The 57671-nt window shown below is 41.0% G+C and carries 44 protein-coding genes (2 of these 44 cut by a window edge); 25 read left to right on the top strand and 19 right to left on the bottom strand.

Annotated elements, in window-relative coordinates:
- The 8 genes from ACFSKL_RS15885 to ACFSKL_RS15920 form a co-directional block, all read right to left on the bottom strand.
- Positions 1-160, bottom strand: partial view of an SDR family oxidoreductase gene (locus tag ACFSKL_RS15885; RefSeq protein ID WP_376887310.1) — the 5' portion only. Its footprint begins 689 nt before the window's first position; only the first 160 of its 849 coding nucleotides appear in the window; it begins with the start codon at positions 158-160; the stop codon falls past the left edge of the window.
- Positions 161-250: 90 nt separating this feature from the next.
- Positions 251-415, bottom strand: a complete 165-nt coding sequence (locus ACFSKL_RS15890; RefSeq protein ID WP_376887311.1) for a hypothetical protein — start codon at positions 413-415, stop codon at positions 251-253.
- A gap of 404 nt (positions 416-819) precedes the next feature.
- Positions 820-1326: a CinA family protein gene (locus ACFSKL_RS15895; protein ID WP_376887312.1), complete on the bottom strand. Its 507-nt coding sequence runs from the start codon at positions 1324-1326 to the stop codon at positions 820-822.
- Positions 1327-2283: 957 nt separating this feature from the next.
- A complete protein-coding gene (locus ACFSKL_RS15900) occupies positions 2284-2532 on the bottom strand; it encodes a DUF7218 family protein (protein WP_376887313.1) in 249 nt (82 codons plus the stop codon).
- 198 nt (positions 2533-2730) lie between these two features.
- The gene (locus ACFSKL_RS15905; RefSeq protein ID WP_376887314.1) at positions 2731-3309 is read right to left on the bottom strand and encodes a type 1 glutamine amidotransferase domain-containing protein; all 579 of its coding nucleotides are present in this window, start codon (positions 3307-3309) and stop codon (positions 2731-2733) included.
- 5 nt (positions 3310-3314) lie between these two features.
- Complete coding sequence (locus tag ACFSKL_RS15910; protein WP_376887315.1) at positions 3315-3653, bottom strand: hypothetical protein; 339 nt, start codon at positions 3651-3653, stop codon at positions 3315-3317.
- Between the two features lie 10 nt (positions 3654-3663).
- Positions 3664-4239, bottom strand: a complete 576-nt coding sequence (locus ACFSKL_RS15915; protein ID WP_376887316.1) for a nitroreductase family protein — start codon at positions 4237-4239, stop codon at positions 3664-3666.
- A 226-nt stretch (positions 4240-4465) separates the two neighbouring features.
- Positions 4466-4666, bottom strand: a complete 201-nt coding sequence (locus ACFSKL_RS15920) for a CsbD family protein (protein WP_376887317.1) — start codon at positions 4664-4666, stop codon at positions 4466-4468.
- Positions 4667-5901: 1235 nt separating this feature from the next.
- Here ACFSKL_RS15920 and ACFSKL_RS15925 point away from each other — a divergent pair.
- Positions 5902-7470 (top strand): pectate lyase family protein, encoded by a 1569-nt coding sequence (locus ACFSKL_RS15925; protein WP_376887318.1) that lies wholly within the window; start codon positions 5902-5904, stop codon positions 7468-7470.
- A 279-nt stretch (positions 7471-7749) separates the two neighbouring features.
- Here the strand turns inward: ACFSKL_RS15925 and ACFSKL_RS15930 are convergent, their stop codons facing one another.
- Both ACFSKL_RS15930 and ACFSKL_RS15935 read right to left on the bottom strand, forming a co-directional pair.
- Positions 7750-9648: a hypothetical protein gene (locus tag ACFSKL_RS15930; RefSeq protein WP_376887319.1), complete on the bottom strand. Its 1899-nt coding sequence runs from the start codon at positions 9646-9648 to the stop codon at positions 7750-7752.
- 201 nt (positions 9649-9849) lie between these two features.
- Positions 9850-13179, bottom strand: coding sequence for a DUF5107 domain-containing protein (locus ACFSKL_RS15935; protein WP_376887320.1), 3330 nt, complete (start codon positions 13177-13179; stop codon positions 9850-9852).
- A 308-nt stretch (positions 13180-13487) separates the two neighbouring features.
- Between ACFSKL_RS15935 and ACFSKL_RS15940 the strand changes: the two genes are divergently transcribed.
- Positions 13488-14375 (top strand): AraC family transcriptional regulator, encoded by an 888-nt coding sequence (locus ACFSKL_RS15940; protein ID WP_376887321.1) that lies wholly within the window; start codon positions 13488-13490, stop codon positions 14373-14375.
- Between the two features lie 301 nt (positions 14376-14676).
- Here the strand turns inward: ACFSKL_RS15940 and ACFSKL_RS15945 are convergent, their stop codons facing one another.
- The 3 genes from ACFSKL_RS15945 to ACFSKL_RS15955 form a co-directional block, all read right to left on the bottom strand.
- On the bottom strand, positions 14677-17520 hold the full coding sequence (locus ACFSKL_RS15945; protein WP_376887322.1) for a sugar-binding domain-containing protein: 2844 nt from the start codon (positions 17518-17520) through the stop codon (positions 14677-14679).
- Between the two features lie 8 nt (positions 17521-17528).
- Positions 17529-18965, bottom strand: coding sequence for a sugar porter family MFS transporter (locus ACFSKL_RS15950; RefSeq protein ID WP_376887323.1), 1437 nt, complete (start codon positions 18963-18965; stop codon positions 17529-17531).
- 313 nt (positions 18966-19278) lie between these two features.
- Complete coding sequence (locus ACFSKL_RS15955; protein WP_376887324.1) at positions 19279-19629, bottom strand: winged helix-turn-helix transcriptional regulator; 351 nt, start codon at positions 19627-19629, stop codon at positions 19279-19281.
- A gap of 358 nt (positions 19630-19987) precedes the next feature.
- Between ACFSKL_RS15955 and ACFSKL_RS15960 the strand changes: the two genes are divergently transcribed.
- On the top strand, positions 19988-21001 hold the full coding sequence (locus ACFSKL_RS15960; protein WP_376887325.1) for an LLM class flavin-dependent oxidoreductase: 1014 nt from the start codon (positions 19988-19990) through the stop codon (positions 20999-21001).
- Positions 21002-21081: 80 nt separating this feature from the next.
- Here ACFSKL_RS15960 and ACFSKL_RS15965 read toward each other — a convergent pair whose 3' ends face one another.
- Positions 21082-21702 carry a TetR/AcrR family transcriptional regulator gene (locus ACFSKL_RS15965; RefSeq protein WP_376887326.1) on the bottom strand — a complete coding sequence of 207 codons (621 nt, stop codon included), beginning with the start codon at positions 21700-21702 and terminating at the stop codon, positions 21082-21084.
- 256 nt (positions 21703-21958) lie between these two features.
- Here ACFSKL_RS15965 and ACFSKL_RS15970 point away from each other — a divergent pair, with 256 nt between their 5' ends.
- Positions 21959-22456, top strand: coding sequence for a DUF2867 domain-containing protein (locus ACFSKL_RS15970; RefSeq protein WP_376887327.1), 498 nt, complete (start codon positions 21959-21961; stop codon positions 22454-22456).
- Between the two features lie 162 nt (positions 22457-22618).
- Positions 22619-23287, top strand: coding sequence for a hypothetical protein (locus tag ACFSKL_RS15975; protein ID WP_376887328.1), 669 nt, complete (start codon positions 22619-22621; stop codon positions 23285-23287).
- A 312-nt stretch (positions 23288-23599) separates the two neighbouring features.
- Here ACFSKL_RS15975 and ACFSKL_RS15980 read toward each other — a convergent pair whose 3' ends face one another.
- The 3 genes from ACFSKL_RS15980 to ACFSKL_RS15990 form a co-directional block, all read right to left on the bottom strand.
- Positions 23600-24067 carry a DUF2703 domain-containing protein gene (locus ACFSKL_RS15980; RefSeq protein ID WP_376887329.1) on the bottom strand — a complete coding sequence of 156 codons (468 nt, stop codon included), beginning with the start codon at positions 24065-24067 and terminating at the stop codon, positions 23600-23602.
- Between the two features lie 91 nt (positions 24068-24158).
- Entirely contained in the window at positions 24159-24596 is a 438-nt protein-coding gene (locus tag ACFSKL_RS15985; protein WP_376887330.1) for a carboxymuconolactone decarboxylase family protein, read from the bottom strand.
- Between the two features lie 57 nt (positions 24597-24653).
- Positions 24654-25229: a Crp/Fnr family transcriptional regulator gene (locus ACFSKL_RS15990; protein ID WP_376887331.1), complete on the bottom strand. Its 576-nt coding sequence runs from the start codon at positions 25227-25229 to the stop codon at positions 24654-24656.
- Between the two features lie 204 nt (positions 25230-25433).
- Here ACFSKL_RS15990 and ACFSKL_RS15995 point away from each other — a divergent pair, with 204 nt between their 5' ends.
- From ACFSKL_RS15995 to ACFSKL_RS16045, 11 genes are all read left to right on the top strand, one after another.
- Positions 25434-26342: a DUF5829 family protein gene (locus ACFSKL_RS15995; RefSeq protein ID WP_376887332.1), complete on the top strand. Its 909-nt coding sequence runs from the start codon at positions 25434-25436 to the stop codon at positions 26340-26342.
- A gap of 57 nt (positions 26343-26399) precedes the next feature.
- Positions 26400-27158: a sterol desaturase family protein gene (locus ACFSKL_RS16000; protein WP_376887333.1), complete on the top strand. Its 759-nt coding sequence runs from the start codon at positions 26400-26402 to the stop codon at positions 27156-27158.
- 490 nt (positions 27159-27648) lie between these two features.
- Complete coding sequence (locus ACFSKL_RS16005) at positions 27649-28683, top strand: LacI family DNA-binding transcriptional regulator (RefSeq protein WP_376887334.1); 1035 nt, start codon at positions 27649-27651, stop codon at positions 28681-28683.
- A 222-nt stretch (positions 28684-28905) separates the two neighbouring features.
- On the top strand, positions 28906-29148 hold the full coding sequence (locus tag ACFSKL_RS16010; protein ID WP_376887335.1) for a hypothetical protein: 243 nt from the start codon (positions 28906-28908) through the stop codon (positions 29146-29148).
- Positions 29102-32221 (top strand): SusC/RagA family TonB-linked outer membrane protein, encoded by a 3120-nt coding sequence (locus tag ACFSKL_RS16015; protein ID WP_376887336.1) that lies wholly within the window; start codon positions 29102-29104, stop codon positions 32219-32221. Before ACFSKL_RS16010 ends, ACFSKL_RS16015 begins: the two co-directional genes overlap by 47 nt.
- Before the next feature lie 23 nt (positions 32222-32244).
- A complete protein-coding gene (locus ACFSKL_RS16020; protein ID WP_376887337.1) occupies positions 32245-33750 on the top strand; it encodes a RagB/SusD family nutrient uptake outer membrane protein in 1506 nt (501 codons plus the stop codon).
- Between the two features lie 159 nt (positions 33751-33909).
- A complete protein-coding gene (locus ACFSKL_RS16025) occupies positions 33910-36168 on the top strand; it encodes a GH92 family glycosyl hydrolase (protein ID WP_376887389.1) in 2259 nt (752 codons plus the stop codon).
- A gap of 31 nt (positions 36169-36199) precedes the next feature.
- On the top strand, positions 36200-37099 hold the full coding sequence (locus ACFSKL_RS16030; RefSeq protein ID WP_376887338.1) for an ROK family protein: 900 nt from the start codon (positions 36200-36202) through the stop codon (positions 37097-37099).
- A gap of 21 nt (positions 37100-37120) precedes the next feature.
- Positions 37121-38536, top strand: a complete 1416-nt coding sequence (locus ACFSKL_RS16035) for a sugar MFS transporter (RefSeq protein ID WP_376887339.1) — start codon at positions 37121-37123, stop codon at positions 38534-38536.
- Complete coding sequence (locus ACFSKL_RS16040) at positions 38533-40839, top strand: GH92 family glycosyl hydrolase (RefSeq protein WP_376887340.1); 2307 nt, start codon at positions 38533-38535, stop codon at positions 40837-40839. The genes ACFSKL_RS16035 and ACFSKL_RS16040 overlap by 4 nt, the downstream gene beginning before the upstream one ends.
- Before the next feature lie 103 nt (positions 40840-40942).
- The gene (locus tag ACFSKL_RS16045) at positions 40943-42007 is read left to right on the top strand and encodes a glycoside hydrolase family 43 protein (RefSeq protein ID WP_376887341.1); all 1065 of its coding nucleotides are present in this window, start codon (positions 40943-40945) and stop codon (positions 42005-42007) included.
- A gap of 133 nt (positions 42008-42140) precedes the next feature.
- On the opposite strand, the gene ACFSKL_RS16050 is transcribed toward ACFSKL_RS16045, so the two are convergent.
- Complete coding sequence (locus tag ACFSKL_RS16050) at positions 42141-43967, bottom strand: RagB/SusD family nutrient uptake outer membrane protein (protein WP_376887342.1); 1827 nt, start codon at positions 43965-43967, stop codon at positions 42141-42143.
- A 26-nt stretch (positions 43968-43993) separates the two neighbouring features.
- Positions 43994-47068, bottom strand: a complete 3075-nt coding sequence (locus tag ACFSKL_RS16055; RefSeq protein ID WP_376887343.1) for a SusC/RagA family TonB-linked outer membrane protein — start codon at positions 47066-47068, stop codon at positions 43994-43996.
- Between the two features lie 463 nt (positions 47069-47531).
- Here ACFSKL_RS16055 and ACFSKL_RS16060 point away from each other — a divergent pair, with 463 nt between their 5' ends.
- The 9 genes from ACFSKL_RS16060 to ACFSKL_RS16100 form a co-directional block, all read left to right on the top strand.
- Positions 47532-47741, top strand: a complete 210-nt coding sequence (locus ACFSKL_RS16060; RefSeq protein ID WP_376887344.1) for a dodecin family protein — start codon at positions 47532-47534, stop codon at positions 47739-47741.
- Positions 47742-48020: 279 nt separating this feature from the next.
- On the top strand, positions 48021-49184 hold the full coding sequence (locus ACFSKL_RS16065) for an AI-2E family transporter (RefSeq protein WP_376887345.1): 1164 nt from the start codon (positions 48021-48023) through the stop codon (positions 49182-49184).
- A 509-nt stretch (positions 49185-49693) separates the two neighbouring features.
- Positions 49694-50083 (top strand): hypothetical protein, encoded by a 390-nt coding sequence (locus ACFSKL_RS16070; protein WP_376887346.1) that lies wholly within the window; start codon positions 49694-49696, stop codon positions 50081-50083.
- A gap of 133 nt (positions 50084-50216) precedes the next feature.
- Positions 50217-50798: a Crp/Fnr family transcriptional regulator gene (locus tag ACFSKL_RS16075; RefSeq protein ID WP_376887347.1), complete on the top strand. Its 582-nt coding sequence runs from the start codon at positions 50217-50219 to the stop codon at positions 50796-50798.
- Positions 50799-50875: 77 nt separating this feature from the next.
- The gene (locus tag ACFSKL_RS16080; protein ID WP_376887348.1) at positions 50876-51445 is read left to right on the top strand and encodes a hypothetical protein; all 570 of its coding nucleotides are present in this window, start codon (positions 50876-50878) and stop codon (positions 51443-51445) included.
- Between the two features lie 188 nt (positions 51446-51633).
- Positions 51634-52221 (top strand): TetR/AcrR family transcriptional regulator, encoded by a 588-nt coding sequence (locus ACFSKL_RS16085; RefSeq protein WP_376887349.1) that lies wholly within the window; start codon positions 51634-51636, stop codon positions 52219-52221.
- A 259-nt stretch (positions 52222-52480) separates the two neighbouring features.
- A complete protein-coding gene (locus tag ACFSKL_RS16090) occupies positions 52481-53596 on the top strand; it encodes an efflux RND transporter periplasmic adaptor subunit (RefSeq protein ID WP_376887350.1) in 1116 nt (371 codons plus the stop codon).
- A 31-nt stretch (positions 53597-53627) separates the two neighbouring features.
- Positions 53628-56795 carry an efflux RND transporter permease subunit gene (locus ACFSKL_RS16095; protein ID WP_376887351.1) on the top strand — a complete coding sequence of 1056 codons (3168 nt, stop codon included), beginning with the start codon at positions 53628-53630 and terminating at the stop codon, positions 56793-56795.
- Positions 56796-56804: 9 nt separating this feature from the next.
- On the top strand, positions 56805-57671 hold the 5' portion of the coding sequence (locus ACFSKL_RS16100; RefSeq protein ID WP_376887352.1) for an efflux transporter outer membrane subunit. 540 nt of this gene lie beyond the right edge of the window; 867 of the gene's 1407 nt are visible here — the first part of the coding sequence; the start codon lies at positions 56805-56807; the stop codon falls past the right edge of the window.

Raw genomic sequence — 57671 nt, forward strand, 5'->3', positions numbered from 1 at the left:
TCCCTATTCCACTGTCACCACCTGTTATCAATACATTTTTGTCCTTGAATTTTCCACTTCCCCTATAGGATTCCCTTATCACTTCAGGTTCTGGATTCATTTTCCCTTCTTCACCTGGAAGGTCTTGACTTTGTTCTGGAAATTTTCTTGGCTTATTCATAATTTGTTGTTTTGATTCCATTTTGACAAAAGCTAAATGGTAGGTTACATGATGATAATTTAGATTTAACCAGCGTATTTTGGATTGTAGTCAGAATCCTCCGAGATTGGGAATGGCTTCCGTATACAAGCCGAAATATTTATATTTCTCCATCATCCCAAATCCGCAAATAACATCCAATACAAATGGATAATCATTTATCAGGATGCAAAAGCTCCGCCAACCTATATTGATCATCTGTAAAAATATAAACATGGTATATTTTTGTTTGTTACTGGTAAAAAAATCAAGCCTTTCTTCCACAAGTACAATATACCCTATTCATTCTCACTATTTGCTCAAATTGGGTGGGGCATTCAATTCCCGAATCGGGTCGAATGTAACCACACTGCAACATACGTGGGTAAATATTGTAAATTAATTTAGCTTAAAGACTTAGAGTCATCCTTTCAACAATCATAATTGTTAATGGGTATCCGCAATGATGCATATTGGGTAAGAAGTGCCTTTATAAGTTACAGATACATGTCAACAGTTTCCGCACCTGTGGCAAGGTCTACATAAATCAAACCGTACATCCAACAACCTATTGTTTGGCGGTGCAAAAGAAAGCGGATAGTCATATAATTGTTGAATCCAAAATCGATACCTAATCTATTCTATTTTAGATCCCAGTGTCGATGTTTGATTATTGCAGCAAGTTCATCAATAATCCATTTTGAATACAATTCCCTGAGTATTGATGCCTCCTCTTCAGTCCCCTTTTGCATACCCGAAAACACCTCTTTTCCTTTGAAGGATATAGACCCGAATGCGTATGGGATATTTACATTGAATTTGGAAATAGGCGAGGCAAATCCGGTAAGACTGATACCTATATCCGAACCAAAAAGCCCACAGGTCTTATTGGCCATAATCTTGGAAAATTTTGCAGAGACGCCATTTATTGGCATGCACTCATCTTCCTGGAAACCAAAAAAACGGTTTTTCTGCCGGCAATTGTATAGGGTAATCCCACCTTCAAAAAAAAGCCCTGCCTGTTTGGAGCTGCATACCAAGGATTGGAGGTTGCCACCAGATACACTTTCTGAGACCGCTAAAGTCAGATTGTTTTCAATGCAAAATTTTTGGATTATTATAAGCGAAGAATTATTCTTAGAATTCATGTATCTCTGTATTTTAGCTTTACTTGACGATTACAAAATCATTGTAACAAATACCTATTCAGTCAAAACCAGCACCAAACTTGTAATTTAAAGTTTTTATATAAAGTACTTATCAGACTGCTGGCTTATTGTGGCATTCAAATATGAGGGATATCTTAAGTTGTCTGGTATTTCAAATTTTAACTTTAAAAATTCTGAAACCATGGAAATTGAATTAGTTGTTTTGATTACTGGGATTATTGCCATTTCCTATGTCGTAATGGGGCTGATAGCCGTTGATAGGAAGAAAAAGGAAACCGACAAAAAAAGAAAGAAAGCATAAAAGCCAATTAACAGACTGTTGCCCATAGCAATGATTGACTCTTGAAAGTTACGGATTGTGGACAATTTGCAACATCTGTCATATATAGCAAGCTCTAGAAAATCCCCCTTTGTTGATTTCAACCATGCTTTTTTTTATTAGAGGCTCTAAAATCAGGAACAAAAGTCTCTTTTATCATAACCCACCCCGTTCCGATCCAAAATGGCATGTGTATTGGATAATTGGTAACAAATGGATCAGCGAATTCGAGAACAGTATAATCTTGGATTCCTAATCTTTTATATTTTGAAGATAAACGGACTAAACCAACCCACAGATGATGATGCCCCTATAATCGATATTTCCAAAAGGAGCGGGAACAAAATTGGCAATTTGGGAACATATCCCTTCCAAGCCAATCGAAGCCAATTTCTGACAGGAAACTCGTAGGGGGCGCCATCATCTGTTTTTTTGAATGCAAGAAGAGTTTGCAGGCAACATGGGGAAATAAATTTTAACTCAACTACTTCAATCCAAAAAACCTTTCATGGGATTGCATCAACACAATGGCCAGACCATATAAATTGGTCTGGCCATTTCGGTTTTTGGCAGGTTCACCCCAAAGCAATTCTGGGGTTTTTCAAAACATATTGGTTTCAATTATATCTCAATGCATTTATAAGTTTCTTTTTATTCATTTTGCTCCTACCTTTTATCCCCACCTGTTTTGCTTTTTGATACAACTCATTCTTCGTTCTGGATTCATATTTGACACCCATACCCTCATCCATTTCATCAACAGGGGTATTGGCAATCCTAGCTGATTTAGACTTACTATAGCCCTTGTCTCTCAAGGCTTCGTACTGGTCTTTGTTCTTAATCCGGTTATCTGTTCTTTTTACCATTTCAATGCAGCTTTTTGGTTTCGGGTGAAATAACTTGACTCATTAATTCTAGAAAAATAATTTTCTAGAAGATCCTTAGGGGAATCCCTTTTAGCCAAAATCTTCAGGGGTTTAAACCTACACAAGTTTGGTTTGTGTCAGCACAGACCAATCCTCCTAAACTGTACAACCCTCAAAGAATTTCTTTCTTTGAAATTGTTAAAGGCTATTTCCATGGGGAAAAACTTCTTCCTTGATATCGCTTTCTGTCAGATGTTCGACAAGTGCTCTATTGAAAGCACTAAGGTCTTCTGGTGTCCTGGAGGTAATCAAACCTTGATCCACGACCACTTCTTCGTCAACCCAACTTGCGCCTGCATTTTCCAAATCTTTTTTGATGGAATGAAATGAAGTCAGCTTCCTGTTCTCTACTGCTTCGGCATCTATCAACAGCTGCGGTCCATGGCAGATTGCCGCCACGATCTTCTTATCATCAAAAAATGTCTTAATAAAATTGATGGCCTTTTTGTCCATTCTGAGTTTATCTGGGTTGAGTGTACCGCCCGGTAAAACCAATGCATCATAATCCGAAGAAGTGACTTCATCCAATGCTTTATCTACCTCAACACTTTCTGCCCAATCACCATTTTCCCAGCCTTTGATCTTCCCAAGTTTGGGGGCTATGATATCCACTTTGGCTCCATTTTTTTGCAGAGTTCTCAATGGGCTCACCAATTCTGACATTTCAAAACCGTTTGTTGCCAGAATGGCGACTTTTTTATTCTTAAGATTTTCCATTTTATTTATTTTTCTTTACGAATGATTTTCTTGGTATTGGTTATTTTCACATTTGCCATGAAGTTCAAAACCCTACGTGCTTCCATATCACCTTCATGGTAGACAAGGGTTCCTTTTATTCCATTGCTGGTTTCGATCCCGTAAATGATCTTTTCGCAGTTTTCCCCATTTCCACTATAGGTAGAGAGATCACGAACCTTAACCTCAGATGGCAGGTATCCCTGATCCTCTCCGACTATCTCAAGGATGCCTTTTGATTTTATCTCAAAGTCATGGTCAAAACCTTTTTGTTTCATTTTCCTGACTTCTTTTGCAGTTGCTTTGTGCTTGAAAGTTCCAGCCATGTCTACTAAGCTAAAAAGGGTTGTCCCATTGATCCCTGAAGAGAAACTCCTGTAGCTTTTTCCTCGATGAATGGGCACTTTCTTTTTTTTTGATTTCTTCGGGTAAATCTTCCGTTTTTCCGTGCCTTCCCATTGCAAATAAAGTGATCGGTCGGTATCTCTCAGGTATGGCAAATTGCTCCTGCACCTTCTGTTCCGAAAAGCCTGCCATTTGGTGGATAAAAATACCCAAATCAAATGCGGCTAGGGATGCTACTGCCATGAAAGCACCTGTATCATAAGTGTAATGTGGATTTTCCTTTAGGTTTCCGTCAAAATTTCTCTTCGAGAGTGCAATTCCCAAATAGGGAGCCTCTCCTGCCCATTTCCTATTGAAATCATCCAGACAATGAAGCAATTTCTTATAGCTTTCCTCGCCCTTCTGCACCAAGAGGAACTTCCAGGGCTGTTCATTATAACTTGTAGCAACCTGCTTCCCAGCATTGAAAATACTACTCATCTCATCTTTGGTAATCTCCTTATCAGAGAAAGCCCTTGGACTCCAGCGGTTTTTTACCAATTCTTCAAATTCATTTTCCATCATCATTCCTTTGAGATTTATAACAAAAGATTACTTGCAACTTTTGAAAGGACAGCCAACATTCTGTTAATGTAGCTATCGGATTAATTCAAGGATTTCACTTTTACAATATCCAATACAAGCCCCCCTCGGATGGTTGACTCCAATAAAAGCCTTGGCTTGATTTTAATATATTGCTCAATGCAAACCGAGACCCTTGATAGATGCCATAAAGCAAATTCCCATTCTAGGCTTAAATGTGGCCAGTTCTAAAGATTAGGTTTTCAAGCTCCTCTTTTGGCCTTCCAATCCTTTTATGGATTCTTCCAAACAATTCATCCTCTTTGCCTTGGACATACTTTAGATCATCATCGGTCAGCTCACCATATTCCTGCTTTAGTCTACCTTTGATCTCTTCCCAGTTCCCTTTGATTTTTTCAGATACTTTGCTCATGGTTTATTTGTTTTTGGTTCAACTGATTGGGTGCAACGTCTATGCCATTCGAATATAGTCCCATGCCCAAACCAATATTTCCACGAGTCAAATTTGCCGGAAAAACACCGTGGGAAATTATTTAAAAGGACAAAAAGGCATTGCTTTACCCATGGTCCACTAAAGTTGACAAAAATTGCCCTTCTGTATCCTAAATATCCAATAAGTACTAAATCATCGATAGGAAGAATAAAAGATGCTTTTGATCGAATTTGATAAAGCAAAAAACAATTAAAGACTGATTATTTCCCCTCACAAAAACAGTTTTTGGCAAACAGCCATCCAAAATTCAAAACAGCATCAGTCTATGTCTCAGAATGGATCTTGGTTCAATTTCTCCATGGTAAGCGCTGGGTACGAAAGCATAAATATGCAATACCAAATCCAATGAATAACCTAGCCCAAAGTGTAACCATTTCCTTACAGATTGCTACTACTATCAGACCAATAAGAATCACATGATTGAGCTTCGGGAGGAGATAAATGAATTAGGAGGATTTTTATAATAAAGACTTATCAACTGACAAGACTGCGACAATTTATCAAGTAGTCTATGAACTAATTGCCATTATGATTCTAAACCCAAATATTCCTTGACCATTATATTGGCAGTTTAAAATTTCAGGCAAACCCAAAAATGAAATTTGTCATTCGAAATTTAAAACGTCCTAGACAAGGTTCAAAAAAAATAATTGTAAACATTACACTTAATTATGTGACTTTTTTGTATCTTTAAATTCCTTTGGAGAAAGCTTGAAGTCACAGTGCTAATCAATCCTATATTGACAATACACGAATCACCTTCAAATCCCGGTAGACTACAGTGCTGTCTAGCCAAAGGAAATATTCCAGTTAAAAGCCCCACACACCCTAATTTTTAGCATATCAAGATATCCCAGATATCATAGTTATTTATTTTCAAAATCATAACTAAGTATGTAGGAAAAAGTTGAATTATAGTAAACACTAAACCCGGCAGTTTCACAAATCAGCTTATCTATTTTGTGCCAAATAAGACATTCGTTTTATTATTGAACACTTTGTGTCTTAAGCGACCAAGAATTTGGCAAAGACACAAAAACATCCCAAATACCATTTGGCCTTCAATATATTAATTTGAATTTTGAGACAGCCACCTAAACCAAAACACAAGAGTTCAATGGAAATATCCATGTGACAATTAAAACTCAATTAAAATGAAAAGAACCTATCAAATCATCATTACTGCCCTGCTTTTGCTCGCATTTTTATATCCAGCTATCGACGTGCAGGCTCAAAATGCCAATCAAAGTTACAGACAACCAGAAGTTGGACAAATCCCACCCCACCCTCCAAGATTACCCGAAGCTGTTATCCCAGCATTTCCAGGGGCTTGGGGAGGAGGTATGTTTACCACAGGTGGACGGGGAGGCAAAGTCATTGCCGTCACCAACCTCAACGATAGCGGTCCAGGCAGTTTGCGAAATGCCCTAGAAACTGAAGGCGCACGTATTGTGATATTCCGGGTTGCTGGCACGATAAAGATCAATGAAGATCTTAACATCAACAATCCTGACATAACCATAGCAGGACAATCTGCTCCAGGTGATGGGGTTTGTATAGCCGGCACACTTAATATCAATACACACAATGTCATCATCCGCCACTTACGAGTACGCCGGGGCATTCCTGTCGGAGGACAAGGAGATGACAATATTGGAGGCAATCCACACCACCATGTTATTATTGACCATTGCTCCACCAGTTGGGGAATGGACGAAAACATTTCGCTTTACCGACACATGAGACCATCCCATGATGGAAGCACACGAATAAAAGATCCATCAGAGTATATCACCATCCAATGGACCATTTCCAGCGAAGGACTCAATGCCAAAAACCATGCTTTTGGAGCTACTTGGGGCGGAAACCCTTCCACATTCCACCACAATCTCTTCGCCTCAAACACAGCCCGAAATCCTTCAATAGGCATGTCGGGACCGTTTGATTTTCGGTACAATGTACTTTTCAACTGGCAACACCGCACGATAGATGGTGGTGATGAGACCTCTATGGTCAATCTTATCAACAACTACTTCAAGCCGGGACCGGCTACGCGGGAAAACATGCGTGCAGTCTTCGCCCGCATCGAACAGCGCAGTATGTACTCACCTGGCAATGCTTGGAAAGAAGGTGATTGGTATCCCAAAGAACAAAACCGTCCCGGAAAATGGTATGTTGCAGGCAATATCATGGAGGGAAATGACGAGTTGAACAATAACAACTGGGCAGGTATGAAAGTAAAGGAGACAAAAGATTCCATCATCCCAGAAGGAAGTGATGGGCAAAGCACAGCCCGTGTAAATACCCCATTCGAAGGCTGGCCAGTCGCACCACACCATACTGCTGGTGATGCCTATGAGGCAGTTTTGGCAAAGGCTGGAGCCACTTTACCCAAACGTGACGCCGTAGATATCCGTGTAACGGAAATGGTACGTACAGGAAAACCGATGACTGAAACTGGTATTATAAATGACATATCTGAAGTAGGTGGCTATCCAAACCTGACTTTCGACCCTGCACAGGTACCTGTTGATACCGACGGGGATGGTATGCCTGACGAATGGGAAATCAAATACAACCTTGACCCCAATGATCCAAGTGATGGCGCTATGGATGCTGATGGCGACGGCTATACCAATGTGGAAGAGTATCTCAATGGTACTAACCCACGGGAAAAAATCAATTACCGTAATCTAGGTAATAATGTAGATACGATCAGTTAACACGGATTCTAAGACTGATCTTTTTTAGTCACCTTGAAATTTTCTGGCTAAAAGGGATTGCCCTAGTTACATATGTTTAATCTAGCACAAATCGACTAAAATTCATAAATGAAAAAAGCCCAATCCCCAAAAGAGGTTGGGCTTTTTTCATTTATATTGAATCAATACAATGGATTGGTTATTTTATTTCAACGTACTGACAAATAGATCAATTTACACTTCCCTATTAAGGTAGTACGCAACTCCCCATTTCTTCCCTGTGGTTAAAACATAAAGTTCTCAAGGAATAATGGTTTCAACCAAATCCCCATCTTCATATCTTTCCTTTTTAACGATTGTCTTGAATTCATTATAGAAAATTTGATTGCCGGTTTTCTTTCCTTCTGCAAAACGAACTTCTGAATCTATATCACCATCCATCGTAAACCATGTCCAAAGCCCATCCCTAATTCCATTTTCATAACCACCTACCATTTGTTCCTTCCCATTTGGATAATATGTAACATACCGACCAACCAACAATCCATCCTTATAATTGGCAATTTCCTGAACCGGATTATCATCACCATCAAAATAGCTAGTCCATTTGCCTTGTTTCAATCCATCTGTATATTCACCTTCATCTTGCAGATTGCCACTTTCAAAATACCCTATAAATCTGCCAGCACCATTTTTAACCAAAGCACTACCATCTTTATCAGTGATTGTCAATACCTTTCCGATATTATCTTTGTATTGGATCGTTGATGTGTGCTTTCCATTTTCATCAAAGAACTTCCAGTCACCTTCCATTTTTTTATTCTTGATCGTGCCTGAGATTGCAGTTTTACCATTTGGGTGAAAGGAAACGAAATCACCATTTCCGTTTTGTACAGATGGCTTTCCAGTTGGGTTGCGATAGGTGATCCATTCTACCTCATTTTCAGAAATATGATTGATTTCTTCTGTAATTTGTCCATCAATACCCCAAGTCTTCCAGACGCCACTCTTCTCCCCTCTTTCATAATTGCCTTTCTGGTAAAGTTTTCCATTTTCATGGAAATACTCCCATTCACCATTAGGCATGTCCAAGAAATAATTGCCTTTATTTTGGATAGACTTATCTTCATAGAATGTAGTCCATTCCCCATCCATTCTCCCATTCTTATACTCCCCCTGCTGGCTTATCAGGTTTTCATTGTAATAAGTCGTAAAAGTCCCATGCAAAAATCCCTTGTGATACTGTTGAAGGCTACTGAGCATCCCTGATTCATCATAATATTGCCAGAAGCCCTCTTCCAAACCATTAGAGTAATTGCCTTTCGCACCAACACTTCCGTCTTCATAGAAGTACTCCCATTCACCCTCCGCAAGGCCATGCAAAAGCTTACCTTTTGAAAAGACCTTACCGGAATCATAAAAGTTCGTCCTTTCTGCTTCCGAATGGCTAGACACCATAAACAGGCAGACAGCAATCAAAACGGCTGAAACAGCTGCCATTGGGAATCTCAATTTTGCAAATTGTGGTGCATAGTCCTTTTCATTTTCCAAGGTGCTGGGAAGGGTTCTGAATGCAAACTTGTACCCCTCAAAACCCGCCAATCCAAAGAAAAACAAATCCATGGGTACAAAGCTATCCATGATAATTTCAAGACTGAGCAAAGGTGTAAGATAGCCCAATACTTCAAGATATGGGATTGATTCTTGATCGGCATGAAAACCAACCTGCGTCAACAAATTCCCCAGCAAGCATGCAAAAACTGCGATACCAGCACCCAAATAGCCAAACTTCTTGTCAATACCAGCGCCAAAAAACCGAACAGAAAACCCAACCAAAAGCCCAATACCTATGGCCATCCAGCCTATTTGATACTGGAAAGCAACAGAGATAACAGCCCAGAGAATAGCCGAAAAAATTGCTGCCAGCATCCCTCCCAATACAGCAAAGCCAAAACTCTGATGCTGTCTCAGGTGATTTTTGATTTCTTGGGGTAAAGATGTCAACAGCTCTTGGGTTGACATTTCGACCAATTCAGCTTCCTTTTCTTCCTTCAATTTGTTTTCGTCCACCTGATAATCAGCACAGGTATCTAAAAAATCAGCAGCTTTATCGGTTATTTTGCAAATAATTCCCTGGTTGGGATCAAACTTCCTGTTTAGGCATACAGAACAATACTTCAATTGTAATTTTCTATTCATAGTAGGGATGGTTTAAGCTTTGAAAATAATTAAAAAAAGGTACTTTTAAACCTTTGGGTCAAAATATTTTTTACTTGAAACAGCACGCTGAAATCTTAGCCTAAAGACGAGGGGTTTCCCTATAATAATAATTCAACTCAATTTCAAGTTCATCTACTCTCAAACCATTCAAAAACAACCTAAAAAAGTAAAAGACAGATTTTATAATAAGGGAAAATCATCCAATATCTTCCTGTGGATATGGGCTCCTTGGTGTACGGGATCACGGGACAGTATTTTATCGAAATGTTCATTCGCCTGCCCAAATTCTCCCAAACCAAGATATCCAAGTGCAATCATGTAATCACAGTGGATCTGGTTCCTAATATTCAAGTCTTCTTCCCAGATCAACAGGTCTGGCAATGAGACTGCAAAATATTCTATCCGAACATGATCATCATAGTGGTTTTGCCCATATTCCACCAAACTCCTGAATCTGCTGTTGGCTTCAGAAGCTTGCCCCAGCTTTAAAAATGCCAAACCCTGATACAATATTTTGTCGGGAGATTGATCATTGTAATAGACTGCCGGCAAGGGTTCAGATGGTCCTTGTGCCGCCTTTTCCCATGCATCCCTTGCATCCTTTTCTTTCCCCAGTTCATGGTATACACAGCCCATCCAATAATAGATATCATTATCCGAGGAACCGATCAACTTCCCTTCACCCAAATTATCAGGATATTGGAGTGTACATTTCAGTGATTTCAGGGCATCCAAATAATTGCCTTCCTTAAGATTTAGCTTCGCCATTTCAAGCAGCGCAGTGACATATTGGTTGGGCACTTTGCCCTCTCCACCTTCCCAAGGATGGAAAGTCCTTTCCATAATACAGTTCAACACTTTCATGTGTTCTCCCTTGAGGTTGAGCAAGGTGATGTATTCAAGGTATACATCGTCCCGGTCCAACACTGACACCATATTGTCCTCCAAATAAGCTATTCTAAAACCTGTTGGCTTCTTCAGCTTCTTGTACAGCTGATCCAATTCCATAAGTAGCCGGGAATCATTGTCGATTTCAAAAGCCCTTTCTAGGCACTCCAATGCTTTTGTTTTTTCGTCAAATTTGTTGAAGTAGAGGAGTGAAAGATTTCTCAAAACCAGCGGGGATTGCCCATTTATTTCCAAGGATCGCTCCCAGCAATCCTTGGCTTCCTGATATGAACGCTTTGCCATCCAAAAATTACCCAAGTAGTACAATGCATTTGCATCTTTGGGCTGGCTTTTGATAGCTTCCTGTAGGATGATCACTTCCTCCAGCCTATTTGGAAAACAATAGTCTGACGGCATGATGGCTGCCTGCCTGTAACTTGCCTCCGCCTGCTCGGTATTTTCCAATTTTCCATAAAAGAACCCCAGACAATAAAAAACCATTGGATAGACTTTCCGCTTGTCTTCCAGATATAAATGGAGGAAATCTATGGCCTCCTGATACAATCCCGCATCCGCATAATCCAATGCAAGTTCAATGTAATTGTGGACATAACCCCTCAACAAATTCTGAAGCCCTGATTTGTCTTTTTGTTCTGAGCTAAGCAGGTACTTCTCATACAGCACCCCAAAGTTGAATTTATCCAATTCAAGGGAATCTTCGATAAACTTCACCCTGTCAACTGTAATATCAAGTTTCCTTTGGATAATTGCTTTCAGATGGCGGGCCTTGTGGTTATGCCAATTATGCACCAATGCACTGTTTACCAATTCCAAAACATATTCAAAATTCCCTCTTCTGGTTTCTATCAGAGCTAGGTTATAGTACCCAGGGGCTTTGAATGCGGCATTCCAGCACGTCTTGAAAAAGGCATCGTAAGCTTCATCATATTTCCCCATCATTTTGAGGGCAATCCCTTTGTTGAAAAATGGCTCCCCATCACTAGGGTTGGGATTGTATTTGGTCAAGGTATCGATAGCCTTTTGGAAATGGTTTGCCGCTTTGTGAAACTCCCCACTCCTCAACAAATGTAACCCTAGGGCATTATTGCACCTGACATCGTTTTCATCCCTGAGAAGTCCCTCACTGTAATAATCCAATACACTGTAGGTAGCATGTCTATACTGTTCTATATGCAAACCTGTCAGGTAAAGTTCCTCTATCGTATGGATGTCCTTTGGATCTTTGGCCGCTCTGGCGGATTGAGGAAGTGGCTTTTCCACTTTTTTGGAAGTGTCCCATGAAACGAGTTCCTTGCCATCGGCATCACATACTTCGACTTTTACCTCCCGGGCAATGCCTTCATAGGGAACCGAAAGTTCGAATACTGATTCTGGTGATAAGTCAAAGATCCTGTCAAGCAAAAGATCCCGATTGATCCAGAGTCTGATCTTGCTCTGATTGAATATACCTGTAGCATAAACTATCAACTGGGCTTTTCCTTCACTTATCTGGACATTCAAAAGGGCATCTTTGGTGGCATTTTTGACCAAACCCACTTTTTGATAAGGCATGAAATACTGTGTGAACTCCTTCTCTTCATAGGGTTGGATCCATGCAAAATCCGGTTGGTTGTCCGTAAAGACACCACACATCAACTCTATGTATGGCCCATTCCTGTCGGTGAGGTTTCTATCCCAAGCATGTCCAAAATCCCCATTTCCCCAAGTCCACTGCTTCTTTCCGGGAGAGATGTGGTGGTTTGCGACATGGAGGAGACCCGCCTCGGTGTCATTTTCATAACCTCCCACAAAATCATAATCTGAATTGATAGCCATATAAGAGGTGGGTACAGGGATATTCTTATACTTGGATATATCCACCCCTTTGGAATAGTCCACTTTATAGTAAGTCCCTTTGGCAATGGGGAATTCGGAGACGTCTCTTTTTCCATGGTCAAAAACAGCATTGACATCCTCGGGAAACACTGACTGATAGTGGTCATTGACAGCCACTGCCGGGTTTGCCCACCACAGGAATGTCTGTGGATGTGGCGTTCTGTTAAAAAGTTTTCCTTTGATCTCAATGTATGCCTTGTCGGGATAAAGCCTAAAACCTGCCATTCCTTTAGTCCTGAACATTCTCTCTATCTCACTCACCCAGACTGTGGCACTGCCATCTTCGTGCTGCTCTATGGTAAAGTCCACAGGTTCATAGGTACTGGGTCTGTGGTGTTGTGGCCAATTAAACTCAATACCACCTGAAATCCAGGGACCGGTCAAGCCTACCAAAGCAGGTTTGATCACTTCGTTGTAATATACAAAGTGTCTTTCCTTGACTTTGTCATAGGCCATTTGGATCCTACCTCCAAGCGCGGGAATAACCATGATTTTTATAAACCTGTTTTCCATAAAAATAACTTCCCATTCTTTGTCTACTTTGGTGTCGCTTATCTTCTCAATGACTGGATTGGGATAAACTGACCCACTGCTCCCTTGGTAAACCCGTTTTTCCAAGAATATCGGGTATTTTTCGGCAGTACCCACTTCGTAAGTGGGAATGATTATTTTTTCTTTCCAAGCCTTGACACTTTCCATAAAGTCCGATCTACTTTTCGATTTCATTTGCGGTCAATTGGATCAAAATCCCTGTAACTATGCTTGATTTGGAAAATCAAAAACATGGTTAAAAATACATTTTAACATTAAATATTTGATCACAATAAACTTCCTCCTATTTTCAAATAAACGATGTCATGTAGTGCTTCCAGAAAATGTAATCAACCTTATGGCACACATTACGATTGTTATTATTATCAAAAATAGGTTTATTGCAATGTTGTTAGATGGATTTTTGTGTTTTAAACATAGACTAAAATATATTGAAGCGGCATCCAGTTTGAAACCATTTTAAAAAATCATTAATTGGAATAATGAAAGATCAACTCGAATTGCAAAGAGGCTTCAAAGGGGAAGAGATAATAGTAATCCCAAGGGAAACCCTAAGGTCTTTTAAGCTGGATGCATTCAACAAAAACCTTTATTTGACTGACATTGGTTATTTCCCTAAAGCATCCTTCCACTTCAGGAAAAGACCCGAAGGTTGCCCAGAATACATTTTGATCTACTGCGTCGAAGGCTTTGGGTATATCAATGTGAACCAGAAGAAATACGAGCTTTGTCCAAACACATTTTTTATCATTGAGGCGGAAAAATCCCACTATTATTTTTCGGACAAAAAAGACCCTTGGTCAATCTATTGGATTCACTTTGAAGGGGAATTTGCAAAGCCTATTTTCGATAAATTCAATTCTTTACAGGATGGAAACCAGGTAGCTGTACCATTTGAGAAAAATAGGATCTCGGAATTGGAGTATATCATTGATGTCTTGAGGACCGGGATTTCCAAGGAGTTATTCGAATACAGCAACATGCTTTTGTACAAGACTATCGGTTCTTTGCTTTTCTATTCCTTGAAGTCAAACAAAAAAAATGAAACTGAAAACGATAAACTTGTAGAAGATATCAAGGTCTATCTAAAGAACAACCTGAGCGAAACAATTACAATTTCAGAAATCGCCCAAAAATTCAACCGCTCCACCTCTGGAATCTTCTCTTTGTTCAAGCAAAAAACCGGGTATTCCATCATCCACTATTTCAACCTAATCAAAGTCCAATCCGCCTGCGAATTGATAAACCTCTCAACAATGACCATCAAGGAAATCAGCTACCACCTGAATTTCCAAGACCCACTTTACTTCTCAAGGCTATTCAAAAAATACATGGGGATTTCTCCAAGGGAGTACAGGAACAATCTGTAAGTAAGAGAGATGCAAGAAACAAGAAGCGAGAGGCGAGACACAAGATACTAGACGTGAGACTCAAGACAGATGCGAGTTCCAAGGTATAAAAATGCCGTAGATTTCCTGCTGTAGGCATGGCATGACCAAAATAAAAGCCCGGTAATTTATTGACGGGACAAAAGGTTAAAGGCAGACCCAAAGTGCCATAGGCACGGACGATATGAAAAACCTTCAAAAAAATGACAGCTATTTAACCTTGGCTTGTGTCCTCACAAGCCAATCCCAATCTAAGTAAATAAGACTTCGACTTGAATACAATTCAATCTATTGTTAACGAACGGATCAAATCTACTTCTACCGCCACTTGAGGTTCGAATTTTTCGGAATTCATATATTTGGTGACACTTTTCAATAGTTGCTTTGACGCAGGCTTATCATCCAATTTTTGATTAAAATCTATGCTTGACACCAACAATTTCCCCTTTCCTACCTGAGCTTCAAATAGCAGGGACAAGCTCCTGTTATGATTCCAATCATCAATTACCCTTACCAGAGGGGTTAATGTTGGAAGTCCGTCCAATACCAGCGCATTGGAAATGCTAATCACATCCCACCACTGCCAGTTTGAATGATACTCTGTTGGGAATTCGGCGAAAACAGGGTGAACAGGATCGCAATAAATGCCCAATGTATGTGGCTTTTGATTGTTGGTGTAGGCTGTGTTCCAAAAAATACTCGAAAACCCCAAACCAATATCCCCACCTTTCTCAGGCTTCAAATTCCCTTTTGGAATGGAAAGGAGAACTTTCCCTCCGTTGTTTAAGATTTCCAATGCAGAATTATCCAGTTTATTTGTGAAATATACATCCCCTTTATCATCAAGTTCCTTATTGGTTTTCGGATATACCCAAATGTCCCAGGAGTTTATATACCCATCAATTTCTACTTCCAAAACCAATTTTTCTGGAGTTTTCAGTTCCTTGAATTCATGGCTGACTGTTCCGATTGGGAAATAGTTGCCGATTGGGATGATTTGATGTTCAAATGATCCTTTTGCAATGCTATTGCCACTTTTGTTTTTTATATTCCAATTGGCAGAAACATTCTCCAATTGATACTTTCCAAAATGCGCTACCTCTATGGCTGCTTCCAAGGTTTCATTTTGATGATAAATGTGCTTTTCCAACCTAACCAAAGGGATTGTCACATCATTGAAACGCTTAAACTCTTCAGGAGAAATATATCCCTTTTCTTCCCAAAATGCGTTCAAAACCCCAACCAATGCTGTTCCCTGACCAGAGAAATCCTGTAAACCCAGAAGCTGATATCCTGCATAATCTTTTGTCCTAAATCCCGCTTCTATGTCTGCTTTGTAGCATAGTGCCTGTAGTTTTCCGGATGCTTTCAGAAATTCTTCTGCCAAATCCCCCAGATTGTTGTCATTGAGCGATTCTTGGAAGATTTCGAAATTTTTGGCTTTCAACACCCCTGTGTATTTAGAGATTTCCTTAAAATCCGGATAAGCACACCATTGACCCATTTCGTGGGTGACATAGGGCATCGGAAACTGCCCGACCAATTGATTGTAATCAAAAAGGGTATTCGGTGCTTGGCTATTGATTCTGCTGTTCAACCCAGCTCCCCACAACTGCAACCTGGCATCAGAATGCAAATAAAAATCTGCATTTGGTGTATAAGGCCAACCTGAACCTCCAGTATAAACTTTGGTATGATCCAAACCCTGAAAATGGGCTACATATTCAGACAAATATTCTTCCTGCCTTGCTCCTCCAGGTTCATTTCCATGGGCCAACATTACAAAAGACGGATGATTTCCATAAGCTTTCAAGATCTCCTCGCCTTCGGCATACAGCCACTGGTCTATGGGATTTCCTGTCCCAATTCCCGATTTTACATTATGTGTCCAGCTACTTGCTTCTACCTGTAGATACATCCCCAACTTGTCAGCCGCTTCAAATGCAGCTTTTGGTGGGCACCAAGAATGAAACCTGATATGGTTGAAGCCATGGTCTTTAATCTTATCGAAAATTTTCTCCCAATCATCTTTATTCGTCGGCGGATAGCCAGTCAGCGGAAATATGGCGCAATCCAAGGTGCCTCGCAAAAATACAGGACGTCCATTAATGGCAAACTGCTTCCCTTCGGACCTAAACTCCCGCATACCAAAAGTCTCCTGAATTGTCTGCTCGCCAAAAGCTGTTTTCAATTTGACGTCAATCTCATACAAATTAGGATCAAATTCATCCCAATATTGTACATCATCGCCCATTGGGTAAACAAACTCCAGCTTTTCTTGCTCTTTGACCGTGCCTGATTTGACAATTTGCCCACCAATCTGCTTTCTGTCTTCTTTGGAATAGACAGTAGCTGTCAATTCATAATCCATGTTTTCCGGATATCCATTGTGGATATCGACCACTGCACTGACATTACCGGCATTGATTTCTGGAAACAGTCGAATATTCCCAATAGCAACAATCGGCATGGCCCGCAATTCAATTTTTCCAACGATCCCATTCCAATTGGTTTGGGTTTGGTCACTGATGCTATGGGCGCTTAGGCCTGGATTGATTTCTTTGACCCTATTGTCCACCCTGACGGTGACGGTATGTTTTCCCGCTGATAAATTTGTCCCCAGTTTTACTTCGTGTGGTGTTCCCAAACTATTTTGCATTCCAAATTCCTCCCCATCTACCCACACAGTGGTTTCCCAATGTGGCCTTTCAAGAAAAAGAACAATGGATTGACCTTCCCAGTCTTTTGGGATTTCGATCTCACGCTGATACCAGGCCACACCGATATAGTGCTTGGTAGGCTGAAGCCAAAATGGAATCTTTGTATTGTCAGCCGTCCTGTATTTTTCGAATTTATCCGAAAAATAATAGGCACTATCCACGATCTCCCCTGTCCAAACTGTAGAAACCGACACTTCATTTCCCTTGCCGTGCTCGGCCATAGAACCAGGAAGTTTGATGATGTCATTCATTCCTCCATCAAACCACCTCTCAGCTTCTCCAACTGCAAGCGAATCTACCTGAAACCCCCATTCTCCTGACAAGTCAATCACTTGTTCAGATTCTGGCTTTTGACAGGAAAAAATCAGTAAAGCAAAACAAACGGATACTAATATCTTAATGGTCATTGGGCAACTTATTTTGGTTCAAAGGAATGATCAATTAATTCTTTTTCTATTTCTTCAAGGCTTTTGCCTTTGGTCTCTTTCAGGTTGAATTTGATGTACAAATAGCCCAAAATACTTATCCCACAATACACCCAAAATGTACCGGAAGCTTTAAGGGCATTGTTCAAAATAGGGAAAGTAAAAGTGAGGACAAATGAAGCTATCCAAAGTGCCAAAGTGGAAATAGCCATAGCCAATCCCCGAATTCTGTTTGGGAAAATCTCAGACAAAACCACCCATGTAACAGGTGCAAGTGAAAATGCATAAACAGCAATAGCTGCAACAACCAACAACAAAATCGGCAATCCCGTCCATCCCATAAAATAGCTAAGTCCCAGTACAAAATAAATGACTGCCAATCCCAAAGATCCGAATTTCATCATCTTCTTCCTCCCCCACTGATCTACCAAACGCATCGCCAACAGTGTAAAAACCAAGTTCACACTGCCAGTGATAATGATATTGAACAGCATCTCGCCTACACTGTATCCTGCACTGGTGAAGATCTCATCTGCATAATTGAATATGACATTGATCCCACACCATTGCTGAAAGACAGCCAATACAATACCCAATATGATGATTGGTTTGACTTTAGGTGTTTTGAGTTCAGAGAACTGGACTTTGTGCACAGTTCCAGTCATTGTACTTTTGATTTGGCCTACTTCATATTGCGCATATTCATCCCCACCTATTTTTGCCAAAATTTTGAGGGCTTCAATGTGACGACCTATTTTCACCAAGAACCTGGGGCTTTTTGGTACCAAAAACATCAGGGCAAAAAACATGGAAGCTGGAATCAATTCTGCCCAAAACATCCATCTCCAGCCTACCAGGGTATTCCAGGAATTAGCCAATTCATCTTGTCCCATTAGCTCTGGAACCGATTCAGCTATAAAATAATTGATGATTTGCGCAGCCAAAATCCCGACCACAATCGTCAATTGATTGATGGAAACAAACCTCCCCCTGTATGCTGCGGGAGCAATTTCGGCGATATATAGTGGGGACAATGTAGAAGCAAGCCCTATCCCTACCCCACCAACTATCCTGTAAAATACAAACCAATGGAAACTATCAGCTTGACCGCTGCCAAATGCGGAAAGGATAAAAAAAAACGCAGCGATGATCAAAGGGATTTTTCGACCATATCGATCCGAAAATGTACCTGAAAGCATCGCACCAAATACACAGCCAATAAGGGCGCTACTCATTGCCCAACCTTGAAGGCCTGGAGAACCCTTGATATCGAAATACAATTCGTAAAAAGGCTTGGCTCCTCCTATCACTACCCAATCATAGCCAAACAATAAACCGCCCATCGCCGAAGTCAGGGCAAGGGCGAGGAGATATCCAAAGTTGAATTGACTCTTCTCATCTAGCCTCCTTTCCTTTCTCAAAAGCATCTTTACCGGGTTATTGGGTTTAGGTTTGATATCGAAATGATTCCGCTCGGGGGTACCAGTTTTTCCAAAAACATCATCAACCAATTTTCATTTGATCAGATCATGTACTTTAAAGTCACCAATACACCACAATAGACCTCCTTTATTTCAACATAGTCTCAAAGCTATTGAATATGGAATTTATCTAAATGGATAAAAATATTATTTATATAGACAATCGTGCAAAAAAACATTTCAAACAAGGATTTCAGTTTCAAGAATCTCTCTCTAAAGGGGAAACATCGGGACATGGGCATTTTAGGTTGATATCAAATTACACATTTCCAAACAACCTATCCCTGTGGTTTAAGCCCCATACTTTCAAAGCTTCGATAATTGGGCTCAACGTTTGGGTATAAGGTTCTGGTTTATACAGGATTTTGACCGGGTAATCTTCCAAAACCAACCTTTTGATCAATTGGTGCTGCTCAAGGTCTTTGAGTTCCTTGGCCAATACCTTCGGTGTAATCCCCGGAATACTCTCTTGAATATCCGTAAACCGTTCATTTCCCCCACACACGGAAATGATGATGGGCAACTTCCATTTTCCATTGATTACTTCCAAGGTATCACGAACAGGTTTCAATGTGTCAATACAACATTGATAGTTTTTTTTTGCTGCCATAACGCTCTATTCTAACGATTTCACTTTCCTTTGGGAAAGTACTATACAAAGTAAAGTAAAGTTTTGTACTTTTGCAACATCATTTCTTGTAGCAAATTTGCGTGCAAATGAATAAATACAGCTTGCTGCAAGAAGCATTAAACCCGCATTATGTATTAGGGTTCGTTATAGCCTGTCCCGATGAATATCGGGAAGAGTTGAAAACACAAAATAATCAAGCATGTAGTGAGTGAAGCATAGTTATCTCTATGGTGAACGAGCTAAAAGCATCGAAGCGATTGATTATGTCCGCCGCGGCGGATCAGGTCGTAATAGAAATTCTAATGCATATTTCTGGTTAAACCAACTATACTTAGATATGAACCAACGAAATATAGCATACTCCATTTTAGAATTGGCTCTTGTTCCACAAGGAAGTACAATCAAGCAGACTTTGAACAATTCATTGGCATTGGCAAAAAAAGCTGAATCATTGGATTACACTCGGTACTGGTTTGCCGAGCATCACAATGCTGAACATATAGGCAGCAGTGCTACCTCCATCCTAATAGGTTATGTGGCCGAAAACACAAAAACCATCCGCGTAGGTTCGGGAGGTGTAATGCTACCTAACCATTCCCCCTTGATCATAGCAGAACAGTTTGGAACCTTGGGCCATTTATACCCAAACAGAATCGACTTGGGTCTTGGCAGAGCTCCCGGTACGGATACCCAAACAGCAGAGGCCATCCGATCAGATTTTATGAAAGCTGCCCATTCTTTTCCCCAAGAGTTGAATAAAATCCAGACCTACTTTTCTGTCAAAAACAAAAACTCCAAAGTTAGGGCAACTATTGCCGAAGGGACTGATGTCCCCATTTACCTATTGGGTTCCAGTACAGACAGTGCGCATTTGGCCGCAAAAAAGGGATTGCCTTATGCCTTTGCAAGCCACTTTGCATCCACGCACCTCTTCAATGCTTTAAGCATCTATCACCAAGAATTCCAACCTTCCGAATTTCTCGATAAGCCATACACCATCGCTGGTGTCAATGTATTTGTAGCTAATACCGATGAAGAAGCAGAACGACAGTACACCACCTTGGTCAGGATGTTTTACAGTGTTCTGACTGGTGCCAAGGACGCATTACAACCACCTACAGAAATGACACCAGAATTAAAGGAATTGTCCCAACACCCTTCTATACAGCAAATGTTGAAGTACTCCTTTGTTGGAAGCAAACAAACGGTAAAAAAGCAGGTGAAGGAATTTATTACAGCTACCCAAGTCAATGAGCTCATTGCCGTTTCCACTATGTTTTCCATCGAAGACCGTATAAAATCCACTGAACTGTTTGGAGAAATCATGGTGGAGATAAATGGGAACAGGTAATGGCCTTATAGATTGATTGGCAAAAATAGAACGGGACCGATGGAATTTGACTCCCGTTTAAGTACTGCATACGTAGCTTATCACACGGTATATCGATCAAAAAAAACCGAGCGTCCTTCAGTTGTCAAATATGGAAATATCATTTGTCGCAACAATCTGGATCCTTCGGGGATATCGATTTGACTTATTGTGCTATTCTTATCGATACAGGCTGCAGAAAGCCAAAAATCACTTACGATTCTCAAATTTTTGAACAAATATTTGTATTCATCAGCAATCGTTTCCTCCCGTATTAATTTGGCTTCTATTAAGCCATTGATCATGCCTTCAAATTGTTGTTCACGTACTTCCATCAATTTTTGGTAATGATTTCTAATCACCTCATGGTTACGGGTAATGTAGACAAAATCAAGCATAAGAAACCGGTATTCATAAAAATTCGAAATCGTGGCACTTGGCATATCAAACAACGACTCAAGTGGATTTTCCACGACAGCCTCCGCATTGATCACATGATCCAACTTACTTACCAGTTCAAAATAAAGAGCCTCAATAATCTCTTCCCGCTTTTTGAAATGATACGTCAAGTTTCCCAAGCTAATTTCCATATCTGCAGCTATGGTCCTTAATGAAACTTGTGCAACGCCATTTTCATTAAACAAGCGTAATGCACATCCCAATATTTTATCCCTAGTGTTCATTGTCGAAAGTTTAAGATTAGTACAAATGTACCAATAATTTATTAGTACACTTGTACTAAAACAAAATATTAGTACATTTGTACGGTATTTATGAATTACACTTGTCTTACTACAATAGCAGGAAAATCGCTTTTAACAATCTTGATCTCTTTTGGTCTGTAGGGACACAAACCAAGGTAAAACTCGAAAATTTTCTGCTAAAAGTGATTTTCCTGACTACAATAGAAATAATTTTCCAATTAGAAAAAAGTGCATTATGGGCAAAGTAAGAATAGAAAAAACGCCTTTGGAATATATGGGAAGAGGATTGCTTAGTAAAGTTGATTTTTCTGACACATTTTCTACTACAAACCAGGAAAACAATCTAAGGGAGATTACCCATCTAATATTTAACAAGCCACCCAAATGGGTAAAATGGCTGTTCAGTATAAGAAACAAAACTGTTCGCCTATTTGGGTTAAAGACCGAAATGCCTGCTGATTATAATGAGCGTTTTGCTGTAGGCGGATATATTGGGTATTTCAGAATATTCTCTATTTCGGATCATGAAATAGTCTTAGGTGCGGATGATTCACATTTGAACTTTAGGGCAATAGTTGCACACAACAAAGAAACCCTGCACAATATCAAAGTAATCACATTGGTACAATACAACAACCCAATGGGAAAGATTTATATGGGCATCATAAAGCCCTTTCATCTTATGGTGGTAAAGCGCTTGGTGAAAAATGCATATCAACCAACCCCCTCCTAAATACACCCTCCCTCCAGTCTATCCCAAACCACTCGACATGTTCTATCGAACGAATTTTGGTGTTTACATTGTAATTAATTGAGTGGTTTTTAACTAGATTACATCCAATAGTACTTATGTTGGTAGCGTTTTTATGATAAAGTGCGTCTTGTAAATAAAAAAATGAAGAAACAAATATTTTTAATGCCAGTATTGTTATTGCTTGGTTCTTGCCTGACAGATGATGACCAGCCAAGTGTTGAGGATATAACAAATGGAAAAAAATGGACGCTCGAAATCGGCAGTTCTCCTTCAAAAGTCTATGAACAGCTCCAGGAATTAAGCATTGAAAAGGATTTTAACAGTGTCAATATCACCTACAGGAAACCATATTCTAAACCTGAGGAAATACAAAGTGATATTTCTTTATACAATTCAATTACCTTAGAAACAACAACCGGAGTTTTGGAAAGAGTATTGATAGGGTTTGACCAAAACAGGGTGGTATCCATAGAAAAAGGCGGAGCCCATTTTGAAAACATTCCAAGTTGGCCACAAGATCAACCAGAGAACGTTTCAATCAATGTCAATGATCCACTTGATATCATCGCGGATAAACTAATTGCTCTGTATCAAATACCCAATTCGAAATCGTATCAAATTACCCTTCCAGACAAGTGTTTGGCAAAGCCATACGACCCTGTGATGGGCAATTATGATGAATGGTTTTTTACATTTTCCAAAAACGTTTCCCACTCCAAGAATCGCAGAAATTCAGTGAAGCTATATTTCAAGAATAAAAAACTAGTCAAAATACGAAATGAATACGCAGAGTTTACAATGGTAGATTGAGAAAATAGAAGGGTTAAAACAGATACGTGAAATGTTTCTTTTAGCTAATTGATTTTATTTGGTTTCGCCTTTGCCGACCCCACCGATGGTTGAAAAGTGTCAATTATGTTTTGAATTCAAATTTCACATAAGACTCAAAAATCTAGAACAACTTTACCAAAATGTTTTCATTTATCAAATTAGGTCAATGCTTCGAGCAGCTGACTGGAAAAAAAGAGGACCGAAATCAAGGATATCGGTCTTCTTGGCTTTATGTACTCTTTATAACCTTTGGGGTTTTACTTGAAGAAACACCAGTTAACCATTTGTTTTTCAGTGACAACAGGAACTTGATTTTATGCTTTCGTTCTCATTTAGGTGTTTCAGAATATATGGAGACAGTATCTTTTTTCCTGCATCTTTTTTGGATTCAAAATACCCTTTGAGCAATACTTCGATTAAAGTCCTTTTATCTGGTTCTGACATAATCTGCCCGCCCCAAGTCCATTCTCTGGCTTCAGAAGCGTCTGCCGTATGATCCGGAAAGAAGTCAAGGTTTCCAACCCGAATCGTGGGGGAAGCGCTAATGTGGGCTCTTTCTGCTTCTTCTACAGTTTTGATTGTGGTCTGTTTGAAAAGGATCTCACAATCCAATTTGTCAAAGAGAATTTGAACCTCCTTAATAGCTGAAACCAACTTACTCTGAATGGTATCACAGGCTGAACATGAATTGTCTTTTTCTGACGGCATTTCTACCTGAAGAAATTCCACCTTTACTGTTTTTTTTGTTTGTACATCCATGGGATTGAAATTTTTAAGTTTATCCCTAAGACTTCAAAGTCGCAGAAAAGATGCAAACACCATCAAAATTTATTTTTGTTGTCAAATATATTTATTCCTGTACCAATTGGGTTGAAACAGCGATTCTATTCCACATATTTATCGTTCCGATCTGCATGATGATTTGGGCGATTTCATTGTCTGTGAAAAACTCCTTTACCCTGTCATACGTCTCGGATGTCAGGCCATTTCTCGAAATGAAACTTATTTCTTCTGTCATTTGCAAGACAGCTTTTTCTTGGGCTGTAAACAAAGCAGATTCTTTCCAAGCACTCAATGCAAAAATCCTTCTTTGGTCTTCTCCCCTGCCCAAAGCCTCTTGGGTGTGTAAGTCTATACAGTAAGCGCAGCCGTTTATTTGGGAAGCCCGTATCTTGATGAGTTCCTGTATAGATCTGTCCACACTAGACGTACTTAAGTACTTCTCCATGGCAAACATGGCTTCGTAGGCTTTGGGTTCAAGCTCTTGGATGTTGATTCTCTTTTCCATTTTGGTTTTTGTTTGCACAAAACTACATCCACTATTTTCAAAAAAACTTCAACCAGTTTAAGAAGTGGCTTTTTTCCTAATTTGGCTAAGATATTCGGGTGTCAAGTTCAGGTAGCTAGCCAAAAGGTATTGTGGGACACGGTTGACAAAATCAGGAAAATTATCATTGAAGTGATGGTATATATCTTCTTTGGAATGTGTAAACAAAAATTTAAACCGCATCAGGGCTGCCCCGAAAGCAATTTCGTACACTTTTCTGAAATACTCCTCCATAACTGGGTGATTCGCCAGCAAGCCCTGATAACTTGGATAACTTATTTCCAAAACCTCACTTTTTAATGCCGCACGAATGCCGAATTGGCTGCGGGTTTGGTTTCTGAAAGCCAACACATCTGAAAGCCACCAGTTTTCAATGGCAAATTGTATAGTTTTCTCATTCCCAGCATCATCGACTGTATATAGATACAGACAACCCTTTTCCACAAAATACATGGCATCACATTTCCCACCCATCTCCAAAATATCCTCTTTTTTCCCAATTGATCTTTTTTCGAAAAACCGGATGATTTCCGACAATTCCTTTTGGTCGGTTTTTACAAAACTTGTCAGTTGTTTATATAGAGGACAATCCATTATTTAGGGTTCACTTCGTTCATGTATTATTTCAAATATATCTCTTCGTGAACTTTATTGCAACAAATAAAAAAGGCTGAATGCAGTTGTTCGGAATTTCGGCAATGAAATTTCTTAACATTCCCCCATGGTTTTCAAAGAATAATAATTTTCCCTAATTTTATCCAAAATGGAACTTCATCACACTTGACCGATTTATATTAAATGCCTTTCAAATATTACCATCTGAATATGCCAATGCTATTGATTGTATTAGCAGTTTTTTTTCAAAGCACTAGTGTCACAGGCCAATCCAATCAGAAGACACCTATAGACTTTAACCTTAACCATTTCTACATCAGCATTGACAGCACCACTTTTCATGCATTGTTGGACCATCCTGAGATGCTGACCAACTATTTTGAAGCTGATAGCGGAATGCCGGAATTCAACTCAGTCAACGATTCCACGGGGATAATTTACCTTCGGGGCAAAACCGTATACATGGAACTGATGGGACCGAAAAATAAGTTTGGCGTTCCAGAGGGAATGACTGGATTCGGATTCTCAGAAGATACCCAACTACCACTTGATCCCCTTTGGGAAAATCAAATAGACAGTCTATTTAAAGGAATGGGTGCGAAGTTTGGGAACAACAAGCACAAAACAAGCAACAGCAAATCGATAAACTGGTTTGACACTGCCTATATCCCAGATTCCACAACAAAAACCCACACCTGGTACTCACGGTTCAACCCTGAATTCCTGAGTGAAATTACCGGAAAGGAATATGATACCTATACCAGGGAAGCGTACCTTTCCTTGACTAGGACTGGTGAAAAAAAAGTACAGAACATCACGGGAATCACACTGGAACTAAACAAAAAGGATTTTGACAGGATTTCTGAAGAGTTCAATCGCCTCCAAGTCCTAAAAACCGAACAGGGATCAAAAGGAAACAGCTACATGCTTGGGGACGTTGAAATCGTGTTACGTGAATCCGATACTTCAAAGTTACTGATGGTCAAGTTTCAGATGATCGGAAACTCCAATTGTAACTGCAAGGTCGGAAATATTGAGTTTACCTGCCATGATGATGAACTCAAAATGCACTTCTTAAGCAATATGGAATAATAAAGGCCATTTCCCTCATTATTCACACAACTTTAAATTTAGCTATATTTTTCACATATGGACTTCTTCAGTTTATCAGATATCCCGTCGTTGCTGACACATTTGGCAGATGGTCCCGTAGGGATTAGTCTATTTGTTTTTTGGCTGTTGAATGTACTCATTTTGGGAATGGCTCTAGGCATCGGACAGCTAATCCTCAGAGGATACCACCAACAGATCAGACCTAACCGCCCCAAGGATTGGGGTATTGGTATGCTTACCGTTTCCATCAATGCCCTGATCACCCAGTTTGGCTTGTATCTATACTCATTGGGCTACCTCCAGGTGGATTTTGTATGGCAACCTTCGAAGTTTGTTCTGGGATTACTGGGGCTATTCTTTGCCATGGATCTGTTCATGTTTATCTTTCACTATTTTATCCATCAGACCAAATTGCACAAGATAATCCACAGCCTTCATCACCAAGCCATGCATCCCAAACCTATTGATTTGTTTGTCTTACACCCCATTGAGACTTTGGGGTTTGGGATACTGTTTATCGGTGTATTGTGCTGCATAAGCTTCCAAATCCATGCTATCCTCATTTACTTGATGCTGAATGTATTGTTTGGGATTATAGGGCATTTGGGTTTTGAACCTTTGAAGAAGTGGCCTAAAAACAAATACAGCCTGCTCAATTATTTGGGGACATCAAGTTTTCACCACCTTCACCACGAGGACCTCAGCTGCAACTTTGGCTTTTACACCAACCTATGGGATCGTCTGTTTGGTACCTACCAGAAAGGTGAAGCAAGAGGTGGGAACAAAATGATTTGAGACACGAGAGCATGATATTAGGTACTCGTGTCTTATGTCTTGAAACGAGTAAAAAACCATGAAGTACCTGTCTCGTGCCGAAAGCTTTCGGCACGAGACAGGACTTGGCATTGATCGATAGAAATAGTGTCATTTATTTTGGAGGAGTGTCACAAAGTATGATGGACAATGTACCAAGAGTATTGGCAATCCCAATCAGCATCCAGTACCGTCCTCTTCAAATGGAAATCCTACCTATCTATTTTCGTACAACACGGTCAAAACGATGAAAATGACGGCCACATGGGACTTCTAACAGGGAAATTGCTTTTATGATAAACCCTCCGAGGGTTGTCTAATTTGGTAGATTGGCCTGTGGGAGCACATACCAAGGTGTTTAAGCTCAAACCATCGGAGCTTTTTTTTGGATAAAAGTGATTTCACTGGGGCTTCTTTTTTAAATGTTCAGTTTTTTAATTAATGTGTTAAATTTGGGATTGACTAAAAAACTATGGCGAAGAAAAAGTACTCAATCAAGCAAATCGCAAATGATCTTGGGATATCTGCGACAACTATTTCCTTTGTGCTAAATGGAAGAGCAAAAGAAAAGAGAATTAGCCAAGCAATGATTGATAAAGTCAAGGGACATATAAAAAAAATAGGCTATCAGCCCAACCAATTGGCAAAAAACCTAAGAACTGGAAAGTCCAATATCATTGTCTTTATGGTTGAAGATATATCCAATCCTTTTTTTGCCAACATCGCCAAATTGATTGAAGACGAAGCTTCTAAACTGAATTATAACATCATCTATTGCAGTACGAATAATGACCCGGAAAAAACGGTCTCTATGATTAACCTATTCGGCAACCTGCAGGTAGAAGGGTATATCATTACACCTCCAGACGGTCTGCAAAGTGAGTTTATAAAGGGACTTTGTGAAGAGGAAGCCCCTGTCATCCTATTCGACAGGTACATCCCTGAAATAGACTGCAGCCATGTGGTAATCGCAAATTATGAAGGGACAAAAATGGGTTTGGCGCATTTAATCGAAAGTGGATTTCATCAGGTTGGATTCGTAACCATAGATTCTGACCAGTCCCAAATGCACGATCGTAGACAGGCTTACGAAGACATCTGTGAGGAACTAAACATGCCTTCCTGCGTCTTAAAACTGCCTTTTGGTTTGCTTAATTCAGGTGCTGAAAATGAATTGTTGGAATCATTTTTTGACACCCATCCCGATTTGGACGCAGTTTTCTTTGCCACCAATTACCTGGCTATCCGTGGTATAAAAATATTGAAAAACAAGGACATTGACATCCCCAAAGATCTGGCAGTCATGGCATTTGATGACAACGATTTTTTCCAGTTCAGCACCCCATCCATTTCAAGCATAGTCCAACCAAAGTCCCAAATTGCGATGCACCTGATTGATCTTATGTTTCAGCTTTTGGAAACAGAATTTGAAAAAAGAAATTCAGTAAAAATTGAGCTGCCTGTATCTGTAAAAGCAAGATCTTCGACAAAGAAAATAGCACTTTAACAAGTATTAATAAAATCATTTAACAACAATTAGTTCAAATTATACTTTTTTATTATCCACCTATATCAAAACCTCCTTTTTTCAAAAAATTAAATCAAAAAAACATATATTGCTTTTATTTGTAGCTAAAAGGATTTAGCTTTGAAAATCTTCTTTCATCCAATTTAAGCAGTAGGATATCCCCTTTAGGTCGGGAAAAGTGCCAAACAAAATAACAAGACTGTGCCAAATGATGCATTGCATCTCCAAATGCAGCGGATTGAATTGATTTTGCTCTCTCCGACCAACCAGGTTGCCATGGTTGATCTGAGGCTTATTTTGGGAATGGATGAAGACAACCAATACAAACTACCAATTATTGAATTTTATTACTACAAACCCTTAACCAATGAAAACAAACCACCTAAACATGCAAAAAATGAGAATAGAGTCCCAGTCGGGAAAATCTATTCCAACCAACCCTAGCCGGTTGGTTTTGATTTTAGCCATAGTCATCAACCTGGTATGTCCGGGAATGACCTTTGGTTTTCAAGACCAAGGAAAAATTGTAAGTGGTGTGATCACCGATGATATGGGAGCAAAAATCCCCGGTGTGACCATCATGGAAAAAGGAACTGACAACGGAACCGTGACTGATATAGATGGAAATTATCAGATTACGGTGAATTCTTCCACATCTATTTTGGTATTCAGTTTTATGGGCATGAGGCAAGTTGAAAGAGAAGTGGGTGACCAGACTACATTGGATGTTCAGATGCAGGGCGATGAGCAGGCTCTGGAAGAAGTAGTGGTCATTGGCTATGGAACTCAGAGAAAGTCTGACCTTACAGGGGCTGTATCCTCAGTCAGCTCAGCCAATCTCCAAGAAAGGCCGGTAACCAATGTCGAACAAGCCTTGGCAGGCCGGGCACCTGGTGTGAATGTTTCTACAAACTCGGGTAGACCTGGAGGTCAGACCAATGTCAGGATCAGGGGAAACAATTCGGTCAATGCCAGCAACAGTCCGCTATACGTGGTCGATGGAGTGATTGGAGCGGGGCCCATCAACTACCTAAACCCAAACGATATAGCTTCCATGGAAGTACTCAAAGATGCTTCAGCTACAGCGATATATGGCGCCCGGGGAGCCAATGGGGTGATCATAGTCACCACCAAAAGGGGCAGTAAAGATGGAGGCCAGATCAGCTACAACAGCTTCTACAGTATGGGCGAAATAGCGAACAAAATAGATGTTTTGAACTCTGAACAATTCTTACAGGTAGAACAAAATTCCTACAACAATTCGCAAAAATATGATCCCGATGGTTGGGCATCTGGCAGATATGAAGATCCCATGACATATAGGAATAACCCAGACCTGTTTGACGCCAATGGCAATCCACTATATGATACAGATTGGCAGGATGAAGCTACACGTCGTGCATTCAGCCAAAACCACAGCCTTTCTTTTACAGGAGGTAATGAGGACACTTCCTACGGTTTGTTTTTGAACCATGCAGATGAACAGGGTATCATCCATGAATCATACCTGAAGAGATATTCAGGCAGGTTTGTGATGGATGGCAAAGTCAAGGAATGGCTAGACGTGGGTGGAAGTCTGACATTCAACCACATTGAAGAAAACAGGGTAGACGGATCTGTCGGTGGCTTAAGCCCACTGAGAATGATGATCGAGACCCTCCCGATCATCCCAGTGCAGTATGCTGACGGTACATATGGCAGCAATATAGACTACCCAAATATGGAAGGTGGCGAGAATCCTGTCAACTTGTTGAGAAACAGGAAAAATATCCATAATACACAGACAGTGTTGGGAGATATACACAGTGCAATCAAATTCACTGACGAATTGCAACTTCGAAGCAATATTGGCATCAATGTGAACAATTTTCAGGAAAACTGGTACTCAGGCAAAGATCTCAGACAACTAAGCGCAGATTACAATGGTGAGGCATGGATTAGGAACACTAGAAGCAATTACTGGCAGTTTGAAAACTACCTGAACTACGAGAAAGAATTGAATGAAAAGCATGCCATCAGTGGCTTATTGGGTATCAGTTGGCAACAATATGATTTTTTCACCAGCAGAGCAGGATCCAGGGGATTTACTGATGATTTTTATCAATACAACAACCTGGGATTGGGTTCTGATCCATTGACCCCTGAATCCAATAAATACAAATGGGCAATGAACTCCTATTTTGGAAGATTCAACTATAATCTAGCCGGAAAATACCTGTTTACGGTTACGGGGCGGGTCGATGGTTCTTCGAAATTTGGTTCGGGCAACAAATATGCCTTTTTCCCCTCAGCCGCATTTGCATGGCGGGTCGGTGAAGAAAGCTTTATGGAGCAGCTTACTGCCATTTCCGATCTAAAATTACGAAGTAGTTATGGCATTACCGGTAACTCGGAGATTGGCGTGTATCAGTCCCTGGCCAGCATGGGAAATTCCACGGCGATTATCGGTGGACAAAGGGCTCCAGGTGTTGGCTTGGGTACCTTGCCCAATCCAAACCTAAAATGGGAAAAAACTGCCCAGTTTGATGTTGGGATTGAGTTTGGGTTGTTTAACAACAGGATTTTGCTGGAAGCTGATTATTATTACAAAAGAACTACCGACATGCTGCTGAGTGCACCTGTCCCGACCAGTAGTGGCTATTCCAACATCTATACCAATATTGGTAGCATTGAAAACCAAGGCCTTGAGTTTAGCATCAACACGGTAAATGTTGAGACAGGTGATTTCAGTTGGATAACAACATTCAACATCTCAACCAACAGAAACAAAGTACTCGCGCTGGGAGCAGCCAATGATGATATTTTCCCAAGTCCATTTTTCCTTTCCAACACAAATATCCTAAGAGTAGGCCAGCCAGTGGGTTCATTCTATGGATTGGTAAGAGAAGGTACTTGGGGAAGTGATGAAGCCGATGAAGCAGCTGTCTACGGTATGCTTCCTGGGGATGTGAAGTACAGGGATGTGAATGGAGATGGCCAGATAAACAACAGCGACCGCGAAATCCTTGGAAACGGTATCCCAAAAGGCTTTGGGGCATTGTTCAACACATTCCAGTACAAAAATTTTGATTTGACGATTGACCTCCAATTTAGCTATGGCAATGACATCCTGAACTTAGCCAAGCACGCAGCAGAAGACAGGACGGGACAAGCCAATAGCTTTGCTACTGTATTGGAAGGATGGACTCCGGAAAACCAGGAAACCATGGTGGCACAGAATAGGCCTTCAAGGTCCTATTTCCAGTCCAATATAGATTCAAGAATGGTAGAGGATGGATCATTTATAAGAGGGAGAAACTTATTGCTTGGCTATAATTTCTCTCCCAATATGCTCGAAAGACTTCGTATAAAGCAACTTCGGGTATATGCATCAGTCCAAAATTTTTTCCTGCTGACAGAATACACGGGCTTTGACCCTGAGGTGAGCACATATGGTGATGCATTTGCTCAAGGAATCACTTTCTATGATTACCCAAAACCGAGAACATACACTCTTGGTATCAATATGTCATTCTAAGGGAATATTAAAACTGCAACAAAATGAAAAATCCAATATATAATAACCTGAAGTATATAGTTGTATTATCAGGAATCCTCTTTACAAGTTCGTGTGCGGATTTTTTGGAAGAGAAAAACGAATCCAATTATACCCAAGAAAACTATTTCCAGACTCCAGAGCACGCAGAGGCTGCCATCAACCATCTTTATAGCAGTCTTCGTTTTATCTCGGACGGGGCAGGTACGTATGGTGAAAGCCCATTTATGAGCTTGGAGTTTCCTACTGGGCTTGTCAATACTGAAGTAGGACAAAGCCAGTTCAACAATACACTCCGAAACCTTACCACCAACTCCGAAAACAATTATTTTAATGTCTGGTGGGAACAGTCCTATAGAGCCATTGCCAATGCAAACCTGGCCATAGAAAGAATCCCCGACATCCTTATGAATGAAACTACCCAGCAAAACCTGATCGCTGAAGCACATTTCATGAGGGCTTTCCATTATTTCAATTTAGTCAGGCTCTTTGGTGACATCCCTTTGATCACCGTCCCGGTAGATGCTGATTCAGATCTGCTGTACCCGAGCAGGTCACCCCAAGAATCCATCTATGAATTGATAGTAGCTGATCTGCAAACAGCCGAGGAAAGTGGAATACCAGCCAGCACCACCAATGGCAGAATCAGCCAAGGTGCCATCAAATCACTGTTGGCACAAGTATACTTAACCATGGCGGGATATCCCCTGCAAGCAGGGAACGAGTATTACAGCCTGGCCGCACAAAAAGCCAAGGAGGTAATCGACCAAGGAACATACAGCCTATTTGAAACTTATGATGAACTCCATGATCCAAGTGTGCAGCTGACTGGTGAAATTATCTTCAAGAATCAATACCTGATCGGATTCGCTACCAGTGGCATGACTCCATGGCTACTACCACGGAGTAGAAACATATCCCAATTTTCGGATGAATTTGGTGCCATGTACCCTACCCCAGCTTTCATCAATTCCCATGAATCCGAAGATTTGAGGATCGCAGAAAGGGGATTTTATTACACCTCCTACCCTAGCATCAATAATCCAGACCAAGAAGTATCTTTTGGTGGCCATTACATATACAAATATTTCGATGAAGAAGCTGTTTTGAATACAGCCCAAAGTGAACTTGGCTTTACATTTATCAGGTATGCTGAGGTACTCCTTACTTTTGCGGAAGCTGAGTTCGAAGCCAATGGGGCTACCCCTGAGGTCTTGGATGCCATCAACCAGATCAGGGGACGTGCGGCACTAAGCCCTTACACAGAAGGTGGATTGACCAGGGAGGCTATTTGGAAGGAGCGTTTCCATGAACTTGCCTTCGAAAACAAAACTTGGTTTGATATGGTCAGGAGAAGGATGGTATTGAATGTTGCTACCGGCACATTTGAAAATTTTGTAGGCCACTCCTTCACATATGGACCTACATTGAGCGAAAAATATCTACTCTTTGCAATTCCGCAAAGGGAAATTGACAATAACCCCGAACTCACACAAAATCCAGAGTGGTAGACCCATATTGTATACCCACCGTATGGGAGATTTTGTTTCCCTGCGGTGGGTATTATATCATGAAAAACAAGTATTTACCTAAACAATCCAAGCAAAATGAAACTAAAAACCCTCAGCTGTATCCAAGGATATCTATGCTTTCTCATTTGTACTTTTGGTATGTATATCCATGCTACGGCACAGGATTTCCATGTTGAAGAATTAGATCCGGTAGATTGGGTCAACCCACTTATCGGTACAGATTCCAAGCCGAGTTTTTCCAACGGCAATGTGTATCCGGCTGTGGCATTGCCATGGGGGATGAATTTTTGGACTCCCCAAACCGGAAAAATGGGCAATGGTTGGGCATATACTTATAGCTCTGATAAAATCCGTGGCTTCAAGCAGACACACCAACCTTCGCCTTGGATGAATGATTACGGCCAGTTTTCTATAATGCCAATCACGGGGCAATTGAAAATTGAAGAATCTGAGAGAGCAAGTTGGTTTTCGCATAAAGCAGAGATTGTAAAACCTTACTATTACAGTGTTTACCTTGCAGATTATGACGTCACCACTGAGCTGACACCTACAGAGAGGGCTGCAAGTTTTAGGTTTACCTTCCCCCAAACAGATAGTGCCTATGTTGTGCTGGATGCATTTGACAATGGTTCCTATATAAAAATCATACCGGAAGAGAGGAAAATAATAGGATACACCACCAAAAACAGCGGAGGTGTCCCGGATAATTTCAAGAATTTTTTTGTGATTGAATTTGACAAGGATTTTTCGATGAACCAAACCTTTTCTTCAGGTAAGCTACAGAAGACCCTAGAAACAGAAGCCGACCATGTAGTGGCAGTGGTAGGGTTCAAAACACAAAAAGGAGAACAAGTAAATGCCAGAGTGGCTTCTTCTTTTATAAGTTTTGTGCAAGCCGAAACCAACCTACAGGAAATAGGCCAAAATGATTTTGACCAAATCAAAGAAAAGGGAAAGGATATTTGGAATAAAGAGCTGGGAAGGGTGAAAATAAATGGAGGTACGCCTGATCAATTCAGGACTTTTTATTCCAACCTGTACAGAACATTGCTTTTCCCAAGGAAGTTTTATGAAATTGACGAGCAAGGCCAAGTCATCCATTACAGCCCATACAACGGTGAGGTGCTACCGGGGTATATGTTTACCGACACAGGTTTTTGGGATACTTTCCGCTCACTGTTTCCATTCTTGAATTTGATGTATCCAAGCTTAAGTGCAAAAATGCAGGAAGGCCTTGTGAATGCATACAAAGAAAGTGGCTGGTTGCCAGAATGGGCTAGCCCGGGACTAAGGAATGTAATGATTGGCAACAACTCAGCCTCTGTGGTGGCAGATGCCTATCTCAAACTCAATGGACAAAACCAGGCAGATTATGATATAGAAACCCTCTATGAGGCCTTGATACACGGTGCAAACAACGAAGGACCTTTGACTGCAGTAGGAAGGGCGGGGGTAAATTATTACAACGACTTGGGCTATGTACCTTATGATGTTGGCATCAAGGAAAATGCTGCCAGGACTTTGGAGTATGCCTACAATGACTTCACAATTTACCAACTGGCAAAAGCATTGAAAAAACCTGAAAAAGAGGTGGAATTGTATAAAAAGAGAAGCCAAAACTACAGAAACCTATTTGATCCAGAGACAAATCTAATGAGGGGAAAATTAGAAGATGGGAATTTCATGAGCCCATTCAATCCATTCAAGTGGGGAGATGCATTTACGGAAGGCAATAGCTGGCACTATACCTGGTCCGTCTTCCACGACATCCAAGGCTTGATCGATCTGATGGGCGGACGGGAGGAATTTGTAAAACAATTGGATACTGTTTTTACCTTGCCTCCAATTTTTGACGAGAGTTATTACAGAGGTGTCATCCACGAAATCAGGGAAATGCAAGTGGCCAATATGGGGCAATATGCCCATGGCAACCAACCTATCCAACACATGATCTATTTGTACAACTATGCCAATGAGCCATGGAAAGCACAGTATTGGGCTCGGGAAACGATGGACAAAATGTACCTACCCACACCTGATGGCTATTGTGGCGATGAAGACAATGGCCAGACTTCAGCCTGGTATGTGTTTTCCGCATTGGGTTTCTATCCAGTAAGCCCGGCTACTGACGAGTACATTTTGGGGAGTCCCCTATTCAAAAATGTACAATTGGAACTTGAAAATGGCAAAACCATTTCCATTCACGCTGACAACAACAACAAAGGAAACCGCTATGTAAAAAGCCTTAAACTTAACGGTGAGAACCACAACAAAAACTTCATCAAGCATGATGCTCTAATGAACGGCATGAGGCTGGAATTTGAGATGGACGATGTCCCCAACAAAAAAAGAGGTGTAAACCCAGAAGACCTACCTTACTCACTTTCCAACCAATAATACCCACAACAGGTAAGTTTAATCAAGTAAAATGACTGATAAATTAATATTGGGAGCCGATATAGGCGGCTCCCATATCACTACTGGAGTGATTGGCCTTTCCTCAAACAGTTTGGCGAATGATAGTTTTTACCGCTTGTCGATAGACTCCCATGCCGATGCCGATGCCATTTTGGATATCTGGACCAAGGCGATAAAGATCCAGTTGGACAAATGGCCTTCCATACAAAAGGTAGCACTTGCCATGCCTGGCCCCTTTGATTATGAAAATGGAATATCCCTGATCCGAGATCAAGGCAAGTATCTTTCCCTATATGGAATCAATGTAAAGCAAAAACTGGCCCAAGGCCTGGCACTAGACCCTGCCAACATTGTTTTTGTAAATGATGCCGTGAGTTTCCTTGCCGGGGAGATTTATGCAGGTAAAGCAAAAACCGACGAATCGACCATTGCCTTGACACTTGGGACAGGTTTGGGAGCAGCAGTACATGAAAATGGACAAACTCGGGACATTGCCTTATGGCAAGAACCTTTCAGGGGATTCAGTGCAGAACATTTTTTTTCAACCCGCTGGTTTATCGAAAGGTATTCTCAAAAAACCGGTAGGAAAATAGCACATGTAAAAGCCCTCTTGGAGGTTGCGGACCAGGAGGTTTGTGTTGCCATATTTGATGAATTTGCCGACAACCTTTGTGAGTTTCTGACCGGATGGATCGGGGACAGCAAATTCGATGCATTGGTATTGGGGGGGAACATTAGCCAGTCTTCGAACCTGTTCTTACCCAAGCTGATCCAAGGATTAGGACACAATGGCATTCATCTGGATAACTGGGTCAGTGAGTTGGGTGAAGTTGCACTCCTGTTTGGAGCGGTCTACGATGGGTTTATTTCCAGGGCATCTTGGAGTTTTACGAATAAAAACAAGTTATAATCAATTATACAGTTTACCCATATGGCCATTATACCATTGCAACATAGCAAAGACAACAGTATTCCCTCAGTCGCTGGGCATTCAAATTCAGGTCCTTTATTTTTGGTCACCCTCTTGTTTTTTATGTGGGGGATCATTACCTGTATGAATGACATTTTGATACCCCACCTCCAGCAGGTATTCACCTTGCAACACTGGCAGGCAATGCTAGTCCAAACAGCGTTTTTTGGCGCATACTTCTTTATTTCCCTGCTGTATTATATAATCTCAGTGAAGCATGGGGATCCTATTAGTGAGATAGGCTATAAAAAGGGGATTATCCTAGGTCTCATTGTAGCGGGGATAGGCTGCCTGCTGTTTTATCCAGCTGCCAGCTTAGTCTCTTACACCTTTTTTCTGTTTGCATTGTTTATCCTCGCTTCGGGGATCACCTTGCTACAGATCGCCGCCAATCCATATGTCACCATCTTGGGAAAACCAGAAGGCGCCAGCAGCAGGCTGAATATGACTCAAGCATTCAATTCACTGGGGACTACGATAGCACCTGTGTTGGGGGGATATTTGATTTTTGAGGGAGTCTCAGGCACGGGATTGGCTGTAGACCTCGTAAAGCTCCCCTATCTTGGGCTTGCCTTGACACTTTTCATCCTGGCATTTGTATGTTGGTTTGCCAGGTTACCGGAAGTGGCATCCAGCCAAAAGGTATTGCAACAAAAAGGGGCAATGAAATTTGGCCAACTGAGAAGTGGAATAGTTGCCATATTTGCATATGTGGGTGCCGAAGTAGCCATAGGAAGCAATCTTATCAATTTTGCCCAACAAGATAACATAGCAGGATTAGATGAAGCTTCAGCTAGCCATTACTTAGCACTGTTTTGGGGTGGTGCCATGATTGGCCGTTTTTTTGGAGCGATCGCACTGGGTTCTTTCCGGAGTAACTGGCAACGTTTGGTTTTGATCCTGGCAAGCGGGGTTGTTGCACTTCTGGTATTGTGGGCGATTTATGGAATTGGTATTGCCGGATATGGATCATTGATCATAGCGACAAATATTGGTGTGATCTTATTGGGGAAATTCATCCCACAGCGCACATTATGGCTGTTTGCGACAGCCACCATCTTGCTTTTGCTCAGTACAGTATTTCTTCAAGGGCAGATTGCCTTATGGTCGGTAGTGGCTATAGGCATATTCAACTCAATCATGTTCCCAACGATTTTTTCTCTGGCAGTCAAGGGACTGGGGGATTATACGGCACAAGGGTCATCTTTATTGGTCATGGCCATAGTAGGTGGAGCTATCATTACGCCAATTCAAGGCCTGTTTGCTGATTTGTTTGGAAGTGTCCAACTTGGATTCTTAGTACCTTTAATTTGCTATATTTATGTAGTTTATTTTGGGATTACGGGTTATAAACCATCTTTAAATAAAAAAATATGAAAAAGCATTTTGCATGGTTGTGTACCTTGTTTGTAATGTCTCAAGTATATGGACAACAGCCGGATAAATCCTTGGTTCGCTTCGTTGATCCTTTGATTGGGACGGCCAAAATGGGACATACCTACCCAGGGGCGACTATACCTTTTGGAAGTATCCAATTAAGCCCTGATACGGATACGATTCCCTATGCATACCAAGATAAATACAACCCTGAAGTATACAGATATTGTGCAGGTTACCAATACGATGATCCAACCATAGTTGGCTTCAGCCATACACATTTCAGTGGAACGGGCCATTCAGATCTGGGGGACTTCTTAATGATGCCAACCATCGGAGAGTTGAGGTTAAACCCTGGAACCGCCACCGATCCGGATAAAGGATACAGATCGAGGTTTTCACATGACAAGGAACTCGCCGAACCAGCCTATTATCAAGTTGAGCTTTTGGATTATGATATAAAGGCAGAGCTAACCAGCAGTACAAGAGTAGGGATGCATCGGTATACCTTTCCTGAGACCGACCAAGGGCATGTAATTCTTGACCTGAAATCAGGTATTTATCCATTTGAAGGTAAAAATGTCTGGACATTTCTCCGTATTGAAAATGACAGCCTTGTAACCGGATACCGGCAAACCCAAGGTTGGGCAAGGACAAGGACAGTATATTTTGCACTGAGATTCAGCAAGCCTTTCAAATCTTATGGAAACAAAAAATATGACGATGCGCAAGTCTATAGGGGATTTTGGGGGAGATTTGATCAATCTGATAATTTCCCGGAAATAGCAGGCAAAGAAATAAGGGCTTATTTTGATTTTGATTTTCAGGAAGGAGAAGCTCCCCTAATGGCGAAGATGTCCATTTCCCCAGTCAGCACCGCTGGTGCTATTGCCAATATGGATATGGAAATGCCCCATTGGGATTTTGATAGGGTGAAAAATGAGGGACAACAATTATGGCAGGATGAATTAAGCAAAATCCAAGTGGAGATGGTAGACCAAAATGACATGGTGAACTTTTATACCAGCATGTACCATGCATTTTTGGGACCTACAGTTTATATGGATGCAGACAATACCTACAGGGGACTAGATCAGAATGTACACATGGCCAAGCAATTCACCAATTATACCAGTTTTTCACTTTGGGATACTTACCGGGCCTTACACCCCCTATTCAACATAGTACAGCCTGAGCGCAACTCGGATATGATCAATTCTATGCTCGCACATGCGGAGCAAAGTGTACATGGCATGTTGCCCATATGGTCGCATTATGCCAACGAAAACTGGTGTATGATCGGTTACCATGCAGTATCAGTAATTGCAGATGCAATGGTGAAGGGCGTAGAGGGGTTTGATTACCAAAAAGGCCTGGATGCGAGTATCAAAACTTCGAATACCCTCTATTTTGATGGGATCGATGATTATGTAAATCTCGGATATGTGCCAGAAGACAAAAACAGCTCTTCAGTCTCCAAAACCTTGGAATATGCATACGATGACTGGGCAATCTCCCAGATGGCTGCACATTTGGGGAATGACTCGATTGCATCACGTTACAAAGAACGGTCAAAGGGATTTGCCCATGTATATGATAGTGAAATCGGTTTTATGAGACCTAAGCTCTCAAATGGCAGATGGAAGGAGCCCTTTGATCCATTGGATACGCATGGACAGGGGTTTATTGAAGGCAATTCGTGGAATTACAGTCTGTACGTACCCCATGATCCTGAAGCACTCATTCAATTGATGGGTGGAGAAAAATCTTTTGTAAGCAGGTTGGATTCATTATTCAGCATGGAACTACCGGAAAAATATTTCGAGAAAACTGAAGATATCACAAAAGAGGGGATCATCGGAAACTACGTACATGGCAATGAGCCCTCCCACCATGTAGTCTATCTTTATAACTGGACCAATCAACCACATAAAGCACAGGATAAAATCAGAAATATCCTAAAAACCATGTATAAAAACAGTCCGGATGGCCTGGGAGGAAATGATGACTTCGGCCAGATGAGCGCCTGGTACATCTTTAGTGCATTGGGATTTTATCCTGTGGCACCAGGTTCTACACAATATGCGTTGGGAAGCCCACTTGTCAAATCTGCCCGTATCCCATTGTCCAACGGAAAGACATTCCAAGTAACTACCAAGAACCAAGGAGAAGACCGTGCCTATGTCAAAGCAGTTTACCTTAATGGCAAAGCCCTCAAGTCTCCATTTATCGACCATAAAGATATCATAGCTGGCGGTGTCTTGGAATTTCACATGGACAAAAAACCAGCTAAAACCAAATGAAATGCCATAGCAAACTTATCTGAAAATTGAGACAAGTCAAACCACCTCCATATTGGTCTATCCAACAACCTCAATCTATACCAATCCCTAAACCATTAACAAAATGACAGAAAAACCTATCACTTACCCAGGAAAATCACGAATCAGTAGATTGAAAATTGGGATATCTTTTTTAAGTATACCTGTACTGCTTTATGCATGTGAAACCAAGCAGTCTTCAGAAAATGACACAACCTTTGAAACCGAGGAGCTCCAATCTAAATCATCGGGAAACCCATTTATAGATGGCTGGTATGCAGACCCTGAAGCCATCATTTACGGAGATACTTACTGGGTATTCCCTACTTATTCTGCACCATATGAGAAGCAATTGCACTTTGATGCATTTTCATCAAAGAACCTGGTAGACTGGGAAAAGCACGAGAACATCCTCACGTCTGAGGAATTAAAATGGGCAGAAAAAGCGATGTGGGCGCCAGGTGTCATCCAAAAGGACGGCAAATACTATTTGTTTTTTGGGGCAAATGATGTACATGAAGGGGAAGTAGGCGGTATCGGTGTGGCTGTGGCAGACAAACCCGAAGGTCCCTACATGGATCTTATCGGGAAACCCTTGATCCAAGAAATATGGGATGGTGCCCAACCTATTGACCAATTCATATTCAAGGAAGATGATCAAAATTTTTACATGTATTATGGAGGATGGGGACATTGCAATGTGGTCAAGTTGAATGAGGATTTTACCGGGCTGATACCATTTGAAGACGGTTCGATGCATAGAGAGGTTACCCCGGAAAACTATGTGGAAGGTCCTTTTATGTTCAAAAAGGATGAAAAATACTATTTTATGTGGTCAGAAGGAGGATGGACAGGTCCCAACTATAAGGTTGCATACGCTATTGCTGATAGACCATTTGGACCTTTTGAGAGAGAGGGAATCATCTTGGAGCAGGATCCTGAAGTAGCAACTGGGGCAGGACACCACTCAGTGTTGATTCATCCTGATGGAGAAAGTTATTACATGGTTTACCATAGAAGGCCACTTGGCGAAACTGATCAAAACCACAGAGTGGTATGTATCGAACCTATGACATTTGACACCAACGGAAAAATCAATCCTATAAAGCTGACATTCGAAGGAGTGCAAGCGCATAAGGTTAAGAAATAAACAGGCTCCTCAACATTTCCGAGTTGAAAAAAGAAAATGCCTTCGAACATTCACTTTCTGAAGAGGTGAAAATCGAAGGCATTTTTATTTCTAGGGATCAAAATTATAAATCTGACCTATTTCCAAATTACCATTAATCAATTGTAGTTAAAGGCGGTATGTTACTTTCCGCACCTGAATATCCCACATTCTGGTTGATCCTACCTCTAGTATTTGAATTGATTGCATTGGCTGGAACTGGCCATAGCACATGGTATGGACTCATGGTGAATAGATTACCATGTCGAGTCATAACGCCCTTATTGTAAAAATCAGACTTTTCCATAACCCTGTCGTAGAAATAGTTGTCTGTAGAGAAATTCTGGCTGTTGTATGTTTTTCCAGAAGCAGTGGCTTTTCCTGTTTTGGCATAGAGATAGGATACTCTGGTAAGCTCAGTTTTCCTAGGCTCCTCATAGAATAGTTCTCTAGTCCTTTCATCCAAGATTGTCTCCATATTCAAATCATCAGCACTATAAGGTTCACAACCGGCACGAGTTCTGACCTGATTGAGATCATCGGCAGCAGCTGATAAGTTATCTAACCAATAATATGCCTCTGCCCTCAACAAGTAGGATTCAGCCAATCGGAAAATATACCAATCAGAATGCCCTCCTTGAGGCTGAACCCGTTGCGGGTCAGGAATAAAGACTTTGTAATGCGGCCATGAAAACCAGCTTCTAATGGAATCTGAGGTAAGTAACTGACCATTGTCGTTTCTCATTCTCAAGTTTTGACCGTAATCTGGATCCGAGCCCTGAAGCCCAGGATTATTATAGACCAAATCTTCCATATTCATCCAGTTGCCTGGAGCATGCCTTAGATCATTCTCATCATCCCAAACAGTGTGCATGGAATACCAGTTACCTCTAGTTCTTCCTATTCCCCTACCTACGTGTAGTACTTGGGGAATAGGATTTGTAGCAAGATCTGTCGTACCTCTGTTGCCTGATGGTGTGTTGATATTGACACTCCAGAAAGGCACAGCCTGTCTCATGGAAGTAGTGCCACCTGAGTTCCCTTCAGTATCAATTCTGTCCATTACAAGGAGTATCGCTTCGGTATTGATATTACTGGATTTGTTATCCGGTCTATGCAGATCCCAAATTACATTTCTAGTGGGATCATTGGCATTGACACCAAAACGATCTCTCATCAAACTATATGGCCCTTCATCGATCAACCTTGAAGCCGAAGCTACAGCATCTTGAAATTCACCTAGAGCCAGGTTGATTTTTGTCAAAAGATGTTGCACTGCTCCTTTAGGAACCCTTCCTCGATCTATCACCTCGGGTACCCACAGTTCTGCAAACTCTAGATCCTCTTTCATTTTCCTAAGTATGACTTCCCTATCTGTTGAATAAAAGTCAAGTTTAGGTTCACGGATTTCATTCAAAATCAGTGGCACATCACCAAATTGGTGGGTAAGTTTATAGTAGCGAAGTGCCCTATGGAAGTATGCTGTGCCTAGGATATGGTTTCTTTCTTCCTCTGATTGATAATCTTCTGGTTGATCTATCCTAGTAATCACTACATTGGCATATTTGATTCCTTTGAATCCTTCATACCAATACCACCCAATTTTATTGTAGTCGATGTGGTTAAGCTGGGCATCCGGAGTAAGTATAAGATTGAGATCCTGAGGCGGGCTAGACTTATCAGTGGTCCCATCCACTGCTATGTCAGTAAGTACCATCTCCGTATGGATCGGTGGATTATCCCCTGTCCATTCATGTCGCATATTTCGCTCACATGCCACTAATGCCCCCCAAAGCCCACTAGCTACATCATAGGTGTTTTCAGGGGCATAAAACGACAAAGGTCTAGGTTCTAGCCAATCCTCACTACAACCCAAGGTGCAGATGACCAGAAAACACAAAGCAACTTTCTTGATTTGGTTTATTTTTAATATATTCTTCATTTTTATGGAATTTAAATTATTGAAAATCAAAGTGTCAGATCTATACCTAAAGTAAAGAGTCTAGGAACAGGACCTGAGTTTTCGGGATCCCAAAACCCCCAGTTTGGTGCATAAACCCCAACATTCCTCACATTACCATAGATCCTAAGGTTCTCAATTTTCATCTTTTCAAGCCGCGATTTTGGCACTGAGTAAGATATAGAAATATTCTCCAGACGGATAAATGACCTCATTCTGTACACATTGAACCCACTGGCACCTCCTTCACTTGAATTAAGTCTTGCCCATTCATTGTTGGGATTTTCTTCTGTCCAATAAGGTGTGACATAGGAATTCGTCCTATCCAAAAAACCATCCCGATTTTTCATCTGATTGAATGATCCCATATGCCCCCAATAAGAATACATCATAACTCCTACTTCAAAGTTTTTGTAAACCCTAAAGTCATTTCTCAAACTCCATCTAAATCGAGGTTGGGTATATCCCTGAAACTGACGATCAGCATTTGTAAATCGACCATCACCATCTACATCGATCACTTTATAGTCACCTGGCCTTACTCCATATTCGGCAGCTTCGGCTGCTTCGTGTGATTGCCAAATACCATCCGTTTTGTAATGCCAAATCCTATCTATAGCCTGACCAATAAACCATTGATTTTCAAAATCATTCAGCTCGTTTCCATTTTCATCCAAATCCCCATAAAGGCTTTTAATAACATTTCTGTTTAATTGAAAATTACCGGTAGTAGTCCAGGAGAAATTACTTCTGTCCATATTCCTTGAAGTTAGAGTCAATTCAAGCCCCCTATTTTGAACTTCGCCTAGGTTATCATATACCCAGTTGAATCCTAAAATATCAGGTAAGTTCCTTTGCACCAGCAAGTCTGTAGTTGACATCGTGTAGGCTTCTATAGTACCATCTATTTTATTCTGCAGAATCGAAAAATCAAGACCTATATTGAATGCCTCAGTTCTCTCCCATCTTAATCTAGGGTTTTCCATCCTATTGACATACAACTGATTGACCAAATAAAGCTCACCGTTTGGTCTTTGGTAGAAATACTTACCTGTAGCCAAATCTGACAGGGCATCATACCTTCCTATGTCTCTGTTGCCATTACTACCCCAGGAAAACCTTAGCTTACCATAATCCAACCAATCCAAACTCACAAAATCTTCATCTGAAAACAACCAACCCAGCGCAGCTGAATAGAATGTGGCTCGCGGATTGAGCTGACCAAAGGCGGAGTAACCATCTCTCCGGATAGACATGGTAGTAGAATACTTGCCATCATAACTATAAATCAACCTGCCCATCAATGCATCCCCAGTACTGTATTGATCATGACTTGAAATCAGTGGGTTGATCCCTGCATCAATTTTTGAAAACCCAAGCCTGTCATGTGGTTGAAAACCATTGTTCGACATAGTATTGTCCCAACTCTGGTATTGCTCGGCATTTGCCAACATAGTTACATTAAAATCATGCTTTTCCGCAAAAATTTTCTGCCATGTCAAAATATTATCTATTTGCCAATTGTAGACTTTTCGCTGCCGACGAGAAGCATTCCCCCCTCTTTCCGCCCATTCAACATGTGCTGCTGATTCGTGGTTGTATCTTTCATAAAACTCAAACCTTGGGGTAAAATTAGTTCTGAATGAAAACCCAAATGGTAAATCAATAGCAGCATACAAAGTAGAGTTGATGGTGAATTCACGCTGCACTCTATCAATATATGTCCTATCATAAGACGGGTGTTTCCCTCCACTTGCTTCATCGTTTGGTCTCCATTTCAGAGTTCCATCTTCATTGAATTCAGAACCCCATGGAGAAAGTGTCCTGATGGCTCCCCATCCTACTGGCACTTGGCTTTCATCCCTATTTGCAAATTGGGTGTTCATTCCAACAGTAAGAAACTTATTGACTTTTCCCTCTAGGTTTACCCTTGACCTGAAGGTCTTAAATTCATCTCCTACCACTACCCCTTGGTTGTTGAGATATCCTAGAGACCAAAAGTATTTGAAGTCGTCCTTACTGCCTGACAAACTCACTGTATGATCTTGTCTAAATCCTGCTTGAAACACCCTGTCATACCAATCTACAGATTGGCCATTGAAATAGTTTTCTATCTCGGCGGGCTGTAGGTTTAGACGCTGAAGCCATACGGTAACAGGGTCACCAGAAGATCCATCGTAGGCAAGCCACTGATCCATCGAGATGTTACTGGGCAAATTTCTGGGGTCAGAAAACTGATGCTCTCCAAAACCACCACCTGCAAACGAGCTCTTCTGAACTTCTTCCCTAAATGTAAGGAAACCTTCTGGTCCATATACTTCTGGAAATCTGGAATTTGTCCCCATTCCAATATTTGAGTTTATATTGATCCTAGACTTCCCTTCCTTTCCTCTTTTGGTATTGATAAGAATTACCCCACTTGCTGCTTTGGCACCAAATACCGCTGCTGCACTTGCGTCTTTGAGTACTTCCAGTGTCTCAATATCATTTGGGTTGATATCTGCTAACTGTCCATAATAGATAGCACCATCTACTACCAAAAGCGGACTATTGCCTGCGTTGAGAGAAGTTCTGCCTCTTACTTCCAAGGATCCTCCACCTTTGGCATCAGTGTTCAATCCCACATTCAATCCCGCTGCGTTTCCTCTCAGAATATCCTGTACAGAATTAGGATTTTCATTTTTCAGCACATCGTTTTTTACTGTAGAAACGGCTCCTGTAATGTCCCTTTTCTTGGCAGTTCCATATCCGATGACCACTACTTCATCCAAGTCAGAAGTATTGGACTGCATCTTGACGTCAATCACTGACTGGTTACCGACTTCTCTTTCAATCAAATCAAAACCTATAAACGAAAATGTAAGAACACCTCCTTGGGGTACGCTTATGGAATATTTCCCATCCAGATCCGTAATCACCCCTTTGGTAGTACCTTTGACCATTACCGTTACACCGGGCAAGGGCAAATCAGTTTCATCTAATACTGTTCCTGAAACACTTGACTCTTGGCCTATAGCCCATGTTGTTGACAGGAAAAGTAGGGATAAAATTATCCAGCTACTTTTGTAATTTTTTTGTTTCATAAATCAATGGGTTTAAATATTAATAATTAATTGGGTTTTGCAGTTAATCCCAATTTTGAAAGTTTAACAACCCAAATTAATCACATATTGCTAAATTGATTTAGCAATGTTTATTTTTGTTCGCAATCGATTTCGTAAACCATATTTGGAATAAATGCAATTGTGAAGGAAATATTTGTAGGATTGGCCTGTATGATTCCTAACTAATTTGGAAATGATACAACTTCCAACTTTCAAAATAATTATGGTTGCTACTACCTCGTGAAAAAATGCACCGACCTGACCAACTGGGTGAGTCAATGGTAACAGAATGTTGTAAATCTGTTACAACATGGAAAAAGATGCACTCATAAAATGTACCTAAAACTACCTCATAGCAAGCTCAGAAGCCCTACATAGGCTTGGTTCACTTTTGGTACATTTATCTGGCAGTTGAATTATTTATCATTAAAAACCCAAAGTTATGTCTGTTGTTAAAATCATTGAAGTATTGACCACATCTGAGGAAGGGATAGAGGATGCGCTGCGAAATGCAGTTGAGGAGACTTCCAAGACAATACAGCATATAGACTCAATCAATGTAAAAAATATCAAGGTCCATGTAAAGGATGGAAAAATTTCCTCTTATGGCATAAACTGTAAAGTTGCCTTCAGGGTAGAGGGTAAACAATAATTTAATTAGGTTGTGTTTATTCTATCCCCCAACTCCGGATAAGCGGGTCTCCATTGGAACCCGCTTATTTAATTTTTTAAAATATGTATATATGTTTTCTTGCCAGTAGATATATAAAATATTCCCAACAACTGTTATATCCAATCTGTTGACAGTTGACGATTATCCGCAACATTATGACTTACTTATTTCCTTACTGGCAAAGTATCGGATAATCATATTTTAAAATACCCTCGTGTATCCTTGTATATAAAGTTTCTTTCACGCAGATAACAGCATATGAAAAATAGAGCTCCCTACATTTTGTTCCCATTATGGATATTGGCTGTTTATTTCCTAATCAAAGGGGCGATTATGGCAGCTTCATTTTTGATTCCACTTTCATTTGCAGTAATTGTTTCCTTGGTATGTGTCCCAATAGCCCGTATGCTTGAGAGGAAAAATCTATCCAGGGGCTTTGCATCTCTCATTTGCGTGGCTTTGGGGCTTACTGTCTATCTTTCTTTCTTTTGGCTTATAGCCGTCCAAGGGTATAACATTTCTGAAAAATGGCCTGAAATGAAGGGCAAAATCACGCCAAAATTAGAAAAAACCGCTGTGATCATTGAGGAAAAATCAGGGATAAATGTCTACGATCAACTACCTGGTTTCATTACAAACAGGGATACAAAAGATGATGGAGACCAAAACTCAGAAAAAGATGAGGCATCAGATGAACAATGGGAGTTCTCCCAAAGCTTTGCCCCAAAAGTAGTCATGAATCTATTTGGTTTTCTAGGCAACTCCATGTTGACTTTTGTTTATGTTTTCTTTTTGCTCACCTACCGAAACAAACTAAAACGCTCAATATTGCATTTTTTTAGTGCTGATAAAAAAGGCTCTGTTGAAAAAGTCCTGACCCAAGCTACAAGCCTTGCATTGAACTTTCTGGCAGGCAGGTTATTGCTGATATTTTTTTTGGCACTGATATATTCTATTGGCCTGTTGATAGCCGGTGTTGAAAATGCCATACTGATTAGTTTCATTGCCGCCATCCTTTCTTTGATCCCCTACCTAGGGGTTATAATTGGGTTTGTATTGGCTATTTCCCTAACCTTCCTAGACGGGGGTGATACAGCTTCATTGATCATTGTGGCCTCCACCTATAGTATAGCCCAATTTATAGAAAGCTATATTTTGGAACCATATATAGTTGGTGACAAGGTCAATCTCAATCCTTTGATGACTATATTGGTTGTGGTGATGGGAGGAATGGTTTGGGGAGTATCCGGGATGATTCTCAGCATACTCTTGGCTGCCATACTTAAAATCTGCTTTGATGCCTCAGAAAACCTAAAACCATTGGGATACATGCTGGGAGATGAAGACGCCAAAGATGACAACGAGAGCCATCCTTTGGGAAGGCTGGGCAGAAAACTATGGAATAAAATCAAAGGCTCATGATCGGTGTAATATTCTGTCGGTAAGTTTGGTCAGCATTAAGTCTGATTGCTGTAAATCATGTCAAAAAAGCACAAAAATTTGAAGCCTTAGATTGCCCTAAAGTCAGAAAAATTGGCGTAATTCGATCAGTGATCGGTTTTTAACTTACTTTGGTAAGTCAATAAAATATGGCATTATCCTAAAGCTGCACAGGTAGCACTGTTGGAAGCCAATCCATATAATCATACTCGAACATATCTGAAAACCAAACTACTATCGGCTAAAGACCGATAGGTTTGGTTTCTCCTAATGGCGACTAAAGTGCATACGAGACTTAGTGTTCTTTGTGAAAAACTTTGTGATCTTAGTGGTTATAATTTATACCACATTGATCAGAAAGTAAAAACACCAAGTTCACAAAGAAAAAAAATACTAAAGTCTTCGCCTAAAGTCGAGGGATTTTCCCCCAGAGTGGTAAATTTAAGCAAATCCCCCGTTTATCGTGGGATCGATTCACTAAACAAAGACAAATGAATTTAAGGAACACCGCAGTAATTTTAATGTTATTTTTCTTTTCTGGCTCCTACCTTTTTGCGCAGGATGAGATTAAAAAGGAAGTCAACCCAAAATGGGATATAGGTTTGGAAGGCATGTTTGGTGTAGCAATTGGAAATGACTTTTATGCATTCAATGTTGGCGGGCCGAGTTTGCTATTAAGGCTCAACGAAGATTGGCGTGTAGGTTTTGGCGCCTTACCATCGTTTTACATCAAAGAAGGGAAAACTGGGGCTAAACTTGGTGTATCGCCAAGAATTGATTACAAGAATTTTGTCTTGATTGCACCATTTTTCCATTTTGACAACCCCGACAAGTGGGTCTGGTCAGTTGGTTTAGGTTATAAGTTTCACAAGAAAAAATAGATTTGATATAATCCACAGGGAAAAGCTGGAAGAATTATCACATGAATATTTATTCATAGAACAAATAGCCAGAAAAGTCACCAAAGGTTCTTCATGGAAGGATTTGATTAGAATTCCAAAACCTGAATAGTATATGGCAAAAGATCCCCTTAAAGAAATTTTTGAAAACATAACTTCATTCAGTGAAAGCGAATGGAATGATATAAGAAATAATTTCCGGCTGAAGAACATTTCATCTAAGGAGCTATTAACTAAAATTGGAGATGTAGAAAAGGATTTCTACTTCGTTGTAGAAGGGGTATTGAGATTGTTTTGCCTAAATCCCAAAGGTGAGGAAGTCACAATCTTTCTGTTCAAAGAGAACCACTTTGCCAGTTGCTATCCCAGTTTTATATCACAATCCCCAAGTGAACAGGCATTGGAATCTATTACGCCATGCACCTTATTGGCAATAAACAAAAGACAGCTTGTGGAGCTCTATCAAAAAATCCCAAAGATGAACCTGGTTGCAAGGATTATTGCAGACCAAAGATTCCTAAACTCCCAACAAATATTCACCTCCCAGATAATGTATACGCCTGAAGAGCGGTACCTCCAATTTGAAAGGGAACATGGAGACTTGCTATTGAGGATTCCACATAACATCATTGCCTCTTTTCTGGGTATCACGCCAGTATCAATGAGCCGGATTAGAAAGCGTATTCTTCGAAAATAACATTTCTTATCTTAAGTTAATGGTTATGATTTCTACTTTTGGGTTATTTGCCTGTAGCATCAAAACAAGAATTAACCATGTTATTTTCCAAAAAAAGAAACCTCCCATTCCTCCTTTTATTGTTTGTTTTACAGCTCGCTAAAGCCCAAAACCCACAAAAAGCTTTAGGATTGGAAATAGAATCAGACCCAATTGCATTTATCTTCAAAGGCTATTCTTTGCATCTGGCATATACTTTCCAAGATGTAAGGGCAAGTATGGGTGTTTTCGGAATAGAAACGCCCGGAATGTTTTTAGACAACAAAGCTTTTTCCGTATTTACTTCTGGATACGATGTGAAGTTGGATTACCTTTTTGGCAGTAAAAAGGGACTCTTCATGGGATCCCAATTGACCTATGGGAAAGATAATATTGAACTCAAGGAATCACGGAAAAGCCAAAACTTATGGGGATATTCCGTTGGATTAAGAAGCGGGTATAGATTTATGTTTGGAAAGAAGGAGAGCAATTATAAAGGGATCTATATTGTCCCATGGATAGCACTCATTCACTCGATCAAAGCACAAGAAATCCAATTGGGACCTGAAACTTATAGTCAACCATCATGGACTATCTTTCCCACTGTACATTTAGGCTGGAGATTTTAAAGAATATGGTTGAAGCAAAATCAGGGCAGATTATTTTTTGCTATCTTTGGAGGGTTTTCATCTGAAGATTCAATATTCAGGGTCTTTTTGGACAATAATTCTCCAATTGGAAATTATATTTGAAAAAATCAAAATTCTGGGGAACCTATTTCACCTAACAGTGTTAAAACATTTAATTCAGTAAAATTATGGGGAGCAAAGAGCGGATATCCAGACTAAAGGAGGAGACGAGAGGCAATATTCTTCGGGCAGCATTTGATATTGTGAAGGAAGAGGGATGGACCGGTCTTAGCATGCGTAAGATTGCGGATAGAATAGAATACACTGCCCCCATTATCTATGAATACTTTACCAATAAGGAGGCGATATTAAATGAATTGACCCGGATAGGATTTCAGGATCTGGATAGGGTTTTGGAAGAGGCCCAAAATGCACATATGGCTCCAGAAAAACAGTTGGAAGCGATGTGGATGGCTTATTGGGAATTTGGTCTACACAATAAAGAGATATACCAGATCATGTTTGGTGTAGAAATGACATGTTGTATCGGAATAGTACCTGAATCCCAGTTGCCTTCAAAAAGGTTCTGCCCTATTATCAGCCAACTACTCTCGGAGAACAACAATGACTACGAAATCTGTAGACAAAAGTATTTTAGCTTCTTTTCAGTAATCCATGGATTGCTGTCAATCAACTTGGTAGGCGAAGGCCTAACTCCAGAAATGAACAAACAGATCTTAAAAGATGCCATTGTAGGAATCATGAAAACTTTGTAAAATCTATATTTTTTTCCGATAAATCTAACGGTGTTAAATTTATTAATATCATTAGAAAGTACGGAAAAGCCAAAGTTTGATCTTCTAAGCACAATAAAACTAAAAAAATGATCCATCACGAAAACCAGTGCATATGTCCAAACCAACAACTTATTACTTAACAGTGTTAAATAAATTTATATCGTTAATGAAACTACCTGGAACTACATCGAATGACTCTTTTACCATTGCCTATCCATATTTTAAAAATACAAAACCTATGAAAAATCTAATGCTGGGCCTTGGCCTGATCGCATTTTTGAATGCATGCAGCACAGCACATTCCACTGACCAGAGTTCAAGTCTTCCCGAATTGCCGGTTTACTTGATTGAGGAATCTACCGCAGAGACTTTCCAAGAATATCCTGCTACCATAGAAGGAACAGTTGACATAGAACTTCGACCGCAAGTCAACGGAACTCTTGAACAAGTCTTGGTTGACGAAGGTGAGTATGTGAAAAAGGGACAGTTAATCTTCAAAATCAATGACCTGCCATTTAGGGAAGCCCTCAACCATGCCATCGCCAATCTTCATGCAGCCGAAGCCGCACTCCAACAAAGTGAATTGGAAGTAGAGAAATACAAACCATTGGTCGAGAAAAAAGTGGTTTCCGAATTTCAGCTGAAAACCCTCAAAGCAAGCCAGCAAATAGCCCATTCCAACCTTGAGCAGGCCAAAGCACAGGTAGAATCCGCAAGGATCAACCTGAGCTATACTAAGATCAATGCCCCTGTCAGTGGCTATATAGGACGATTGCCAAAAAAACAAGGTACTCTGGTCGCACCAACTGACCAGACTCCAATGACTACCTTGTCAGATGTCCATGAAGTGCATGTCTATTTTGCATTGGGAGAAACAGATTTCATCCGGTTTACCGATCGATACGATGGAGAGACACTGGAAGATAAAATCAAAAACCTCCCTCCTGTCACTTTGGTACTTGCCGACCACAGCAAATACTCTGAATTGGGAAAAGTGGATATTGTGGATGGACAATTCAATAAAAACACTGGTACAATCACATTCCGGGCCACCTTTCCAAACGAAAGGGGATTGCTCAGATCTGGAAATACCGGACGTGTTCTCATCACCCACCCCCACTCCAATGCAATATTGGTTCCCCAACTGTCGACCTTTGAAATTCAGGACAGGATTTTTGTAGTCACTGTAGACGACCAAAACCGCGTCGTCAAACAGCCTATCCAAATAAGTGGGATCTATGGAGAGAATTACTTGGTTTCCGGCGGACTGAATCCTGGTGACAAAATCGTCTACAAGGGATTTGAGACGCTTCAAGATGGTGCTGCCATCTCACCGGAAGCCTTCAAAAAATAAAGCACAGGAATCTTTAAAACAAACTAAACCGATGTTTCAAAAATTTATAGACAGACCAGTATTGGCCTCTGTCATCTCTATTCTTTTGGTTATTCTGGGGGTTCTCGGGGTGTTCAGATTACCCCTACAGCAGTTCCCGGATATCGCCCCACCCGCTGTGCAAGTAATAGCCCTATATCCCGGAGCTAATGCAGAGACCCTGTTGAGGTCTGTTGCCCCCTCACTGGAAGAATCCATCAATGGAGTGGAAGGAATGAGCCATATAAGCTCAACAGCAAGCAATGACGGCTCACTGGTGATCAAAGTGTATTTCGAGCTAGGTACCGATCCAGACCAGGCTGCGGTGAATGTCCAAAACCGTGTATCCCAGGCCACCAACCAACTGCCTCCAGAGGTAGTCCAGGCTGGAATTACCACTGCCAAACAGCAAAACAGCCTTTTGATGGTAGTCTCACTGTTTTCAGAAGATCCTGAGATCTACGACCAAACCTTCTTGGCCAACTATGCGCAGATCAATATTATTCCCGAGATCAAGCGGATCAAGGGAGTAGGCCAATCGATGATTTTCGGAGGGAATAAAGATTACTCCATGAGAATCTGGCTAGACCCAAGCCAGATGGCTGCATACAACCTCACTCCTAACGAAGTGTCCGCTGCCATACAAGACAAAAACTTGGAAGCTGCCCCTGGAAGACTGGGGGAAAGCAGCGATGTGGCATTCGAATATGTGGTCAAATACAAAGGAAAACTGAACAAACCCGAAGACTATGGGGACATCGTAGTCAGGGCAAATCCCGACGGAACAGTCCTCAGGCTAAAAGATGTAGCCAGAATCGAGTTTGGGGCCTATTCCTACACAAATTTCACCCGGGTAGATGAAAAGCAGGGTGTGAATATCGCCGCTTTCCAAATTGCTGGATCCAATTCAAACGAAATCCAGATCGCCATTGATGAATTGATGAAAAAGGCAGAGAAAGATTTTCCCAAAGGAGTCGGATACTTGATCCTATACAACACCAAGGATTCGCTTGACCAGTCAATTTCCCAGGTTGTCACAACACTGATTGAGGCATTTTTGTTGGTTTTCTTGGTGGTATTTCTATTCCTTCAAGATTTTCGTTCTACACTGATCCCAGCTATTGCAGTTCCAGTGGCAATCCTGGGAACATTCTTCTTTATGCTGCTTTTTGGCTTCTCCATCAACCTGCTGACGTTGTTTGCTTTGGTACTGGCGATTGGGATTGTAGTGGATGATGCCATTGTGGTGGTCGAGGCAGTGCATTCGAAAATGGAACTCGAACACCTTTCCCCCAAACTGGCTACCAAGAGCGCCATGGGCGAGATCACAGGGGCGATTATTTCCATCACCCTGGTCATGGCATCTGTCTTTCTTCCTGTTGGCTTTATGGAAGGCTCCACCGGCGTATTCTACCAGCAATTTGCCTTCACATTAGCCATTGCCATTATTATTTCAGCGGTTAATGCATTGACCCTGAGCCCGGCATTGGCAGCTTTGTTTCTCAAAGACAAGCATCATGGAATGGAAGGCGGCAAAAATCTGACTTTCAGTCAAAAATTTTTCGCTGGTTTCAATTCAGGTTTTGAGAAGCTCACCAATAACTATGTCGGCGGGATCCGATTATTGATCCGCCATAGATGGGTAAGTCTTTCGGCACTTGCTCTGGTGGCAATGATAACTGTGGTATTGATCAGGGTTACCCCTTCGGGATTTATTCCATCCGAAGACCAGGGCTTTATAGCTGTATCTCTGGATCTTCCTGCGGGAGCCTCACTGGAAAGGACTACAGAAGTGATGAAAGAAGCAGAAGATGCGCTCAGGGGAATGGATTTTCAGGCCTCACTCAATGTCATGTCGGGTTTCAACATCCTTACCGAATCCGCCAGCCCATCTTCGGGGGTCATATTTATCCTACTCAAACCCAACAAAGAGCGTGGGGAAGTCAGCGACATCAATGATATCATGGCATTGGTAAATGAAAAATTCTCCAAAATCAAAGGTGCCGACTTCTTCGTCTTTACTTTTCCGACAGTTCCTGGCTTCAGCAATGTTGACGGGCTTGAACTTGTGCTGCAGGATAAGTCTGGGGGTTCGTTGCAAAAATTCAGCGAAGTCAACACCGACTTCATTGGCAAACTCTTGGAAAGGGAGGAAATTGGATTTGCATTTTCTTCCTTCAAATCCGACTACCCACAATACAATCTCGAAGTGGACGAAGTAAAAGCAGCCCAGCTTCAAGTGAGTATCCGGGATGTTCTCCAGACACTCCAAGCCTATTTTGGAAGTGTACAGGCTTCAGATTTCAACCGGTTTGGAAAATACTACAGGGTAATGATCCAAGCAGAAAAATCAGACCGGGTGGATGCGTCTTCTCTTGATGGGATTTTTGTAAAAAACAGTCAGGGGGAAAAGGTTCCCGTAAATACCCTCGCCAGCCTTGAACGGGTATATGGGCCAGAAACGGTTTCCCGATACAATCTCTTCAACGCAATCGGTATCAATGCCGTACCGGCACCGGGATTCAGCTCTGGTGATGCACTCCATGCAGTGCAGGAAGTAACCAGAGAGGAACTTCCAAATGGCTACGCACTGGAATTTACCGGCATGACCAAAGAGGAAATGAGCTCTGGTGGACAATCATTGGTCATCTTTATCCTTTCCCTGCTGTTCATCTATTTCTTGCTATCGGCACAATACGAAAGCTTCGTCCTGCCACTTGCTGTCATATTTTCCATACCTGCGGGTGTTCTGGGAGTATTTTTGGCGATTGGAATGACCGGAATAGAAAACAACATCTATGTACAGGTAGCATTGGTCATGTTGATTGGGCTATTGGCAAAAAATGCGATTCTGATCGTTGAGTTTGCCGTACAGCGAAGGAGGGCAGGCAAAACCCTATTGGAGGCTGCCCTGGAAGGGTCACGGCTTCGGCTCCGTCCCATTCTGATGACTTCTATGGCATTTATTGCGGGCCTTATTCCCATGATGTTTGCCAAGGGACCTTCTGCTTTGGGAAATCACTCAATCAGTATTGCGGCTGCAGGGGGAATGCTTTCAGGAGTAATTTTGGGACTGATGATTATTCCAGTGCTCTTCATCATTTTCCAACATATGCATGAACGTGTCAGCAACACCAAGCAGTCCCAAGCAAAAGAATCTAAAGAACTTGTAACACATTAAATTGATAGAATGAAATCTTTGGTTTATAAATTAGCGATAATATTACTAATCGGATGGTTAGCTTCCTGCAAAGCATCCGAAGACCTTGGTACACCGATGGATGTATTCCCCGAGACTTTCAGGGACAATCACACAGCGACGGATTCAAATGATGCCAATATCCCTTGGGATGAGTTTTTTGTGGACAAAAATCTTATTTCCTTAATTGACAGGGGACTGAAGAAGAACAACAACCTGTTGCTTGCCCGAAAAAATGTTGAAGTGGCACAATTGAACTTCAAACAGGCAAAATGGGGCAATGTCCCTGAATTTGATCTCTTGGTCACAGCCAATTCCTCCCGCTTTTCAAACAATTCACTGAATGGGATCAGCACCGAGCTATTTCTTGAAAGGAAAAGCCTGGAAGATTTCCAACTTCAGGGACTTCTGAGCTGGGAAGCAGATATCTGGGGTAAAATCCGCCATCAGAAACAGACTGCCCTTGCGGAATATCTTCAGACAGCTGAGGCAGCCAAAGCTTTCCAAACCAGTCTGGTAGCAGCGATTGCCAAAAGCTACTACAATCTTCTGAAACTTGACGCACAACTGGAAGTGGCAGAGCAAAACCTACAGCTCAACACACGGACCAAAGAGATCATTGATTTGCAATATGCCTCTGCACTGGTCACCACACTGGCAAAAGACCAAGCCACTGCACAATTGAAACAGGCAGAACAGTTGGTTCCATTTCTTCAGGGAGAGATAGCTGCTGAGGAGAATACCCTCAGTGTATTGACAGGAGTAGCTCCCAATGCGATCAGCAGAGGTATATTTGAGGAAAACCTGCCAAGTGTGATAGAAACCGGTGTCCCTGCCAATCTTTTGGCTGAGCGCCCG

This window comes from Belliella marina, assembly GCF_042682445.1.
In the GTDB taxonomy this organism is placed as follows: Bacteria; Bacteroidota; Bacteroidia; order Cytophagales; family Cyclobacteriaceae; genus Belliella; species Belliella marina.

Bases quoted from the DNA above. Each gene is read 5' to 3' on its own strand.
- ACFSKL_RS16020 (WP_376887337.1), top strand. From the start codon at position 32,245: ATGAAAAATCCAATATATAATAACCTGAAGTATATAGTTGTATTATCA.
- ACFSKL_RS15915 (WP_376887316.1), bottom strand. From the start codon at position 4,239: ATGATGATGGAAAATGAATTTGAAGAATTGGTAAAAAACCGCTGGAGT.
- ACFSKL_RS16000 (WP_376887333.1), top strand. From the start codon at position 26,400: ATGGACTTCTTCAGTTTATCAGATATCCCGTCGTTGCTGACACATTTG.
- ACFSKL_RS15985 (WP_376887330.1), bottom strand. From the start codon at position 24,596: ATGGAAAAGAGAATCAACATCCAAGAGCTTGAACCCAAAGCCTACGAA.
- ACFSKL_RS15965 (WP_376887326.1), bottom strand. From the start codon at position 21,702: ATGAACACTAGGGATAAAATATTGGGATGTGCATTACGCTTGTTTAAT.
- ACFSKL_RS15910 (WP_376887315.1), bottom strand. From the start codon at position 3,653: ATGGCTGGAACTTTCAAGCACAAAGCAACTGCAAAAGAAGTCAGGAAA.
- ACFSKL_RS16045 (WP_376887341.1), top strand. From the start codon at position 40,943: ATGACAGAAAAACCTATCACTTACCCAGGAAAATCACGAATCAGTAGA.
- ACFSKL_RS16025 (WP_376887389.1), top strand. From the start codon at position 33,910: ATGTATATCCATGCTACGGCACAGGATTTCCATGTTGAAGAATTAGAT.
- ACFSKL_RS15950 (WP_376887323.1), bottom strand. From the start codon at position 18,965: ATGCTTTTGAGAAAGGAAAGGAGGCTAGATGAGAAGAGTCAATTCAAC.
- ACFSKL_RS15895 (WP_376887312.1), bottom strand. From the start codon at position 1,326: ATGAATTCTAAGAATAATTCTTCGCTTATAATAATCCAAAAATTTTGC.
- ACFSKL_RS15995 (WP_376887332.1), top strand. From the start codon at position 25,434: ATGCCTTTCAAATATTACCATCTGAATATGCCAATGCTATTGATTGTA.
- ACFSKL_RS16070 (WP_376887346.1), top strand. From the start codon at position 49,694: ATGAATTTAAGGAACACCGCAGTAATTTTAATGTTATTTTTCTTTTCT.
- ACFSKL_RS16060 (WP_376887344.1), top strand. From the start codon at position 47,532: ATGTCTGTTGTTAAAATCATTGAAGTATTGACCACATCTGAGGAAGGG.
- ACFSKL_RS16065 (WP_376887345.1), top strand. From the start codon at position 48,021: ATGAAAAATAGAGCTCCCTACATTTTGTTCCCATTATGGATATTGGCT.
- ACFSKL_RS15900 (WP_376887313.1), bottom strand. From the start codon at position 2,532: ATGGTAAAAAGAACAGATAACCGGATTAAGAACAAAGACCAGTACGAA.
- ACFSKL_RS15940 (WP_376887321.1), top strand. From the start codon at position 13,488: ATGAAAGATCAACTCGAATTGCAAAGAGGCTTCAAAGGGGAAGAGATA.
- ACFSKL_RS16015 (WP_376887336.1), top strand. From the start codon at position 29,102: ATGAGAATAGAGTCCCAGTCGGGAAAATCTATTCCAACCAACCCTAGC.
- ACFSKL_RS15930 (WP_376887319.1), bottom strand. From the start codon at position 9,648: ATGAATAGAAAATTACAATTGAAGTATTGTTCTGTATGCCTAAACAGG.
- ACFSKL_RS16075 (WP_376887347.1), top strand. From the start codon at position 50,217: ATGGCAAAAGATCCCCTTAAAGAAATTTTTGAAAACATAACTTCATTC.
- ACFSKL_RS16095 (WP_376887351.1), top strand. From the start codon at position 53,628: ATGTTTCAAAAATTTATAGACAGACCAGTATTGGCCTCTGTCATCTCT.
- ACFSKL_RS16080 (WP_376887348.1), top strand. From the start codon at position 50,876: ATGTTATTTTCCAAAAAAAGAAACCTCCCATTCCTCCTTTTATTGTTT.
- ACFSKL_RS15920 (WP_376887317.1), bottom strand. From the start codon at position 4,666: ATGAGCAAAGTATCTGAAAAAATCAAAGGGAACTGGGAAGAGATCAAA.
- ACFSKL_RS15890 (WP_376887311.1), bottom strand. From the start codon at position 415: ATGTTTATATTTTTACAGATGATCAATATAGGTTGGCGGAGCTTTTGC.
- ACFSKL_RS16040 (WP_376887340.1), top strand. From the start codon at position 38,533: ATGAAAAAGCATTTTGCATGGTTGTGTACCTTGTTTGTAATGTCTCAA.
- ACFSKL_RS15905 (WP_376887314.1), bottom strand. From the start codon at position 3,309: ATGGAAAATCTTAAGAATAAAAAAGTCGCCATTCTGGCAACAAACGGT.
- ACFSKL_RS15955 (WP_376887324.1), bottom strand. From the start codon at position 19,629: ATGGCAGCAAAAAAAAACTATCAATGTTGTATTGACACATTGAAACCT.
- ACFSKL_RS16050 (WP_376887342.1), bottom strand. From the start codon at position 43,967: ATGAAGAATATATTAAAAATAAACCAAATCAAGAAAGTTGCTTTGTGT.
- ACFSKL_RS15960 (WP_376887325.1), top strand. From the start codon at position 19,988: ATGAACCAACGAAATATAGCATACTCCATTTTAGAATTGGCTCTTGTT.
- ACFSKL_RS15945 (WP_376887322.1), bottom strand. From the start codon at position 17,520: ATGACCATTAAGATATTAGTATCCGTTTGTTTTGCTTTACTGATTTTT.
- ACFSKL_RS16005 (WP_376887334.1), top strand. From the start codon at position 27,649: ATGGCGAAGAAAAAGTACTCAATCAAGCAAATCGCAAATGATCTTGGG.
- ACFSKL_RS15980 (WP_376887329.1), bottom strand. From the start codon at position 24,067: ATGGATGTACAAACAAAAAAAACAGTAAAGGTGGAATTTCTTCAGGTA.
- ACFSKL_RS15975 (WP_376887328.1), top strand. From the start codon at position 22,619: ATGAAGAAACAAATATTTTTAATGCCAGTATTGTTATTGCTTGGTTCT.
- ACFSKL_RS16090 (WP_376887350.1), top strand. From the start codon at position 52,481: ATGAAAAATCTAATGCTGGGCCTTGGCCTGATCGCATTTTTGAATGCA.
- ACFSKL_RS15935 (WP_376887320.1), bottom strand. From the start codon at position 13,179: ATGAAATCGAAAAGTAGATCGGACTTTATGGAAAGTGTCAAGGCTTGG.
- ACFSKL_RS15970 (WP_376887327.1), top strand. From the start codon at position 21,959: ATGGGCAAAGTAAGAATAGAAAAAACGCCTTTGGAATATATGGGAAGA.
- ACFSKL_RS16055 (WP_376887343.1), bottom strand. From the start codon at position 47,068: ATGAAACAAAAAAATTACAAAAGTAGCTGGATAATTTTATCCCTACTT.
- ACFSKL_RS16030 (WP_376887338.1), top strand. From the start codon at position 36,200: ATGACTGATAAATTAATATTGGGAGCCGATATAGGCGGCTCCCATATC.
- ACFSKL_RS15990 (WP_376887331.1), bottom strand. From the start codon at position 25,229: ATGGATTGTCCTCTATATAAACAACTGACAAGTTTTGTAAAAACCGAC.
- ACFSKL_RS16035 (WP_376887339.1), top strand. From the start codon at position 37,121: ATGGCCATTATACCATTGCAACATAGCAAAGACAACAGTATTCCCTCA.
- ACFSKL_RS16085 (WP_376887349.1), top strand. From the start codon at position 51,634: ATGGGGAGCAAAGAGCGGATATCCAGACTAAAGGAGGAGACGAGAGGC.
- ACFSKL_RS15925 (WP_376887318.1), top strand. From the start codon at position 5,902: ATGAAAAGAACCTATCAAATCATCATTACTGCCCTGCTTTTGCTCGCA.